Here is a 49,516-nt window from a genome sequence, read left to right as displayed (position 1 = left end):
TGATGTGCCAGGGATCGCTACGCTGCTGGTCCGAGGTCGGCTTGCCGCCGCGCGCCACCGAATGGTGCGTGCAGGTTGGCGAGGCCATCAGCAGGTCGAGGTAGCCCTCCGGCACCAGCAAGTGCGGGCGCACCGTCGCGATGTCCTGGACGTAGTGCCGGGCGGTCGGGTGGTTCTTCTCGTGCGTCGCGATGGCGGTCGGCCAGTGATTGACCGCGACGAGGTCCATTTCGAGCCCGAGCTCGGCCAGCGCACGCTGGCAGCCGGTTGAGGATCCGCCGGCTCCGCAGAGGAGGTCGGCGACGAGGAGCTTGCGTCTGGGCGCTGCGCGGCGCCCGCCGGGCCCAGCGAGGGAATCGATGATAGGGGTCTGGATCACCGGGCAATCCGCTGGATGTCGGAAGAAGGGGAGGGGGCTTTGCGCTCGCGGCGCGGCTTCGGGTTCAGGGCCCGAGCCCAGGTGCGGATCTCCGCGTAGGAGGTTGCCGACAGGACGCCCCAGGCGACGCGGCACTGCTCGCGTGTGAACAGGCCGGTGTGGCACTCGGCCGGCGTCAGCCGCATCCGGCCCGCGAGGTAGGCATAGACACGCTCGCGGGCGGCCTTCTGGATGCTCCGGCGCGTCTTCGGCCCGCAGCCGTTCTTGGCATAGGCCGGCTCGCGCCAAGCCTCCTTCCACAGTGGATCGAGACGCTTCTGGTGCAGGTTCATCCGAGCCGCGCGTGTCGCGGCATCGGCCGGCGTGCCGAGCGGAACGGTCGTGTCGGGATGGCAGGCAACATAGGCGCCGCAGCCCTCGCATCGCCAGATCGGCTTCGCGGCCAGATCGGGACGGTTCGGGTAGACAGCGGCGCCGGTGGTCAGGACGGCCGCTGTCGCACAGGTCGGGCAGATGGGTGCCGTCATACCGGTGCACCTCGGTCAAGCGTATCAGGCATGACCGGCCCCCATCGCTACGAACCGCGCGTAATCCTCGGCCCCAAGGGCGGATTCGAGCGAGCAAACTGCATGGCCCTCGCGCTCCGCTACGATCTGCAGAAGGCGATGCTTGGCGCGGAACAGCCAAAACCAGACGTGGGGCGCTCGCTCCTTGAGTTCGGCCCGACCGGTGCCGATGCCGGCATAAGGCCAGACGATGGTGCCGCCCGCGCGCAGATGATCGGCCAATCTTTGGAGATCAGGCGATGCTGCGGCCTTCACCTCTGCAAAATCCGCATCGGAGAAGTATGCGTTGATGTTTCGGCTCGGCCATCGCTTCGTAGGGATGCCAACGGCGTTCGGTTCGCCGCGCATCTCTTTAGCTTGACCGCCTCGCCCACGACGCTGCAGGTTATCGCCAAATACGAACAAGGTATTTGGCTCAGATCTAACCATCTCGCGAGTAATGACGTCCTCGTGGCGGATCATGCCCGCACCTCGGCAGCGACGTTCCACGTCAGGGCCGTGCCGGGCCGGCCGCCGGAGCGAACCAGTCGGCCGCTACGTTCGAGTCCGAAGAGGCGCTGGGACGCCTCCCGCATCGGCAAGGCGTCGTGCTCCATCAGGAACGCGATGGTGATGGGCATGCGACCGGCCTGTTCGATCAGGTCCGCATCTGACATCGCAGCGGGACGCTGATCGGGATCGTCGATCCAGGCCGCCTGCGGCGCGAGGTCGAGCGACCGCCCGTCGCAGAAGGCCGTCCAAGCGTCCTCGGCCTGACCGGTCAGCGCGTGGGACCGTCCGCTGCCATTCGCGTAGACGATCGACAGCCCCGCCGTGCCCCGGAATCGAACCACCTCGTACGCGTTCGTTGGGTCGAGCATCTCGGCACCGTTCCGGGCGAGCCAGCGCCGGAAAGCCTTCACGTCCTTAGGCCGGTCGAGCCGCCGATCGATGATCTCGGGCGCGCTCAAGCCTCGCCCCCATCGTCATCCTCGGTCGCAAACCGCGCGTGCTCCGTCGTCGGCCGGCCGTTCGCGATGTCGAGTTGCGTCAGCCGGCGCTCCTCGTCCTCGCCGTGCCGGCGGATCACCTGAACCGGCCCGCGGATGTTCGTGCCAGGCACATACGACCACGCCGCGTAGCCGCATGGCGCCAGGGTGATCGCGCGCGGGTTCGAGGCGTGCACCGGCATGGCGGCGGGTGGTGCGACGGGTTCTATCTCGGGTTTCGGCGTCGACCGCACCCACGCATAGGTCAGCGTCGGCCCCCGGCCGGTCTCGATGATCCGGTCGTCCGATCCGGTGCGCGCCAACGCCTTGCGGAGCGTCTGGACGGCCCCGCGCAGGGACTGCCGGCAGCGGAGGTTGTCCGCACCGAATGCCGTCTCCGCCAGCACGCCGGCCGGAACGGCGTTGCCCTCGGCCGCAACGAGGCGGTCGGCGATGACCCCGGTCTTGCCGGCGAACGGTCGGTCGAGGCCCGGCGGCATCGGTATTGCCGAGGCGGGGAATGCAGTGCGCACCGTGAGGTTCACTGGCGGGCCCCCACGGGCTGCGGCTCGTGTCCGAGGTGCCGGAAGGCGTTGCGGATCGTCGTGCTGTCCCGCCCCCCGAAGATCTTGCCGAGCTGCGGAATCGACAGCCGCGGGTTGAGGTCGAGCACCTCTGCGATCGCGGCGAGACGGGCCTTGAAGTGGAGGGTCTTACGGCTCGGCCCGGTGATGTCGGCCGAGGTCACTCCGTGCGCCTCGGCGATGCGGGCGATGATGCGCCGGGGCTCCCGGTAGATCCGGTCGGCGCCGAGCGTGGCGACGACCTGGGCATCCCAGGAGCATGCCGGCGCGCCGGATGGGGCACGCGGTGCCGGCCGAGGGCAAGGCGGTGGCGAGGGCGCCATCATGCGTTTCTGGATCGCGGCATAGGAGGACCGCATCTCGGCTTCGGAGCCGTATTCGCGGGCCTGGATCTGGCCGCGGCAGACGGTGGAGGATGAGGTCAGGATCGGGGGCGCCATGAGCGGTGACCGTGGGTCAGGAGGGGAGGGGAAGGTCGTTCAGGCCGTGCCCTCGCAGCGGATGCCGGTGAGGCTTCCGACGGGGGGCAGGGCGTCCAGAACCGTCTGGACGTCGGCGATGAAGCCGCGGGCCGCATCCGGCGCGAGGGAGAATTCGGCGAAAACCTCGCCGGTCTCGTCGTGCAGCAGGCCGATGACGTGGTCGCAGAGCCCGCACGGGCAGCGAGCGACACTGACGGTGACGGCCTGCTCGGCCGCGCGAGCGGGGATCGACATCAGAAGGGGAATTCCTGCGGTTCGATGCCCTTCGCCGCCGCGATCGCCACATCGAGCCTGATCCGCATTTCACGGGTCAGGTCGAGCCCCATCGGGTGACGATCGGCATTGTCGGGAAGAGCAGTGACGAAGCCGCGGCACCAGCAGAGCAGGTCGGCCATCTCCGCCGAAATGCTCTCCGCGAGAGCGAGCGGGATCGTGATCGTGGCTGAGGGCGCATCCTTCGCGACGGCGAGAGATCCGGCACCCCGCATGTACGCGGGCACCGTCGTGAGTTCGGGGTGCGCGAGCCCGACCACGGCGCCGAGCATCTCGTCGAAGCCGAGACCGACAGCACGGCGCCCTGCGGCCTCGATCGCGAAGTACCGGCCATCATCGCGCGTGATGACGATAGGCAGCTTGTCCACGGCGGCGGCGGCGCTGGTCTTGGGGTCCGGGGAGACCGACATCAGTCGTCCTCCCGGTTCTTTTCATGCAGGGCGGCCGAATACCCGGCTTCGTAGTTCGCCAACTGCGCCGGATCTTCCTTGATCGCGGCCGTCAGCCCTTTCCGAAAGCCTTTCATCCCGCCGTCGTGGCCGAGCTTGTAGGCGGCGCTCTGCGGATCGATGTCGGGGGCCGGATCGTCACCGCCTCCGTCCGACTCGGGTACCGTCTCGTTGGCGCCGGTCTCATGGTCGCCACCGGTGAACGCCTCGCTGAACTCGGCATCCTCGGCGTGATCGATCTGCGACTTCGGCCGGGCGGCGAGGGCATCGAGCTTCGCGTTCAACCCCTTCGCGGGCGTGACGTCGCGCGCGTTGTCCGGCCCGGGCGGAGGAGGGGTCAGTTCGTCCTCGCCGTAGACGCCGAGCAGCACGTCGGGGAAATGGCGGCGGCACAGGGCGCGACCGGCATAATAGCAGTGCTGCTGATCCGGGTCGGACTTCCAAAGCGGCGAGTTCTTCGGGGTGATCTTGCCGAACTCGGGCGAGATGTACTCGGCGATCTCTTCGGGATCGTCGGCAAGGCGCGCCCAGGCCCGGCACTTGCGCTTCTCGCCCTCGCCAGTGAATTCGAACTTGATCCGGCCCTTGATCGGCGCCCGCTTCAGGATCACGGCCTGGACGAGCTGAGACTCGAAGGCGATCTGGTCGTTGAAGAAGTAGCTCTTGTTCGCCACCGCGTAGGCCGACATGCCCCACTCGACGGCCTGGGTCACGATCGCGAGGCAGGCGCCAACGTTTCCGCGGAGGTGCTTACGGACGCCACTATTCGCGACGGCCATCATCTTCGCGTAGTTCATGACCTCGGCGGCGTTGGCGAACACGATGCCGCCGGCGGACGACGAAACCGTCAGCCCGTCCATCGAGGACGGATCGATGCGTTCCGCGATCTTGCGTTCGGTTTGGGTGAGTTCGAGAGCGTGGCTCATGCTGCGGCCTTTCGCGGTGCGCGGATTTTCAGGACGGGGAAGCTGGTCGCCTTGACCGTGAATTCGCCGCGCCGCTGGATCGTGCGGGTGATCTCGCGGCCGTCGGCGAGGCGGCCGACGGTGGCGCCGGCGAGCTTCTCGACGAGTTCGGCCTTGATCTCTTTGACGCGGGTCTCGTCGAGATTGATGCGGCCCTTGGCGTCGTCGAGTTCGTCGACGAGCATCGGGATGAGGTTGTCGCCGGACAGATCGAGGACCTCGCGGGTCGCATCCGGCGGCCAGAGATCGGCGATGGTGTCGCCGTCGCGAGCGTAGTCGGCGGGGGGCGCCTCGCCGCTGTCGACACGAGCCCAGAAAGCCGCGGCCTCATCGACGAGGCGGTCCCAGATTCCGGCGTGAAGCGGGATGTCGATCACGTGGAGGTCGAGGCCGTGGCCGACGACCATCAGCACGACACAGGCCCAGGATGCCCCGGTGAGCTTCGCCTCGACGATGGCTTGGCAGGCGATCCAGACCGGCAGGTTCAGGGACCCGTCGTCATCCTTCCACTTCTTGCGGAAGATCAGATCGGAGACGGTCTTGACCTGCACGACGCCACGGCCTGGTCGGTTCGGATCCACGGCGTAGGCGTCCGGGGTCGCGCCGATGCGAAAGTCCGGCGCCCGCAGGTAGACGTTGCCGCCCGGCTCGACCGTCCAGGTCGGGCGATCCTCGGCCAGCATCTGCAGGGCGTCGTCCTCGAGGAGGCGGCCGCGGCGCATCGCCGGCGTCTCGGTCGGATCCTCCGACAGGAGACCACTTTTCAGCGCCCAGAGTTCGAAGGCGGTTGTGTATTCGTGGGCGCCGAGCACCGCGCCGGCGACCGAGGCGGTGATGTCCTTCGCGCGGCCGGCAAGCCAGGCATCGCGCGTGGTGTAGGGAATGCGTTCGATCTTCATGGGGGCTACTCCGCGGCGATGGGGGTGGCGGTTGCGCCGAGGACTTCGCCGTCCTCGATGACGATCGCGGTCGAGCGGCCCGACTGCACACACTCGACCCAGACCTGGCAGTCGGCCGCGTCGGCCATCTCGCCGAGGATCGCCATCGCTTCGGCATCGAGCAGCGACCCGTCCTGGACGCGGATCACGCGCAGCTTCGGATTGGCCGCCATGGCGATCGCGACGGAGGTGCGCAGCTGCTCAGCGGACGAGGCCTGATCGAACGGCACGCCGTTCAGCAGGATCTCGTCGTCACCGAAGGCAATGCCCGGTACCGGCAGGTCGGCTTGGGCGATGGCGGAGCGCATACCGGCGACGCGGCCCTCGATGGCCTTGGTGAGCGCGGCCGCTTTCGCCTCGGCCTCCTTGGCGCGGGCGTCGATCCGGTCACGCTCCTCGCGGCGCGCCACGGCGGCGTTGGTCTCGCCGGCGGCGGCGATGCGCTGGCGCAGCGCCGAGGTGTCGATGGGATCGGGCAGGGCAGAGGCCTCAGCGAGGCTTGCCCGGATCCGCCCGGCCTCGGCATCGTCGCGGTCGGCACGAGCCTCGGCTTCGTCCGCTTCCTTCCGCAACGCGGCGGCCCGGTTGCGGCTCCCCGCGGCGGTCTCGGCATAGGCCTCGATGGCACGCTCGGCCTGCTCACGCCGGCCACGCCGCCGTTCGATGTCGGTGTTGTGCTCGCCGGCCTGTTCCATCTCCGCGACGAGCGCGGCGGTGTCGATGCGGGCCTCGGGCGTGCCGGACGGGACCGTGATGCCGTCGGCTTGAGCGCGCAGCGCTTTCGCAGAACGGTTCACCTCGGTCCGCCCGGCGAAATCGTCCTTGTTCGCCTTCTCCGTGCCGGCGAAGTCGAAGCCCGGCACGAAACGCTTCATCGCGTCGAGCTGCTGCCGGCCGTCCATGCGGGTGAAGGCAAGCGGATCGAACGACAACTGGCCGAGCAGCTTGTCGAGAAGCTCCTGCGGACGGGCGAAGCGCGCGCCGTCTGCGTTCTCGACGACCACCGCCGTGGTGAACTCGGCGCCATCGCGCTTCTTGAAGGTGCGGGTGACCCGGATCTCGCCGAGGTCGAGCCGGATGCGGGCCTCATCCTGACCCTTCCGGATCGGCACGGCCTGAATCGGCTTCGTTCCGGACAACGCCCACCAGATCGCGTCGAGGACCGACGACTTGCCTTGGCCGTTACGGCCCGTGATCTCCACGAGATTGCCGTCGGGCGTGATGGAGACGGCCTTGAGCCGCTTCACGTTCTCGGCTTCGAGGCGAAAGATCTTCATGAGCGCGGCCCCCGCTGTTCGTTGGTGTCGAGATCGCCCCCGGTGGCCGCGGGCGGTGAGCTCAGGCGCGACAGCGCCAGGAACGCGAAGCCGATGGGCAGACCCAGCAGGATCACCCAGACGACCGCGGCGGCGGGGTTCATCGCGGCCATGGTCAGTGCACCCCCGCATGGATGGTGCGGACCGGCGCGGCCTCGCGGGCCCCGACCAGCAGCCGGTGCTCGAACCGTATCTCGTCGAAGTCGTCGGGCGTGCCGGGGACCTGACCGAGCTTGTGCTCGGTGCGGTCGACCGCCCGGCAGATCAGGTGCGCCATGCCGAGATCGTCGGCGGGCAGGCGGTCCGTGAAGCCTGCGTCGACAAGAAGGTCGGCGACAGCTCGGTGGGAGAGGGCGCTGCGACGGCTCATCGGTGTGACGCCCTCAAGCGGATCTCGGCGATGGCGCTTGCGCATGCGTCACGAGACTGAAATTTCGGGTAGAGGGCGCGCTCCAAGAGCGTGAGCGCATCCTTGAAGTGTCGCGACCGCATAAGGTCGATCGCGTGTTCGGCATCTGACCGATCGCAACCCAGCAAGTTCGGGTCGTCGATCCGCCGTGACTTCAGTTCCTCGACTAGTTCCTCGTCGGTCAGTTCGCCGAGTACATCCCCGACATTGACGAAGACCTCGATCGATCTTGATGAGCGACGGATGCCCATGATCAGATCCCCGCGGCATCGGTGGAGAGGGCAGGGGAGGGCGGCTCGACGCCGGCCGGGGCGGGCGGGTCGAAGAACGTCGTGACCGGCAGGTAGAGGAGGTCGGCCACCATCTGCATGTGGCCGACGCTGATGCGTCGCTGGCCGGTTTCATACCGCCAGAACAGGGAGGCGCTGATGCCGAGCACGGCGCCGATCTCCTTGCAGGACAGGCCGGCGGCCTTTCGGGCCTCGGCGAGGCGGCGGCCGACACGGACGTCGATGGCGGTTGGGGGGTGGCCGGCCATGATCAGCGCCCCCGAGCCCGAGCAAAGCGCACGACCCGCACACCCTCGCTGAGACCGAAGACGGTCACGAGGACCAGGACCGGCGGTCCCAGGAGGGTGACGGCGATCGCGGTGGTGGCGGGCAGGGTGGCGAGGATCGAAAACATGATGGACTCCACGAGAGCAGGGCGTGGCCCTTGAGCAGGATCAGGGATGGTGGGCGTGGGCGTCGGGCCGAGCCCGGCGCGCCGCGCGGCGGACCGTGCGGAGCGCTGCCTCGCCGGAGCCGGTGAGCACCGGCCGCGTCTTGGCACCGTGCCCGCGCAGGCGGATCAGCCCGCGCTTCACGAGGCAGGTGAACTTCGACCTCGGGATCTTGCGGCCGTCCGCGACAAGGCGGAGGGCGGTGGCGTCGTCGAGGAGATCAGCCACGGTCGGCCTCGCTCTCGACGGTCACGGGGTTGGCGGCGCGAACCCGGGCGCTGGCCCAGGCGTCGACGGCGCGGCGATACTGATCATCGAGGATCGGGATCAGGATCATCCCGACCGCGATCGTGCCGACGAGGAAGAGGGAGACGGCGGCGAGCGGGTTCATGCCGCCCTCGCGAGGGACCGGACCGTGCTGCGGCGGCGGTCGACGGCATCCTGCCTCGCCTTCGCGAGAAGCTCGCTCTTGAGCCCGGGGTAGAGTTCGATCAGGCGGAGCATACCCGCCGGCAGGGGGCTGCCGGTGGCGGTGGCCGAGAGGATATCGATCTCGGTCCCGTCGACCACATCGTAGGTCAGGAGCAGATCGACCGGGATCGCCGGGCCGGCACCAAAGCCGAGCTTCAGTTGGGTCTTGAAGGTGTGGGTGGCCATCTATGCGGCCTCCTGCATCGCAGGTGCGTCGCGCCGCGCCATGGCATCGGCCAACCGACCGTGGAGCCCGGCGTCGATCGCGGTCAGATCGAAGGCGTCATAGTTCTGCGAACCGACCCGGCAGAGGTAGCTCTTGCACCGCTCGTTGTGGGCGATGCGCAGGTTCAGCTCGTCGATCTGGTGATCAGGCCGCGCGAGGAAGGCGAGCTGGCGGTCGAGTGTCGCGAAGAACGCCGTGAGGCGGTCCGGCGGTGCAAGGGGCTTCGGGTTCGGCGCGCTCTGGGACATCGGTCGCTCCGGCTTCGGAATGACCAGACGTTACGCCGAATGCGTAATATACGTCAACGCAAAATGCGTAACATGTCCGAGATTTTTTCGTCACCGTTATCCACAGGGCCGCAGCATGCGTAACCCAAAGCGCACTTTTGTTCTTGTTTCGTTCCGTTTTTAGGATCAGCTTCTGGTCTCCACGAGGAGTTTCAGATGGCGCGTTCCCAGAGTTTCGGCGTTCAACCGTTCGTGCGAACCGGTCGCGGACCGATCAAGACCGCGCCAATCCAAATGTGCAGTACAGCTGATAGCGCTAAACGGCTCGCCGAAAGGCTCGTCGAACAGCGACATGCCATCGGAGCCTTGGCTTTCTCAACATCGAGTGACGACAGATCAGACGAGTGTACGGTGCCTACATTCTTGTCCAGAATCGGTGACGTGCCCGAGCACGACGACTACTAGCGCGGCTTGATCCAGGTCACTTTCGCGCACCACTCGACGTCCTCGTTGCGCAACGGTTCGTAGCCCGAGGAGATCAAATCGAAGGTGCCGGGGTCTCGCCCCCGGTACACCTTCTTGACGTAGACGCGATCGTCGGAGAGCCACACGACGCACAACTCGCCGAGGAACTCGTCCGGCACGCTCGCCACGCGGCTGTCGTAGTAGATCAGCCACTGGTCTTCGGCGATGCCGGGCATCGAATCTCCACGGACCCGGGCGGCAACAGTCGTTGCGGAACCACCAGGCGGACGCGGTGCGCGGTCGTAGCCACCTTCGGGCGCGCCAGAGAAGTAGACTTTCCCCCCTGCGCCGACATCGCCGAGTATCGGCACCGTGTCGGCATCACCGCCCGGCGACTTTTGCTCGCCGTCGATGATCCACTCCCACCGCTCCTTGTACGCCTTCGCATAGCGTTTCGCGCTTTCACGCGACGGGTTTCGGTCCCCGTTTTCGTGCCCAAGATAGGTGGACTTCGTCCAACCGTAGGCTCGGGCCGCATCCGAGGCTGTTTCGAAGCCAGCGCGCTTACGGAGAAATTGGAGGCGTTCGGCCGGGGTATCCATCCGCCGAGATACGCACGGCCTGTTACGCATTGTGCGTTGACAGTCGTTACGCATTAGGCGTAATGCTTGCCCCGCCATGAACTCCGTACGCGAAATCGTGGAAGCGCTGGGTGGTCCAACCAAGTTTGGGCGCATCTGCGGCTTTCTGAAAAATCCCGGTGCTCGAGGGAGCGATATCCTCGCCCGCGGCTCCATTCCGGTCGATTACTGGCCCTGCATCGTCGACTACGCGACGGCGAACGCTCTACCGATCGACAACGACTGTCTCGTCCGCATCCACGCACTGCGTGTACCGAGACGGCGCCAGCGGATCCTCGAAAAGAGGGTCGCCTGATGTCGGCTCTCACCCCCAATCCCCATCGCGCCCGAATGCACGGGCCGATCCCTGCGGTGGTTCCCCCTACCGACGTGCCACCGCAGGGTTCCCCTTTGCGCGACGGCAGGGCGCCCCTGCGCCACTGCCCAGCCTGCGGCGGCGAGCGACAGCTGGTGCGCCGTTCCGACGGCTCCGGCGTGGGGTTCCGTCTGTTCTGCTCGGGCTGCAACAGCGCCAAGCAGAAGGCCTACCGCGCCGCACATCCCGGCTTCTCGACGACGAAGAACCGCCGCTGGCAGTGCGCGAACCCAGAGAAACGCCGCGCGCATCAGGCGGTGTGCCGGGCGCTGCGCAGCGGCACCCTGACGAAGGGCCCCTGCGCGACCTGCGGAACGACGAAGCGCGTCGAGGCCCATCACGAGGACTACGCCCGCCCGCTCGTTGTGACGTGGTTCTGCCGGCGGCACCACTTGGCCCGGCACCGCGAGATCGCGGCCGAAACTGCCGCCGCCACGCACCAGAAGCTTTATCGGGAAACCCGGGGATCGGCTCATGTCTAGAGGCGCTCTCGCTCTGCGGTTCGACTTGCCGCCCGTCTTGGATACGCAGGCTGAGCTTTCGGGTACAGCCGCGGTCCATTCGCTATACTCCGAGAAATCGGAAACGGCGGCCGGCGGCGATACCCTGGATCTTGCGGCGGCGCTGTCCTGCGGCTCGGAGGTCCAGCGCGTCCGGGTGCTCAGCGATGCGCTCATGGCCGAGAACGAGCACCTGCGCGGCAATGCGGCCCCGGTCGCGCTGACGCTGCTGCGCTTCAATCGCGAGATGCTGAACGAGCTCGCCCGGATCGAGACCGTGGCGCGGATGAAAGACGCGCTGCTGCGGCTCGACAACGGTGCCGGCGCGCCCGAACCGCCGACGCTGCGTCTCGTGATGCGCACGGTCGGCGGCGGTGGTGGCGGCCAGCCGGCCCGTACGGAGCCGAAGCCCGGCTACCGGCCGCTCTACGGGCGCCGACGGCACCCCTGACCCCAAACGAAAACCGCCCGGTCCCCAACCGCCAAGCGGGGACCGAGCGGTGAATTCACGCTCTGAGGTTTCGCAATGCAAAGCACACATTCCGTTTCGACGCAAGACGTGTCGTCCGAAGGCGTCGCCGCCGATGAGCTTAGACAGTTCATCGAACGCGTCGAACGCCTGGAAGAAGAAAAAGCAGCTATTTCCGGCGACATCAAAGAAGTGTTCGCCGAGATGAAGGGTCGCGGCTTCGACGTAAAGGCTGTTCGCACGATCCTGCGCCTGCGCAAGAAGGACCACGCTGAACGCCAGGAAGAGGAGGCGATCCTCGAACTGTATCAGCAGGCCCTCGGGATGGTGGTCTGAGCCATGCGCCGCGGCCCCGCCAACGCTGTGCGTCCCGCCGTCATCACCGCGGCCGCCTACCGCGTGCTGACCGGCGCGACCCGGTCGGGCCCCGGCAAGGCCTACCGCGCGCTCGGCCGGATGAAGGCCGGCCGCATGAACCGGACCGAGACCCGCTACGCGGCCGTGCTCGAAGCGCGCCGCGCCTCGGGCGAGGTCTTCTGGTGGGCGTTCCAGGCAATCAAGCTTCGGCTCGCCGACAACACGCACCTGACGCCGGATTTCGCCGTGCTGCCGTCGACCGGCGTGTTCGAATTTCACGACACCAAAGGCGCGAAGCACCTCATCGAGGAAGACGCCAACGCGAAGATGAAGATCGCGGGTGAAGTCTACCCATTTCGGTTCTTCTTCGCGTGGCCGTCGAAGGCCGGCGTCGGTGGCTTCGAAGTCGTCGAGGTGGGCGGATGACAGCCCTCGCCGACGTCCGCACCCTCATCGCCCGCCTCGACGGCACGATGCAGCCGATGCCGGCGCGCGCCGAGCTCGTGCGCCTGCTGCGCGCGGTCGAGGTCGACCTGCAGCCGGCGCTTCGCCGCCGGCCCCGCGCCGGCTCGCCCGAACTCGCCCCGGCCCTGCGCGTGATGGCGCGCCTGCAGCACATCGGCAGCCCGTCGGCGCTGGGGATCAAGCTCCTGCCGGGCACGCCGCCGGTCGCGGTCGAGCGCCATGGCCGACTGCGCCTCGGGCAGCTCATCGCGCTGGGCCACGCCCGCAAGGACCCCGACGGCTGGCGGATCACGCCGGCCGGCGCAGAGGCCGCGCGACGCCTCAACGACGAATGCGAGGCCGCCTCATGCGCAGGATGATCCGCCTCGGCAACGCCGTCCTGCTCGCGTCCGGCCAGGAGCCGTTCCGGGCCGCGCCGGCCGACACCACCAAGCCGCACGACGGGCTCTGGATCGTCGCCGGTTCCGACGGCGCCAACGCACTGGCCTACGGCGACGGCATCCGGGCCTGCCTCTACCGGCATGACGAGGCGCGTGCCGCCGCCAGCCACCTCAACGCGGAGGCGCGCGCGGCATGATCGCCTTTTCCCTTTCGCGCTCCGGCGCGTCTCAGAACGCAGATGATAACGACTATCGGTCGGAGACCGACGATGTAGCGACCGAGCTTATGTCGTGCCTCAGGTATGAGGCCGCTACCGGCAAGCTCTTTTGGTCGAAGGACGTTGCGGCCAATGCCCGGCGCGGCAACGAAGCCGGCGGCGATAACGGTGACGGCTATCGACGACTCGGCTTCAAGGGACAGCGATTCTTAGTCCATCGTGTCGCCTGGCTGTTGATCAAAGGGAATTGGCCGTCAGAAGAAATTGACCACAGAGATAGAGATCGCGGCAACAATCGAATTGGAAATCTTCGTCCTGCTAATCGTTTCGTCCAGAATGGGAATCTAAGCGTACGTAAAGACAATAGGACCGGCCACGCATGCATTGCGTATGCGCCTGCAATGAACAGCGCAAAACCTTATCGTGTGCGGGTAAGGCGGTTCAATATTCGCGTTAATGTTGGATGGTTCGCAACGATAGATGATGCGATTGCTGCCCGGGATGCTTTCATTGGCAGCCTGAAGGCCACAGCTATTTCGAGCCCTACCGTCGGCGCCGTGGCCGGCCTCGCGCTCCTGCTGCCGCTGTCAGCCTGCGGCAGCGATCCCGACGGCGCCCGCAACACCGCCGAGCGCTACGGCTTCAGGGATGTGGTGATCCGCGGCTACGCGCCCCTGCGCTGCAGCGAGCTCGACGCCTACGCCACCGCCTTCGTCGGCCGCGACCTCACCGGCACGTGCCGGCGCGGCGTCGTCTGCGGCAGCCCGTTCGGGGCCTCTGCCGTTCGCGACGTCCGGCCCTCCGACGCCTGCTCCGACGTGGTCCGCCGGCCCGCGCATCTCGGGGTGATCCGATGAGCGCCGACCTTCTCACCCTCATCGCCTCCGTTGCCGATGCCGTTCGCGCCGGTGCGCCGGCCGAGGCCGTGCTCGCGCGGATCGACGTCGTCCGGACCGGCCTCCAGGCTGTGCCCGCGGACCACGCGAGCGGATCGTGCGAGCCGGATGCGACCCGACAGTCCTCGCGCGAACTCGCCCTGCTGACCGTGTCGGATCTCGGCGGCAACGTCTCGCCGCTCACGCTCGGTCATGCGCTCGAGCCGACGCTGATCACGGCCGAAGCCGGCGCTCTCGGCGGCAGCCTTCTGGCGGCGCTCGTCCGGCACGGCCTCGTCACGCGCACCGGCCACGCCCGCTACACCCTCACCGACGCTGGGCTCGCCGAACTGCATCGTCTTGGCTGCCGGGTCTCGCCGACAGCCGCGCGCACGGCCGCGGAGCGCCAGCGCACCGCCCTCGATCGCCTGCTGCTCGTCTTCGCCGGCCTCGGCCATGCCGGCGGCACCGCCATGCAGTTCGGCGTCGCGATGACCGGCCGGTCGGCGGATCGGCCGACGCGGTCGATCGGCAGCGTGCGCCTCACCGCGCTGAAGGAGTCCGGCTTTGTCGCTCGCGTCCGCCCGAACTGGTGGGCGCTGACCGAGACAGGGAGGGCGCATGTAGCCCGGCTTCGGGCTGAAGGAGCCGGGGCATGAACGCGCGCGCGCAATCCGACCTGTTCACGGCGACCGCGACGCGCCTCGTCTACGACGACGCCGTCGAGATGACGCTGATGTCGCTCGCCGAGTACGGGGCGAAGCACGACCACTGGGCGATCGCGTGGTCGGGCGGCAAGGACTCGACGGCAACGCTGACCCTGATCGTCCACCTGATCGAGACCGGCCGACTGGCCCGTCCGAAGACGCTCACGGTCTACTATGCCGACACGCGGCTCGAACTGACGCCGCTGGCGATCGCCGCCGCCGACGTGATGGCTCGACTGGCGCGCTTCCCCTGGATCCGCGTCCGGGTCGTCACGGCGCCGCTCGACCGCCGGTTCCTGGTCTACATCCTCGGCCGCGGTGTTCCGCCGCCGAACAACAACACGCTGCGCTGGTGCACGCGGCAGATCAAGATCGACCCGATGGCGGCGGCGATCGAGGCGGACCTCGCGCACCTGCCCGTTACCGAGACCGTGCTGACGATCACGGGCGTCCGTCAGGGCGAAAGCGCGATCCGCGATCGCCGCATCGAGATGTCATGCTCGAAGGACGGTGCTGAGTGCGGGCAGGGTTGGTACCAGCAGGTCCTGCCCGGGATGAAGGGCATCCGCGGCCGGATCGCGACGCTTGCGCCGATCCTGCACTGGCGGGTCTGCAACGTCTGGGACTGGCTGAAGGTCTTCGCGCCGATGCAGGCCTACGGCGGATGGGCGACGGCCATGCTCGCCGACGCCTACGGTGGTGACGACGCCGAGGATCGCAACGCCCGAACCGGCTGCATCGGCTGCCCGCTCGCGAGCCAGGACAAGGCGCTCGAAGCCGTTGTCGAGCTTCCGGCCTGGTCGTACCTGCGCCCGCTGCTCGGTCTGCGCCCGATCTACCGGGAGCTTCGGCTGCCCCGAAACCGTCTGCGCCAGCCCGGCGGCGAGACCCGCCGCGACGGGACACTTGTCCCGAACCAGCAGCGCATGGGGCCAATCACGCTTCCGGCCCGGCTCGACGCGCTCGAACGCATCCTGGCGATCCAGGCCACCTGCAATGCGGAGGCCGCCCGCCTCGATCGGCCCGTCGTCGATCTGCTGAACGGGGAGGAGGAGGCTCGCATCCGCGAGCTGATCGACCTCGGCACATGGCCGCAGCGCTGGACCGGTGACGAGCCGGTCGCCGATCTCCCGATGGACGCGATCTTCCCCGACGGGACCGTGCAGCCGCTTCTCATCGGAGCATCGGCATGAGCGCCCCGAAGATCGTCACGGCCGGTGCCAAAGCCTGCACGCCGGCGGTTCTCCCCGGTGGCGCCCGCTCGATCATGGGCCAGCGCCGCGAGCCGCCGGACTCGCTGGAGTTCTTCCCGACGCCCCCGTGGGCGACGCGGGCCTTCTGCACGCTGCTGCAGGAACGCCATCTCGCGAACCGGTACCAACACGCTTGGGATCCGGCTTGCGGGCAGGGGCATATGTCGGGCCCGCTGCAGGACTACTTCGGCGAGGTCCTGGCCACCGACGTCTTCGCGCATGGCGGCGTCCGCGAACCCCACCCGCCCGGCTGGGGCGGCGTGCGCGACTTCCTCGATGACGCCCTGCCGGCGCCCTACGGCATCGACTGGCTCGTCACCAACCCGCCTTTCAATCCGGCTGCTCAGTTCGTCCTGCACGGACTGGAACTGGCACGGGTGGGCGTCGCCGTCCTCGTGCGCACCCAGTGGCTCGCCACCGAGGACCGCTACCTCGAGGTCTTCGCGCACCATCCGCCGACGCTCATCGTCCAGTACGCCGAGCGCGTCCCGATGCACCGCGGCCGCTGGGTTCCCGGCGGCTCGACGGCGACGGACTACGTCTGGGTCGTCTGGGTCAAGGAGCGCGCCACTGCGGGCTTCCACGCTGCGCGCGATCCCGCCTTCGTCTGGCTGCCGCCGGGCCAGAAGCGCCGCTTCCTGACCGTCGAGGACATCCGCCGCTACGCCTGGGAGGCGGAGACGCCGCTGTTCGATCCGGTTGAGCCGGACGGGGAGGCGTCATGACGAGGCGCATATCCTGGTTCCGCCTTAGGCCGTCGGCTGCGCTCAGCGAGATCGCTGGCATGCTTACGCACGAAGGGTGGACGTACGTCACCCTCATGCTTCGGATCCATGCCCAAGGCGGTCCAGTCGCCGATGACGTCGGGTCGCTCGCAGCGGCTACCAAGTTGCCGCCTCGCAAGGTTGCGGAAACGCTCGCGGTTCTGGGTGAGGCTGGTAAGGTCGTTCTTACCGTCGACGGCCGCCTCGACATGCCGGAAACCCACGCGGAACTAGCGTGGCGCGGATCACATGCCGCACACCTGCTCGAGCCAAACCCTTACCTGATCGGTCGGCGGGCGCCACCGAACTGGCAGGCCCTCCGCGAGCTCGTCTTCGGCCGTGACGGCTCCTTTTGTCGGTACTGCCTCGACGACGAAGGCCCATTCGAAATCGATCACATCTTGGCCCGCGCGCGGGGAGGTTCGGATCATCCGGACAACCTCGGCGTGGCCTGCCGCCCCTGTAACCGCTCGAAGGGCGCCAAGCTCATCGAGGAGTGGCAACAGTCTTCGAGCAAGATTGCGCCATCGGCGGAGGACATCGATGTCCTATAAGGCGCAGATCTGGGCGCAGCACATCAAAGCGGGTAGTTCCTCCGTCAAAGCTGTCTTGAACGCTGTCGCTTTTTTTGCTGATGACGACGGCCAGACTTGGCGTTCTCAGGGGGAGATCGCGCGCCACACCGAACTGACAGATCGGACTGTTCGCGCTGCACTAGCCACGCTGGAAGAACGCGGCCTGCTGGTGCGTGAGGAGCGATCGCGGAAAGACGGTGGCCGCTCTACGGACATCCTGACCTTGAGACTTGGAGCAGCCCAACCAAGTCTTCTCTCCGCCAACGCATGTCAGGACAACAGCAGCGCCCCCCCCGGAAAGAGCTTCCAGGGGGGTAGGAACCGGTTTCCGGCCCCCCCGGAACGCCGTTCCGGACACACTACGTTTGAACCGACATCTAACCGACAAGGGAACCGACAGAAGGATTCCCTACCGGTTCCGCTTTTCCCGGAAGCCGCAGATGCTCGCGACGATCAGGACGTCGAACGGAAACCCTCGTCACGTCGGAAGATGATCGAACGGTCGGTCGCCATTTTGTGCGCGATCACCGGGAAGAACGATCGCTCTGCCCGCGGCACAGTCGGGATCTGGCTGTCCCGTGTCCAAGACGACGCGAAGGTGGTGCTCGACCTCGTCGAGGCTGCCGACGAACGCGAAGTCGCCGACCCGACGATGTGGGTCGAGGGCCAGATCCGTCGCCGCCAGGAGCAGCTGTCCGGCGACCAGGGCCTCCGGCGCTCCCCCCGCGACCCGCCCCCCGACCGCGTCTCCCCCCGCGCCGCCCGCCTCATCGACCTCCACGCACAGCTCTCGGGAGCCCAGGACCATGGCTCAGGACCTCGTTCCGACGACGACCTCATCCCGCTCGATGACCTTTCGGGAAGCGGAGGCGAAGATCGAGACCCTCCATGGCCGTCTGGAGGCGATGCCGAGCCGTCCGAACCGGTTCGTCGTGCTGCGTTCGCTGGCGGCTACGACCACCGAGCGGCGCGCACTCTGCGCCGTGCAAAACCGGCTTGAGCAGGACCTGGCGCCCTGGACCGATCGTGGGGCGGTCGAGGTGATCGTGACGCGGCTCAACCTCAACTTCGAGATCGGGCGCGTCAGCGAGATCGACGCCCGAATCCGGGACAACGAGTTCGTCGAGGCGGTCAAAGGCCTGCCGCTCGCGGGCATCGAGGCGGCGGCTCGGCGGTTCGGGGCCAAGACGACGCTCACGGCCTGGGACCCGAAGTGGCGGCCGAACTCGGCCCAGTTCGCCGACGAGGTCCGGGCCGGGCTGATCCCGCTGCGCACGAAGCTCCTGCACATCCGGCGGGTGCTCGAGGCGGAGGTCTACGATCCGCCGACCGAAGCCGATCAGGCGCGGGTCGCCGCCGAGATGGCGCGGTTCGCCCGCGAGCGGGCCGCCTTCGCGGAGGACGCCGACCGCGCCCGCCCGACGCCGACCCACATCGCCGAGGTCCGCGAGGCGACGTTCCGCGCGGGCGTCGCCGACCTGAAGCGGTTCGACGGGCACTTCGCGCTGGGCGACCTGATGGGGCGCCTCGATGCGAAGAGCGGCCGCGGCAGTGCCCAAGCGGGACGGGCCCTGCCTGGGGCTGCCGCATCCCCTCGACCGGCCGCCGGTCGGGAACGGCTTTTCGCCGACGCACGGGCCGCGGCCGATCTGGGCGCTGCCGCGCTCCAGGCCTTCCGCGACGATCTCTCGAAGGACGAGAACACCGCCCTCGCCACGATCTTCGACGACCTGATCGCGCGGGTCGAGGCGGCGGCGCAGCGGTACGTCCCGCCGGGCGACCATGCTTCGGGAGCGCGGGCATGAACGCGAGCACGGCCTGGGACCGTGGGACCGCCGAGCGCACGGCGAAGAAGATGTTCGGCAATTCCGCCCTGCACCGCGTGGCGGCGGCGATGGCCGGCTGTCACCCCCGAGCGCTCGACTACATCGGGCAGGCCCCCGTGATCGTGCTGTCCGCCAACGCCGGGCACACCGGGGCACGGGCGGCGCGCAGCGCGCAGATGTTCGCTGGGCCGCCGATGCGGATGAAGTGCGAGCGCGGCGACAAGCTGCGCGACGTGATGAGCTTTTACGGCTGCGGCTACCAGCTGCGCCGCCTCGTCCCGAGCGTGCTGCACCCGGTGCGCTGGCCGACGATCTATCACCTCGGCCGGCTGCCGCCATCGACGTTGGCTCAGATCGTTCCAGAGCAGCGCGGCCAGCAGGACGTCTGGCTGCGGGCGCTGACCCGCTGGTGCGATCACTGCCGGCGGTGCTGCGGGAACCCCTGGTTCCTGTTCGACTGGGCGGCGGTCGCACTGCGCATGGTCGCCCGCGGCGAGGAGACCAGCGTCGATGTTGTCGCCGACCTCGCGCTCGAAGCGGCTCGACCGGCACCGCAATGGGGCGTCACCGACCCGCTGGCCGGCGTGCAGCACGTCTATTCCGACGAGTCCCGCATACGCCTCCTGGCCGAACGTTACCTCGCGCGGGGTGCCGCATGAGCGCTGCAATCGCCCTCTCCCCCGAGCAGCAGGTCGTTGCAGCTTGGCGCGCGGGCGTCCTGTCGCTGTCACCGGATCGCATTCCGTGCCCCGGCTTCATCTGGACCGAGCCGGGCCCGCGCGGGCGGACGGGCGTCTGGACCGCTGTCCATCGCGCCATGCTCGCCTTCCTCGACGAATGGGGCGAGGAGGCCGTGCGGCTCGGCTGGGACACGAACGGCCTCTTCGGGGTGCACCGCGCCGCCGGCGCGCTGCGCGTCGACAGCACGGGCGCGCTCGTCACGGTCTACCCGCACCGGGTGGTCGCGATGACGGGCACCGAGATCGTGCTCGGCCGCAAGGAGACCCGTTCGACCTTCCGCGGGGTGACGAACCCGGGGGACGCGATCCCGCTCTGGGAATTCAAGGGAGTGCACCATGCCCGCTGAATCGCAGGACGGCCTGCATCGCATCGTCATCGCCGGCACCTACGGCTCGGCCGACATCGCAGCCGAGCGCACGGCCGAGGGGGCGGTCATCACCATGGGCGTCCCGGGCGAGGGTATCGACGTCGACGCCCATCTCGATCCGAAGGAGTTGCTGCGCTTCGCGGAGTGGGTGCTGGCCGTCGCGATCGCACATGGAGCGCGGCCATGAGCGGGCGGCCGTTCTGGTCCGACACCTTCGAATGCGACCTGCCGAAGGTCATCCCCGGCGCGCGCGACGCGGTGGGCGACCTCGCCGACGTCCATCTTTGGACGACCGGCCACACCACGCACGGCGCCCTGAACCATCCCGACGTCTGGAACAGCGACGCCGGCATGGTCGCGTTCTTCGGGTTTCGCAGCCCGGCTCGGCCGGAGGTCTACTGGACCGACCGCCCGATGGTCCGGTGCACGTTTTGGGAAGCGCTCCGGGATGCCTGGGCACACCACATCCTGATCGCCGTCGAGGGCGGGCTCGTCTGGAACAGTGGTCTGCTCTGGCCGCAGTACGAGGCCCTCATGGCCGAGGTCCGCGGCTGGCCGAGCGCCGATCCCGCAAAGGCCGCTGCGGCGCGCGCCAGCGTGCGCGTCTCACTCTGCACCGCCGTGGCGCGCTTTCGCACCCTCACCCAACGAGATCCGAACCGCGTCCGGCGGTTCGAAACCCCTGCGGCGGCCTCGCCGGGGGCTCACACCCCTGAACACCGGACCTGAAGGAAATGCCCATGACGACGACGACGATCACACCGAACACCGCCACCGACCTCGCCGTCGGCATCGTGTCCTCCTACGTGGCGCACAACTCCCTGCCCGCCGCCGAACTGCCGAAGCTGTTGGGCACGGTGTTCGAGACCGTGATGCAGCTCGGCGGCGCCCCCGCGGCGCCGGCCGAGCCCGAGACCCAGAAGGCCACGGCGTCCGAGATCCGGAAATCGGTCACGCCCGACGCGCTGGTCAGCTTCGAGGACGGCAAATCCTACAAGACGCTGCGCCGGCACCTGACCCTGCGCGGTCTCTCGCCGGACGGCTACAGGGCGAAGTGGGGCCTGCCGGCCGACTATCCGATGACGGCGGCGAACTACTCGGCGCAGCGCTCGGCCCTCGCGAAATCGATCGGGCTCGGACAGCCGGGCGCCCGGGCGGATCAGGCGGCGGCCTGATCGTCACATCCTCCAGGACCGAGAGGGCTGGCGGCGTTGCCGCCGGCCTCTTTCGCTGAAGTTGTCAAAAAGCAAAGCGACGAATGCCGCGACGTCCACGGGGACCCGATCCACCAGCCCGCACAGGTGATCCCTGGACCTGCGCGGACGTCGAATTCTGGCTGAAGGCCGCCTTCCGCGCGATGCCGTTCACGCCTGTCTTTGCCCCGCGCGGAAACACGCTGAAGACCTGCAACCCGGATCAGGCTGATGCGACCTTCGACATCGTCGCCTTCACCGGCACTGTACTGGGCGACAAGTCGAAGGAACGATTGGCGCTGCTGTTCTGGGCCCGCGTGAACGGTACACGGGGGGAAATCGGTAGCTCGGTGTCGGAGTTCTGCCGGGAAATGGATTGGTCGCGATCGAGATTCGAGAAGACCCGCCGACGAGCCTGCGAACGTGTCGTCGCCGCGAAGAACACAATCGACTGTCGATACGTCGCAGCAGCCTAGTTTCCGCTTGACATGGATAAAATGCCCCGGCGACCCAGCATCTACATCCGGCAATACAAGCCGGCAGCTTCATGGGGGTCTTAAAGTGAACGCGTCGGCCCGTGTGTCGTCCTCTACTCTGTCCGATCGTCTCGCACTTCCGATCGAGGAAGCCTTGCGCTGGATGATCCGCGACGAGCTACCGAAGCGCCGCTACGACGCGCCGCTGTCCTCGCTGCCGTCATCCATCTCATCGATCGCGCTCCTGGGTGTCCGCGTCGACAACTGGAATCGCGAACCCGGCATGCCGGCTGCCATGGGCGATGCCCACCCCGACGCCCTTGTGATGGAAGAGGCGCTGCGCGAGATCCGCGCCGAGGATCTCGACATCTCGGGCTACGACATCAGCTACGGCCTCGGGCCGCACTGCAATGTCGAACGGGTCACCGCCGCGGTCCGCAGCCGCGGCGATCTCATCGGGTGGCTCGTTCACCACGCCAAGCAGGGCAAGTGGTCGTTCGAGGACGAAGGCGCGATCTGCGAACCCGCCAAGGGCCGGCAGGGTCAGGTAACCCTCTGGCTGAAGCAGCAGGTCGAGTGCGGCGCCGGCCCCGGCGGCGAGCCCTGGTACGTGACACAGGATTCGACGACGACGCCGGTCCGCGCCGGGCAGTACCGCCCCGGCACCTTCTGCAAGCTGCACTGGATTCGCGGCGCGGACGATATCGCCGAGGACCGCGCGGGCTACGCCTTCGAGCACGCGGCCCTGGTCCGCCTCGCCGAAATCCTCGACGGCAAGCTGTCCTACCTCAAGGTGAAGCCGCCCATCGCACCGCCGACGCCCTGGATCGCCGCCCCACCGGCTCGCCGGGTGCTGCTCAGCCTCGTCGCCCGGAGCCCGGACCTCGGCAAGCCGGCGGTCAAGGCGATCGGACCGAAGCCCCGGGTCAGCTACCCGCTGCGCCGGATCGATCCCGCCGATTACCCGCTGGCCGCGTGAGGGCGCACACATGCTCGGCCTGCTGCTGATCCTCGCCCTGAACCTCGTCGTCTCCTTCTTCAACGCCCGCGCCTGCGGGCAGATGTGGGCGGAGCGCGAGCAGTCCGGGCCGTTCCTGTTCCTGGTGATCTGGTCGGCGGCGATCCAGTCGGCGATCGGCTTCTCGTCGATCCTGATCTTCGCCGGCGCCTATGCAGCGCACGGCATGGGGATCCTGCCGGACAAGGCGATGAAGGCGACGCTCTCGCTCTGGTACCTCGCGATCATCTTCCCCACACTCGGGACCGGGTTCCTGATCACGATCCATTCCTGGATCGTCGCCTACCGGGAGCGGAACCTGCTCGACATGGCGTCGGCCGCCTACAACACGGTAGCGATGGCCCATAACCTCTACCAAGCATCATCGGGCATCGGCGACGCGTTCGGCAGCGTGTTCACGTTTTTCTCGTCCGTGACCGACGACGATGAGGACGGCGCCGGGATCCTGGTGGTGATCACGGTGCTGGCGATCGTCGTCTTCGCGCTCGGCGGAGGCGCCCTGCTCACCCGCGCTATCATCCGCCACTACGCCGGGTCTCTTCCGATGCCGGAGCGCGCCGCGCAGCTGAGCCGGGCCTGATCATGGCATTTACGTTCGCCGTTCCCGACCTCCACGGCCGTGCTGACCTGCTCGACCTCGCCCTCGCCGCGGTCACGGCGCGTGGCGGCGGTACCGTCGTGTTCACTGGCGACTATGTCGATCGCGGCCCGACCTCCCGGCAGATCATCGAACGGTTGATGGCGGGCGCGCCGGAGGGACAGCGCTGGCTCATCCTCAAGGGCAACCACGAAGACATGATGGTCGAGGTCTGCCGCGGCCGCGCGCCGATCGAACTCTGGGTGCAGAACGGCGGCGGCTCGACACTGGTCTCCTATGGGCATCCGCGTCGCTGCGAAGCGGTCGACCTGTCCGTGGTGCCGTCTGAGCACGTCGCGTGGCTCGACCGCCTCGGTCTGCTCTTCGCGGACGAGCACCGGATCTACGTCCACGCCGGAATCGATCCGACGCTGCCGTTCACCGCGCAGTCGAAGAAGACGATGCTCTGGATGCGAGACCACGGCGCCTTCGACGACGGCTTCGAGGGCAAGCACGTCGTCCACGGGCATACGCCGCTGCCCGATGGCCCTGACCGCCGGCCCGGCAGGACCAACCTCGATACGCTGGCCTGGCACACCGGTCGCTTGTGCATCGGCGTGTTCGACGATGATGTGCCCGGCGGACCGGTTGAGGTGATCGAGATCCGTGGTGAGCTGATCGACGCGCTGACCGGGCGAGCAACATGACTTCTCGATTCTCGCTTGGCGGCATGACGGACGTAGTGGTGGCTCCTGACGTGCAGCCGACCGTGACGGAGATGCTCCGCTCGCTGAAAGCGCTCCACGGCTTTCCGGCTCGTCCGCAACTCGTCGTCGGGCTTGAAAGCATCCACCGCAAGAGCATCGGGCCGTCCGCATCGATGCGCATCATCGAAGACGCCTCACTGACGGAGACGGTCGAAGACTGGTCGGAGGTCAGGTCACCATCCCGCGCGGCTCGCCGCCGGCGACAGGGACACCGCCAGCGCATCCGGTACGTCCAGCGGCCAAAGCCAGGCGGCTACGCGATCGACGGCGCCCTGGTGATGCATCCCGAAACGTGGCGGGCCGTGCGGGACCAATTGTCCTTCAAGGCGGACGGCAACATGAACCGGACGATGATGAATGCTTTCGCCGGGCGGCGGGTGACTTGAGATGGACATCGTGACCGAATTCACCATCGCCGACGCCCGACGCGCGATGGATGCGCAGCTCGCGCCGGACGCGCTGCGCAGCATCCTGAGCGAACGGCAGGGCAGGGGGCTCGCGGTGTTCATCGGCTCCCGAGCGTATGTCGGGCGCCCGGCCTGCGTCGCCGAGACCGAGCACCAACGGATCGCGCTGGCGCTCTGGGCCGAGGGCTTCACCGACATGCTGTGCGAGCGGCTGGACCTTACCCAGCCGCTGGGTCTCGGCACCGCGGTGTTGGTCGGCGTCGAGCGCGATGGCACGGTCCGCGTCACCACCTGGTCGCGCCGCCAAGCCGATTGCGCCGGCATGAAAGGGTGGGCGGACCGCGCCGTGTTCCCCGGCCTGAGCCGCCTGCCGTTTACGACCCACTTCGGCTGGAACAACGGCGGCGTGCCGATCCCGCTCACCGAGGCCGAGCGGCGGACGCTGACTTACCTGCCGCCAGCCTATCAGGCGGCGTGGCTGAAAGCGGCCTGAGCCGCGATTCCGGGCTCGACCGCATCTGACAAGGGATATGTCAGGCTGAAATCATCGATTTGATTGATTTTCGTGGCTCCGAGGTCTGACGCTGACTAGCGTGGTGGAGTTGAGGGCAACGCCCAACTCTGCAGGAGCCGCGTCGATGCTATTCTCCGAATTTCGCCACGGATCCGCACGCTTGATCTTGCACGTATGTGCATGACGGCTCGCCTCATCTTTCCCGTGGCCTCTCGGATGGCTTGAACGTGTCGGCTCGATCTGCTTTGCGCGGGCGCGATCCGCCCTGGCTCACCTCCAATTCGATATGTTCGGGCTGTTCGGGCCCGGCGATGCGCTACCACCGAGCCGGCCTGATGCCGCGCACGAGGCGGCCCCCGCGGTATCGGCGCCGGCCGGAAACTTCTACCTCGACGGCGACCGCCCTTTGCCGAAGGGCTGGCGCGCCAGAGCCGAAGCAAACCTCGCGGCAATTGAACTTTCACTCTCTGTCGCGGGCGATGCTCGGCCTGCGACACGCGATGAACAGGAAAAGCTATCGATCTTCACCGGCTTTGGTGCCAGTGAACTTGCAAATAGCTGCTTCCCCTCACCAAATAACACAGATTACCGGCAGGGCTGGTCCGATCTTGGACGCCGGATGGAGGGTCTAGTCAGCAAATCCGAACACGCTGCGCTCGCTCGAAGCACGCAATACGCGCACTATACCCCGGAATTGATCATCCGCGCGATTTGGGATGGTCTCACCCGCCTTGGTTTCCGCGGCGGCCATATCCTTGAGCCTGGATGCGGGATCGGGCTGTTTCTGTCGCTGCAGCCCGAGCCCCTGCGGTCGCTTTGCCGGATCACCGGCATCGAGGCCGACCCGGTCACTGCCCGCATCGCGCGGCAGCTGCTGCCGGAGGCCGATATCCGCACCGAAGATTTCGCGCTGACCCGGCTCGAATCCGGTTACGCGCTGGCCGTCGGCAATCCCCCGTTCTCGTCGCGCGTCGTCAACGGCGACCCCCGCTACCGCTCAGCCGGCTACCGCCTGCACGACTTCTTCATCGTGAAGGCGCTCGACCACGTCCTGCCCGGCGGCCTTGCCGCGTTCGTCACCTCGCAGGGCACGATGGACAAGGCCGATGCCTCGGTGCGTCGACGCTTGGCCTCGGTCGCCGATCTCATGGGCGCGATCCGGTTGCCGGCCGGCGCGTTCCGGGAGAGCGCCGGGACGGAGGTCGGCGTCGACGTCCTCTTCTTCCGCAAGCGCATGGCGGACGAGAGCCCTGTTGCGCCGATCTGGACCGAGACCCGAGCCGGCGTCATCGCGGGTCACCCGAAGATCGCGATCAACCGCTACTTCCTCGCGCACCCCAGCATGGTGTTGGGCCAGCACTCGGCCGCCCGCGGTCCCTACGGTCCTGACCCAGTCTATACCTGCCGGGCCTATCCGGGCGAACTCGACGCACGCCTCTCCGCCGCCATCGCGAATCTGCCCAAGGACGTCGCGACCTGCGATTCCGGGGTAGGCCTCGCCAGGGTCGATGCCGTTCGGCCGGCACCGGCCGTGAACGACAACGACCGGCTGCGCGAGGGCTCCTACTTCGTCTCGGCCGACGGCGTGCTGATGCAGGTCATCGACGGTGCTGGCCAAGCGGTACCGCTGCGTGCGCCGGGTGTTACGGGTCTCGTCGGCAAGCATGCCGGGCTGATCCGCGCCCTGATCCCGATCCGCGATGCGGTCCGCGCCGTCCTGGCGCTGCAGGAGGGCCGCAAGGACTCGGCGGCAGCGCAGGCGCGGCTCGGCGACCTCTACGACGTGTTCGTGGCGCGGCACGGCGCGATCAACTTCACGACGATCCAGGAGCGCATCGCGGACGACGGCACTCGGCACGAGACGCACCGGCAGCCGAACCTCGAACCCTTCCGCGACGATCCCGACTGCTGGCTGGTCGCCTCGATCGAGCACTACGATCTGGAAAGCGGCAACGCGACGAAGGCGCTAATCTTCACCGGCACCGTCATCGCGCACCAGCCCGAGCCGGCGATCCAGTCCGCGTCCGATGCGCTCGCCCGCTGCCTGCACGAACTCGGCTTCGTCGATGTCCCGCGGATCGCGCAGCTGCGCGGGACCGCCGAGGCCGGCGTCGTCGACGAACTCGGCGACCTGATCTACCTCGACCCGGACTCGGAATCGTGGGTCACCGCCGACGAATACCTGTCCGGCACGGTCCGCGTGAAGTTGGCGGCCGCGCGACAGGCTGCAGCCATCGATCCGGCCTATGCCCGCAACGTCGCCGCGCTCGAAGCCGTTCAGCCGAGCGACATTCCGCCTTCCGACATCACCGCGCGGCTCGGCGCGCCCTGGATCCCGGTCGACGTCGTTACCCGCTTCGCGCGCGAGGTCATGCGCGTCCACTCGGCCGAGGTCGGCCACGCGCCCGAGGTGGCGTCGTGGTCGATCAATGCGCGCGCCTTCTCCGGCGACGCCCAAGCCAACGCCCGTTGGGGTACGCACCGCTACGACTGCGGCAAGGTGCTGCTTGATGCGCTGAACGCTCACATCCCGGCGATCTACGACGAGGAGCCGAACGACCGCGGCACCATGAGCCGCGTCCTCAACGCCATCGAGACCGAGGCCGCCAAGGAGAAGCTCGCGATCCTGAAGGGGCTTTTTCAGGAATGGGTCTGGCAGGACCCGGCGCAGTGCGACCGGCTCGCGCGCATCTACAATGACAACTTCAACGATCTCGTGACCCGACGCTTTGACGGAGGCCACCTCCGCCTGCCCGGGGCGTCGTCGGAATTCCAGCTTCGGCCGCATCAGAAGAACGCGATCTGGCGAGTGCTGGCGGCGGGCTCGACGTACCTCGCCCACGCCGTCGGTGCGGGCAAGAGTGCGGCCCTCGCCGCCGCGGTGCTCGAACAACGGCGCCTGGGCCTTGTCCATAAGCCGATCATCGCGGTGCCGGGGCACTGCCTCGTGCAGTTCGCCCGCGAGTTCCTGACGCTCTATCCGCTGGCGCGGATCCTGGTCGCCGACGAGCAGAACTTCGCCCGCGACAGGCGCCGCCGCTTCCTGGCGCGCGCCGCCACCGGCGCCTGGGACGCGATCGTCATCACGCACGCAGCGTTCAAGCTGATCCCCATCCCAATCGACTTCGAGCGGCGCATGATCCGCGAGATGATCGATGAGTACGAGGCCGTGCTCCTCGACATCCCTGAGCACGAGCGGCTGACCCGCAAGCGGGTCGAGGCGATGAAGGAGGGATTCGAGAAGAAGCTCAACTTGCTGTCTGACCGGAAGGACGACTTCCTCACGCTGTCGGAGATCGGCATCGACCAGATCATCCCGGACGAGGCCCACGAGTACCGCAAGCTCAGCTTCACCAGTTCGATGTCGACGCTGAAGGGCATCGATCCGAACGGCTCGCAACTGTCCTGGGACCTCTACGCGAAGATCCGCTTCGTGCGGGCGTTGCGCGCGGAACGGGCCGGCGTCGCAGCCGAGGCCGTCGATCGGGCGGTGATCATGTCGTCGGGTACGCCCATCACGAACACGCTGGGCGAGATGTTCACGATCCAGCGCTTCATGGATCCGGTCCGGCTGCGCGCCCGCAACCTGCATGAGTTCGACGCCTGGGCTTCGTCGTTCGGCGAGACCCGGACCGAACTCGAGCTGCAGGCGTCCGGCCGCTACAAGCCGGTGACCCGCTTCGCCGAGTTCGTGAACGTGCCGGAGCTCATCGCGATGTTCCGCTCGGTTGCGGACGTCGTGTCGGCTGACGACCTCAAGAAGCTGGTAAGACGGCCGCCCATCCGCGGCGGGCGGCGCGAAATCATCGCAGTGCCGCCGAGCGACGGCTTCCGCGACTACCAGGAGGTGCTGGCCGATCGCATCGAGGCGATCGAGGCGCGCGGTGGGCCTCCGCAGAAGGGCGACGACATCCTGCTGTCCGTCATCACCGACGGGCGGCACGCAGCCATCGACATGCGCTTCGTGGTGCCAGGGCACGACGACGAGCCCGACAACAAGCTGAACCGCATGGTGCGCGAGGTCCACCGGATCTGGAAGGAGACGGCGGCCGAGACCTACCTCGACCCGTTCGGGAAGCCGTTCGAGCGGCCCGGCGCGACGCAGATGATCTTCTCAGATCTTGGCACGCCGGCGGCGTTCGAGAAACGCGGGTTCTCGGCATACCTCTGGGCGCGCCACCGCCTCATCGCTTTGGGCGTCCCGGCGGCCGAGATCGCCTTCGTGCACGACTTCAAGGGCGCCAAGGCCAAGGCCCGACTGTTCGCCGACATGCGCGCCGGCAAGGTGCGCATCGTGCTGGGCTCGACGAAGAAGATGGGGACCGGCGTCAACGCCCAGAATCGGCTGAAGGCACTCCACCATCTCGACGTGCCGTGGCTGCCCTCCGACATCGAGCAGCGCGAAGGCCGCATCGACCGGCAGGGCAATCAGAACGCGGAGATCGAGCTCTACGCCTATGCGACCGAGGGCTCGATGGACGCCCAGATGTGGCAGACCAACGAGCGCAAGGCCCGCTTCATCGCGGCGGCGCTGTCCGGCGATCGATCGGTGCGCCGCATCGAGGACGTCGGGGAATCGAGCGCCGACCAGTTCGCCCTGGCGAAGGCGATCGCGTCCGGCGATCCCCGGCTGATGCAGAAGGCTGGCCTGGAGGCGGACATCACCCGCCTCGAACGGCTGCGCTCGGCGCATTCCGACGAGCAGCACCGGTTCCGGTCGCGCCTCGCCTCCGCGCGGCACGCGATCGAGGAGGACCTGCGCGTGATCCCGCTGCTCGAAGCAGACGTGGCGCGGCTGCCGCCCGAGGACACGCCGTTTGTGATCACCGTAGGGGACGCCGAGTTCACCGACCGCAAGTTTGCCGGCAAGGCGCTGACGACTGCGATGCGGACGATCAACCAGGAGGTGATGGCTCGCTACGTCCGCGGGCAGGGCATCGTCGATCGGCCCATCGCGACGTTCCGCGGCTTCGACATCGTCTACACCAGCCGAGCGACTTCCGACGGGTCGATCGTCGCGGACTGCCGCATCCAGACGACCGGGCTCTGGCTCTCCCTGACCACCCGCGCGAACACGCCCGGTGTCGTGGCCATCGGTCAGGTCGAAGAGGCGCTTGATGCTCTCCCAGGCCGCCTCCAATCCCGGCGCGAGAATCTGGCCTATTACGAAAACCTCGTCCGGGGGACGGAGCCCAGCATCGGCAAGGCGTTTGACCTGCAGGGGGAACTCGATCGGAAGCGGGCGGCGCTCGAGGCGATCGATGCCGATTTGGCGCGGGCGAACGCGGCGGCTTGAGATGCCAGAACGCTACCAAATAGCGCCGTGACGACGCAGGAACCGGCATGAGTCTTACACGTTGTAAGACCGTGGCGATAGCAGCGAGAGATGCGATGAATCTAGCGAATGGGCTTCCCAGCCCAAAAGAGGCCGAGGTGCTCGAAATGCTTGTAAGCGGAGGCGAAATGTACGGACTAGAAATGGTGAATGCGTCAGGCGGCAAGTTGAAGCGTGGTACGATCTACGTCGTGCTCGATCGGCTTGAGACACAAGGCTTCATCTCATCGGAGAAAGAAGCGTCGGATGGGTCGGGCTTGGCTCGTCGTAGATACCGCATCAAAGGGCTTGGGCAGCGTGCTCTTCAGGCCTTCCGCACCGCGCAGACGGCTTGGGCCGATGCCGCGCTTCCGATGGGGGTGTGAGATGGGGCGGTGGAAGCATGTGACACTTATAGAGAGATCAAGCTTATTCATGAAAACTTTCGTGACACCGATAAACCGCTATTAGACGGCGACAAAGAAGACATTCTAAGGGAGATGAAGGCGGCCTGGCCAAGCCTGAATGACGCGAACCTCATAATACATCACGAAGTCGCGCATGCGGAAATTCACGTGGACGTGAAGGCCGCTCACTCGGTGATTAAGAAGCCACCTGGATCTGATCTTAAATCGGCGCTTAGCTTCCTTTACACTAAAAAATCGTTCGAACGTGTCTTTGAGCCAATCATAGAGGATATGCGTTTCGAGCACTGCGAAGCACTTAGATCTGGCGATGTAAAGAAAGCTCGCTGGACCCACGTTCGAGGTGTTATTGGTATCTTTGCCACCATGGTTATCCACGCCGCCAGCTCGGGCGGCAAGATGGCGGTGAAACTCTGGAAGATGGGATCCTGAGGTCGAGCGTGGGGACTTGCCCTCCAACTATGACTTGTGCCACATCTGACCCTGCGAAGTTCTAGCGGCCCCGGCGGTAACCCCGTCCGGGGCCGCTGGCGTTTCGGATCCGCTTCGCCCTTCCGGGCACCCAGTTGATGCGGCGCGCGTGAGCGCGGGGAAAAAGGCCTCTCAGTACCGTCGGCGATCAGGATGCCCGAAACACCCGGGGCAGGCGCGCGCATGCCGAACGGCATACCGCCTGCGGCCCTGCTGTAGCGCCGACACGCATCATTCGACCTTTGCCAGCATCGGGCGCGACGCCGCCCACGGAACCTGCCGATGTCCGCCGCCCTGAAACGCCGCTTCGAGTACGCAAGCGAACTGCGCACCTATGCCGATCGCGTTGACGCGCTCGAACTGGCCGACCGGAAGGACCCGGAGAGGCCGATCGTCGCGAAGATCGCCCTGGCGCAGGAGATGCGCGCCCGCGCCGCCGAGGTGATGAGGCGCGAAGATCCGGCCGAGCGCGGGATCATCCGGGCCGAGACCGTGTTCGCGGCGCGCACCGGCAAGCCTGCGAGTCCGGTGAAGGTCACCGTGCAGCGGCCGCGCGTCGGCGGCGTCATCGGCTTGGCGAAGGCTGCCTGACGTGTGCGTTGCCGAAGCCGTCATCGAGATCGACGAGTCCCGCCTGATCGTGACGCCGTCGCTGCAAGATCGGGTTATCATCCTGTCGGCGGATGACGGTGCAGCAGAGACTTGTGTCGACCTGCCGGCGGCGAAGGTCCGAAGGTTGATCCTGAATTTGACCGCTGCATTACGAGAAATCGAGGATTGATCCGGTCTCGGATCCTACAATGGCGTTGCGGCTAAGATCGCCTATATTGCTCGCTGATCACTACAGCGGGTGCAATCATGAGCGAGATTTACGTCGGCGACGCGTTTCCCGATGGGAAGGTGCTTGCTGACTTCGAGGTGAGGCGGCAGGCGCATCGCGCGGCGCCGGCCGCACATCGTCGGATGGCCATCGGTTACGTCGCCGGCGGGTCGGCCTCGGTCGATGGCGAACGGGCGGTACGTGCCTTCGCCGAGCGCCACGGGCTCGAACTGGTCGAGGTGGTGCGCGAGGCCGTCGGTGCCATGGTTGCGAAGCCGACGAGCCGCCCGGGCTTCGCGAACGTCTACGGTGCCGCCGAGGCCGGTCGCTTCGGCACGCTGCTCGTCAGCCGCGCTGCCGACCTTTCGGGGCATGCCTTTGCCGCGGCAGAGGCTGTTGCGGATCTTCTGGACCTGTTCGGGGTCGTCATTCGGTCGGTCTCGGAACCCGAAATCGACACCTCGACCGAGGCCGGAAAGCAGGCCCTGGCGGATCGGTCCGGATTGATCGTTCCGAGCTGAAATCGGACCTCAAAAATTCCTGAGGTCCCCTGCCCCGGCGCGTAGCGGATTTAACCCCCGCAAACTCGGCTTAGCGGACCCTATCCAGGGCTCCGAAAATACCTGCTTTGGCGGTAAGAATCCGTTAACCGAACCGTGAAACCGTGCGGCGCCCGTGGCCGTGGAGGCGCGTCGAATGCTCGAAGACTGCGCCGTCACGATTCCGGCCTCCGGCGACGGTTCGGCTCAGTCGGTTCCGGCCATCATCGCGACGATCGAGCCCGATCCGGCACCGGCCCACGCCGCGCTGATCGTCTCGCCGGAACTCGCGGCCTCGATCGCCAGCGCCGAGGCTTATGCCGAGAACGCCACGGCCGATCGGACCCGCATCGAATACGCGGCCGGGTTTCGCCTGTTCGAGGCTTGGTGCACGAAACACGGGGCGCTTGCCCTCCCGGCCCACCCGGAAGCGGTTCGGGCCTACCTCGCTGAACTCGCCGACCGCGGGCTGAAGCCGGCGACCATCGACGCCCGGGCCGCCGCGATCGCCTTCAAGCATCGTGCGACCGGACTGGAGCCGCCGACTGCCGACACGAAGGTGCGCAAGACCATCCGCGGCATCCGTAATCGCGTCGGCACCAAACCGGACAAGAAAGCGCCGGCAACCGCCGAGCACGTGAAGCGCATGCTGAAACGGCTGCCGGACACGCTGATCGGGAAGCGCGATGCGGCCCTGATCGCGATCGGCTTCGCCGCCGCGCTGCGTCGCTCAGAGCTCGTCGCTCTCGACGTCGAGCACATCGAGCGCACGCCCGAGGGCATGATCGTTCACATCAGCAAGTCCAAGACCGACCAGGAGGGCGCTGGCCAGTCGGTGGCCGTCCTCGCAGGCTCGAAGCTTCGCCCGGTCAAGGCTCTGGAGGAATGGCTTGCCGCGTCGTGCATCCGCTCCGGCGCGCTGTTTCGTCATATCCGCAAGGGCGACAACCTGACGGAAGAACGCCTGAAGGATCACGCCGTCGCGGAGATCGTGAAGGGGCGGGCCAAGGCGGTCGGGCTCGACCCGAAGTTTTTCGCCGGGCACTCGCTTCGGTCCGGCTTCGTCACATCGGCACTCGCCGCAGGGGCCGACGTCCTGAAGGTTATGAGCGTGACCCGCCACACCCAGGTGCAGACGCTCAAAGGCTATGACCAGCGCGCCCAAGCTTTCCGCGACCACGCCGGCCGCGGCTTCCTCTAAGGTCATGACAATGGACGGCGGTTCGGCCGCGATTCTCGCGACCACGATGGTTCTCGGCGCCGCGTTCGTCGCGACCGTGCTCTGGATCGCCCCGATCGTCTGAACGCGGGCGAGCCGGCGCAGCCGGTTCCTTCTTTCCCGTGGCCACAGGCGCATACGGCTTTTCGGGACAACTCGGGAGAGCACCGCACCGGCCGCTGACATAGCACGCCGCGGGCCCTGCCCACTCGGTCACCTTCATCACCACCGCGGTCACGACCGCTTTCGACCTGCGCGCATCCGCTCGCGGGTCATTTCCGCATGGGGAAACGGATGCCCAAGATCCTGCAAATCAAGGCCGTCGCCGAGCAGCGCGCTCAGCTGCACAATGCGGCCATCGCCTTCGCGCGCGCCAACCCGGGGAAGCTGCCGCCGAACATGAAGCGGCTCCGCCGCCTCAACATCGAGAGCGCCACCCGCCGCTCACTCGTCGGCGACAAGGGGATGCGCGCGTGAGCACTGCACCTGCCCTGCGCGCGGCACGCGCCGCTGAGCGCACGGTCGCCCGGGCCACCTTGCTCGCGACGCTCGATGCGGTTCCGAACGACGGCGCCATCATCGTCACCACGTCGAAGGCGATGGCGGAGTACATCATCCGCTTGCTCCGGGACCGGTACGAGATCGAGACCCTGCGTTGGGTCTGGGTCGTCGTCGCCGAAACGGCGGACGCCGAGCGCGCTCATCTCACCGGCCAGACGCTGCCGGTCATCCGGCCGGCCGGCGTCGTTCTGAACCGTGTCCGCGCACAGCAGCGTCGGGTCGAGCGGCTCGAACGGGCCGCCGCCAAGCGGTCGGCCGACCTGGCCGCGATCAGTGACCGCGTCCGCGCGGTGCTGCCGCCGGAAGTGATCCGCAGCCTCGTCTTCGGTGACGCCCAGCCCTGAGCCGGCCCGGCTCCTCGTTTCGCGACGCCCCCGGCGTCTGACGCACGCTCGCATCCGGCTTCCCCCAACATGCCATCACCTGATCGCTCGGCAGCGGCCCGCACGGGCACGCTCGAGCAAACGCACCTTCGCGCCCTGAACAAAGCAGTCGACGCGCTCCCCGCGAAGGGGGCGATCCTGCTCGTGCACTCCCACGCCGAGCTGCCGGCGATGCGCCGCCTCGTGCAGGTCCGGCGCGGTGTCGACGTCGCCGAGGCAACCCGTATCGTCGCCGCCCCGACCGAGGCTGACGAAGCTCCGTTCTCCGGCGTGACCCCCCGCATCGTGCGCGGGCCCTTCCTCGCCGCGCAGCGTGCCTACGCCGCTGCACTCGGCCAAGTCTGGAGGGCCTGATGGCCGCGTTCGCAATCCGCTTCGGCGCCGGCCGCGCCGTCCGCTACCTCACCCTGCCGGACACCGTCGGCGAGCATGCCAAGGGCTGGCGGCCCTTCATCTGGGCCAAGGACATCCAGCGGGCCGAACTGTTCTCATCCGAAGAGAGCGCTGGCGCCTACGCCCGCGAGCACCTCGGGCACGATCGCTGGGCGGTTGTCGTCGCGCCGTCGCGCGGCATTCCGACCGACGACCTCGGCGGCAGCCCCGTCGCGATGAGGATGGCAGCATGACCGGTTTTCTAAAGCGCTGGTTCTCCTGGCTGCTGGTGCCGACGGCATCCGCGGCCGAGCTCGACGAGAACGGCCCGCTGCCGAACGGGATCTACCTCGTCCCGCCGCATGTCACGCTGTCCGGCTACCAGCCGCTGTCCTTCTACCTCGCGATGCGGGTCGGCGACGCCGATCGCGTCATCCTGCGCGGGGCTACCGCATGATCCCCGCCCTCCTCACCATCGCGGTGCTGGCCGCGCCGCCGGCGCCCCCTGCTCCGCCGGCGCCGAAGGTCCCGCCGATCGTCGCCATCCTCACCAGCCGGGTCGAGCCCGTCCCCGGCCGGAAGCCCCGATCCTACCCGGTCCACTAAGCCGCCGCCCCGGCGCTCACCGCGAGAACCTCCATGTGCTCTGTCTCCTTCGCTGTCGGCCGCTGGCGCGGTCGGCACGGTAAGTCGCGCGTCGTCGCGCTCGCCGCCACGATCTGCCCGGCCTCCTACGACGAGGGCTTCGATCTCGGGGCGTCCGAGCGCGCGCAGGCTCCGCGCCGCACGGCTCAGCCGGCCCGCGGCCGCTTTGCCGATTCCGGCCGGCGCGACTTCGCCCGCCGCTAACCCCTACCGGGTCTCGGCCCGGACCAGCCCTCCCCTTCGGTGGTCGTCATGCTCGCATCCAAGCCCCGCGGGCTGCGCCCGCTCGTTCCTTTCGCCCTGATCGGCTTCGGTCTCGGCCTGCTCCTGCCCCTGCCGGGACGGGCCCGCGCCGCCGACGAGGACCTGACCATCACCGGCTATCGCCTGGAGATGCGGGCCTGCCAGGGCGAGGTCTGCCGACTGCTCGGCGCATCGCGGACGCCTTGGCGGAAGCGCGACGCCTGCCGCGCACGCCTCGACCTCATCATCGCGGGCATCCGGGCTGGCGCGCTGAAGCCGCCCGCCCTCCCCGCCGGGCAGTCGCGATCCAAGCCCGCTGCGCGCCCGTCCTCGAACTTCGGAGCGCGTGATGCTCGCCGTCATCCTCGTCTGCATGTTTTCGACGGCGCCCGCCGACTGCACCCGCGCCACCGCCCTCGATGTCGTCACCCGACCCGTCGCCATGCCGACCGAATGCGGCATGGCCGGTCAGGTCGTGGCCGCCGATTCCCTTGGCGTCGATCGCGCCGAGCGCCGGTACATCAAGATCGTTTGCGAGAAGCGCCATGGGTAAGCACCACGCCCCGATCGGCGAGGCGGTCCCTCGCGCCGCTGCGCCTGCACTCGACCAAGCCACCGTGCGTGCGCTGTGCGACGCCGGCTTCATCAGCTCGCGCGACTACGTCGACATGGCGGCCGTCCAAGGCTGGCAGCCCGACCCCGTCATTCGCGCACGGCTCGCGCGCCTCGCCCCGCCGATCCCGCAGCGCGACAGCGCGCCGGGCGGCTTCGACGATCCTTTACCTGGAGACGCCTGATGTCCGCTCGCCTTCGTCCGTCGCGTCTCAACGGCCTCGCGACCCTCGCCATGGTCGCAGCCACGGCCGTCCTCGCCGCCCAGGCGCCCACGCCGGTCGTCGCGAAAGCGGCCCCGCTCGACCCGATGCCGGAGCCGCCTGCCCCGCCGAACGTAAGCCTGGTCCGCCCCGAGGACGTGCCGGCTCTAGGCCTGACCGCGCTGCACGCGCCGGAGACTTGCGCGGCCTGCCGCTTCTACATGCCGGTGACGAGCAAGGGCGGCGAATGCCGCCGGTTCGCGCCGACTTTCGGCGAGACCGTCGCGGGGGAATGGCCGGTCACGCTCGACAAGCACTGGTGTGGCGAGTTCTCGCCCGCCGTCGTGCCGACCGCCCACTGACCGGAGGCCGCCATGCTGCGCACGTCTCTCGCCGCCGCCGTCGGCGCGATCATCGGTGCCCTGTGCTACGCGACCGTCGAGGAGCGCGTGCGGGATCAGCTCTGGGCGCCGGTCGAAGCCACTAGCCTTGGACTCGTCGCACTCTTGGCGTTCTCGGTGGTGCTGTTCGGGATGGTGCTACGCGAGCCCCGCGCCGCCGTGCTGGTCCAGGCCGGTGACCTGAAGCCGGTGCCTCAGCGCGATCGGCTCGGGCGGTTCCGGAAGCAATAAATAATCCGTGCCGGTGGATGATCCGGCTTCAGCAGAAGGAACAGCCAGATGGCTTCCATCGAAAGCGCCTCCGATCAGCGGACGGCGAACAACTCCGTGCGCCACCAGTACCGCGTCCTCAATGATGCCGAGAAGGCCAACATGGTTGCGGTAAAAGATAAAGGCCTCGAATTCCTCGAACTCGTTGACGGCCTCGGCAACAGCCGGGAAGTCAGCCTCGCCAAGACGAAAATCGAAGAGGCGGTCATGTGGGCGGTAAAGTCGATCACGGCTTGATAACGATCGATACCTACCAAATTCCCGCCTATAAAAGGCTTCGACTATCCATGACCAAACCTACCCGGCCGGCGCCTTCTCCGGAAGCGCCGCAGATCGTCCTGCGCCGGTGAGCTTCGCCCTCACCAAGTACCAGAAGCGCTTCTGGATCACGATCGCGGAGACCGGTGAGCGGATCTACACGCCGCCGGACTTCATTCGTCTCACGCGCGGGCGCAGTGACTTCGATACGATGCTGGCGGATCTAAACGCCGGGGGCGACCTTTTCGAGGCTGTCCTGTCTTTCGAAAGGCGACTCAATCCGCGCAAGAGAAAAGTGGTCGTCTCGTAGTATTACGCAGCATTTCCAGGCAAAATGCCTGATGCCCTACACTCGTATTCGAACATGCATCACATGCGGCTTGGTGGAGACGGTTCGAAAGGACAACATCGCTCTACGATGCAAGCCATGTGCAGCGAAGGAATGCGGCCCAAGGGGCGCGCTAACCCGCAAGAAGCACACGGACGGGCACGCGCTCATCGTAAGCTGCCAGCATTGCCGAACGAAGTTCCGTACTGTGCCTTCCACGGGACGGCGATATTGCTCTGTCACGTGCTCCCGATTGGCCAGATCGGTTGAGCGTGTCTGTGAGACCTGCCACACAGCATTTCGGGTGCCGCGGTCCAAGCTCTCGGGCAAAACGAACAGCTCGGCTCGCTTCTGTTCTCGCCCCTGCTACGAACGACACCTGTGCCGGACTGATCGAAAGACTGGGCGCGGGAGCCAGTGGGCCAAGGTACGCAAAGAGGCGCTTCGCCTGACGCCGTATTGCTGGCTGTGCGGGACGACGAAGCGCCTTCAGGTCCACCACATCATTCCCTGGCGCCTCACGTTCGACAACCGCCAACCGAATCTCGCCGTGCTGTGCACCCGCCACCACAAGGTGGTCGAGATGGCCTTGGTGGAAACGGAAAAATTCGGGTTCGGGCCGGTGGAGCGCTTCGCTTGGCGAAGCATGCTCGCGGAGCGCCGAGACGCGACACGCATGATGCTTCTGGAGGTTTGGCGTGAGCTTGAAGGTCCAAGAATGGGCGATCGACCGACTGGTTGAGTACGCGAGGAATCCACGGAAGAACGATGACGTCGTCGACGAGATGTGTGCGGCGATCCGCGAGTTCGGATTCCGCATACCGATCGTCGCCAAATCCGACGGCACGGTCATTGACGGCCACCTTCGGCTGAAGGCAGCACGGAAGCTCGGCCTGCCCAAAGTCTCCGTCGCGATCGCCGATGATCTATCGGAAGCGCAGGTGAAGGCGTTCCGGCTGCTGGCGAACAAGTCGGCCAACTGGGCAAAGTGGGACAACGAGCTTCTGAAGATCGAATTTCAGGAGCTTCAGGCCATGGACTTCGACCTCGGACTGACCGGCTTCGACGTCGGGGAGATCTCCGTGGTGCTGGACCCGGACGAGGCCGCTCCGGACGACGGCATCGAGGATCCGCCCGACGACAAATACCAGGAGCAGTTCGGCGTCATCGTCATCTGCGGGGACGAGGTCGAGCAGAAGGCGATGTTCGAGCGGCTGCAGGGCGAGGGCCTGACCGTGAAGGTCGTGACCACGTGAGGGGGCGCCGGTGAAGATCCAAGTTCGAAACCGATGCTCTGATTTTCAGAGCTACCGTGCAGCCCGAGTCCGTTCGCTCTTCAACGCAGAAAAGGGCTGTGATTTCGACCTCGATGCCGACCTCGATATCGACGACGGCAAGTGGCAGATCGGCGTAGTGGTCGGGCCGTCGGGCTCGGGCAAGACCTCGATCGGCTGCAAGGTGTTCGGCGGCCCCGAGGCGCTGTGGCAGCCCGAGTGGCCGAACGATCGCCCCATCGTCGACGCACTGGCGCCCGGGGGCGACTTCAACGACGTCACCGCGGCGCTGGGCTCGGTCGGGCTCGGCTCGGTGCCGACCTGGCTGCGCCCCTACCAGGTGCTGTCGAACGGCGAGAAATTCCGCGCGGATCTCGCGCGCCTGATTTGCGAGGCACCCGCCACGGCGGTGGTCGACGAGTTCACGTCGGTCGTGGACCGGCAGATCGCGAAATTCGGTGCCCTGGCCTTCTCGAAGTCATGGCGCCGGCTCCTTGACCGCAAGGTCGTCCTGCTCACGCCGCACTACGACGTGATCGAGTGGCTGGAACCCGACTGGGTTTTCGACACGGCGAAGAAGACCTTCGCAAGGGGGCGTCTTCGACGACCTCAGTTTAATCTGCAAATCTGGAAGGTCGACGGACGTTACTGGCCGCTCTTTGAGCCGCATCACTATCTGAAACTGCCCCGCATGGTCGGGGCGAGCTATTACGTCGGGACGGTGGATGGCGAACTGGTCTGCCATCTCGGTGTCGCATCGAACGTGAAGGGCAAGTCTGTAGAGGCCCGAGCCTGCCGCCTCGTCGTCATGCCGGAATGGCAAGGCGCCGGCGTCGGCTTCCGATTCTTGAACGAGATCTGCGCGATGCAGGAGCGGGGCGACGAGTTCGCCCGCCTACCCGGTCGCAAGACGACGACGATCTTCCACACCTCGCACCCGCAGCTGTGTGCCGTATTCCGTCGGGATCGGCGCTGGCGGCAGCTGTCGGCCGTGCTGCACGGCGTTCACAAGGGAAAGTCTAAGGCCTCGATCAACGCCTCATCGCGGTGCCAACCCCAAACGGGCGCGGCGATCTCTGCCGTCGGCTATGGCGGCCATATGAGGGCGGTCCAAGGCTTCCGGTTCTACGGCCAGAAGGGCCTCGACGCCGTCCCGACGATCAAGCTTCCGAAGTCCAAGCGATCAGCGCCCCGCTGAACACGAGCGTCTCGGCGCCGCGCGGCGCGTGCGTCGCGAACCAGAACCCCCGCATGTGCGCGAGGTCGCGGAAGCCGTCGGCGATCGCGAAGGCCTCGGGATCGACGTGCTGGCCGTCGAGCGTGAAGGTCGTCGCGCCGGCACGTGCAGGGAACACGAAATCCGCGGCCTGCAGCGTTGAGCACACCGGCTCGAGGATGATCCGCGACGCCTTGGTGCGCATGCCGGCGTAGAGCCGGATCCGGTCACCCGGCGCAGCGTGCCGATAGGGCGGCGTCTTCGGCTTGCGCACCGTGTGCGTCTTCGCGCCGGACAGGATGCCGGGGACCATCCAGTCCGGGAAATTGTAGGCGACCATCGCCGTTCGGGTCCGCTTCGAGGGTACAGCGTGAAGATCTACATCTCCGGCCAGAAGATGTTCGGCGCCGACGTGTTTCGGCTGGTCCAGCGTCTCGGTCACACCATCGCCGGCGTCTCGTCTCCCGCGTTCGACGGGACCGGTCAACGAGAGGACAAGCTCCGCGCCGCGGCTGGCCTCGCCGGTGTGCCGTGGCTCGAATCCGGGCGGCTCGACGCGCACACCCTGCCCGAGGGCGTCGACCTGATCCTCGCCGCGCACAGCCACGAGTTCATCGGCCGCAAAACCCGGATGCGGGCTCGGTTCGGGGCGCTCGGCTACCACCCTTCTCTCCTGCCCCGGCACCGCGGCCGCGACGCCATCCGCTGGACGCTCGCCATGGGCGATGCCGTCACCGGCGGCACCGTGTTCTGGCTGTCCGAGCGCGTCGACGGCGGCGACATCGCGGCCCAGGATTTCGTCTTCGTCGAGACCGGCGAGAACCCCGCCGACCTCTGGCGCGGTAAGCTCGCCCCGCTCGGCCTGCGCCTGATCGAGGCCGCACTGTGGGATCTGAACGTCGGCATCATGCGCCGGCAGCCGCAGGACGAGGCCGTCGCGACCTGGGAGCCGTCGTTCGGGCGGCCTCCGCTGTCCCGGCCGGATCTGGAGTTGCTCGGCTACGCGCCGGGGCTCACGGTGTCTCGGGCGGCAGCGCGGGCGGCCTGATCGTCAGCTCTCCACCTCGACCGTGATCCGGACCTTCTGACCGATGAACGAGCGCAGCATCTCGTGCACACCGCTCTGGTCGTGCGAACTGAACGAGGCCGCTAGCCTGTAGTCCTCCTGCGTAACGTGCTCGTCTGGATAGAGTGTGATCGTCCCATTCTCGTCCGCGCCAGCGAGGTCTCGTTCGGTGACGGTCAGGCGTCCGCAGTAGGCGACGTACATGGGCATGGGGTAGCTCCTCGCCGAAGGTCCTCGGCCCCATCAAGCACGGCGGCGGAACGGCTGGCGAGGGCCCAGATGGGCATCAGCCACGCTCGCCTCCCCCCTGCTCCAGGGTGTCGAGGGCTTTGCGGCCGGCGGGCGAAAACCGATCGGGATGCGGCGTGATGCCGACCCGATTTAGACCATCAGCAGCTGCGGCGAACTCTTCGGGTGAGAGGGCGGACATCTCTGCGCCGCCGGCTCCGTCGCGCGTGCCGTCAAGCGCGAAGATTGAACCGTCCGTCATCTGCAACTGCACGTTCAGATGCTGCGCGCGCCGAGCCGCGTCGTTGTACATGCCAACCGCGTAGCTCTGACGGCCATGAGCGTAGCGACGCGCCATCCAGAGCGTGTCGCGAATGATGTTTTCCAGGGCGGCGATGCGCTGTTCGGCAGTCGATGAGGCTCGCTTCATCTTGGCTTCTCCTCCTGCGCGATGGCGCCGGTTGCCGCCTTAAAGTTCGTCCGGATCTCGGAGAACGCGGCCGAGTGCGCCAGCACCCACTCATGAAGCTCGTCGGCCTCACCTTTGTCGGCCAGGTCGCGTGAGGCCCGCATCCGCAGATACTCGGACGCGCGGCGGTCGAGCCATCTGCCGAAGAACTCAAGATCGCCGGCCATCCCGACGGGGATCTTCCACCGCGTCAGCGGTGTGACGCCCATCATCTCGGGCAAGGTGTACAGGCCCGCAGCTTTGAGCCGGTCGTCGAGTGTCCGCACCCGCTCGCCCTCGTCCCGGTCCGGGCTCGCTCGGAGGGCGGCTTCGATGAGGGTCCATTCGCCGACTGAGAACCCGAGCATCGGCTTTGAGCCTTCGTGCGGATCCTCGCCCTTCATCCGCTCGGCGATGCGATTTGCCAGCCCGATCAGTTCAGCTTGCGTCGGCATGGGCTGTTCCTTCTGCGAGAGCGGTGCGGATGAAGTTGAGGGTCCGCAGGTACTCGGCGGTATGGGAGCGCGGTTGGACGATGGACATGCAGGCTTCGGCTTGGTCCAGCGCCGCCTCCAACGCCGCGATCCTCGCCTTGAGGGCCGCTGGCTCGGTTTCTGCGCGATCGGCGCGGGCAAGATCGATTTCGGCTTGGTCGGTAGGGCAGTTCGACCAGTCGCGGGCTATCCCGCGCAGCACGTCCAGCGGCGCGGCGATCTCGTCGAGGGCCTGAGAGAACTCTTCGCGAAAGCGATCGTCGTCCCATTCGTAGGGACCGCGCCCGCCTTCCAAGAGCCACGCTCGCCCGCGCAGGGACTCGCGCATCTTGTTGACGGTGACGGCGACTGTGCTGCGGTCGCGCTCCAGGGCGCGCCGCGCCTCATCCCGCTCGGCCAAGGCGGCGTTGCGTTCGGCGAGGACGGACGCTAGCGGGCCGGCGATCAGCATGTCCGCTGCCTCCTGCGGAAGCTTTCCGGCCAGCCTCGATGCTTCGATAAGGACGGCCAGCACCTCCCGGAGCGCTGCCGTTTCGGCTCGGGTGGGGGCGGGGGTCATTCTTCCCCCCAGTAGCTCATATCAGCATCGGCGCATTCTTCGGGGCCTTCCTGTCGCTGGTCCTTGTCTGCCCAATATGTCGGGGCGGTTTCCTGTGCATATTCCTCGACCGATTTGTCATCGTCGAAGTGCGTGAAGCCTGCACGCTTGACCATGTAGGCGACGAAGCGACGGCAGAACTCGGCCTTATTTGGTGTAGGCTCTGGCGCTGGCCGAATTTCTCTACCAAGCAAGTCTAGCGTGCGTGTGATCGCGTCGTTCATCGGCTCAGACCCCCTCGCTCGTCGGGGAGGGCGGGGCGGCGCGATCCCACCGCTCGATCTCGGCGAGGATCAGTGCGCCGGCCTTTATGAGCATGCGGCGCGGATCACCGGGCTTCCATTCGGGACGCGACCAGGGCCAGAGCAACGGCCTGTCATCCTTCCTTTTGTCGTGAGCGCGAGATGCGTAGCAAGAGGCCGCCAGGGCAAGCTCGCCGGCCCCATGCTGATCGTCATGCTCCGGCTTCCAGCCTTCCGCCTCGACCTGTCGACGACGCTCGGCCAGGACGTCGCGAGCCGCTGCCGTCTGCCCCGTCCCGGTCCGCGCCTCTAGGGCGGCGAGGGCGGCCTTAGCTCTTTCAAGCGGCAGGACGTAGCCGTCGTAGAGGATGACCCAAAACACCCACCGTGCGGCCTCCACAGCGAGTGGCCGGCTCACCGGCAGGTGGAGCATCAGCGTGTCGGCAATCCGGCCCTGAGGGTCCGCCTCGACCGCCTCTCCGACGACCGGTGCCGGGTCGGGTCGGAGGGCGAGGATGGCGTCGGTTGCCTGATCAACGCGGACGAGTTCCCGCTTAGCAAGGCCACCAAGCAGCCCGTCTAGGACGGTGTGTCCGGCATCTGAGATCGCATCGTCGGGGTCTAAGCCTTCGGCATGGCAGTGCAGCCGTGCGACGATGGTTCGGACCGCCTCCCGATCCAGTCCGCCCCGGCTTGCAGCCCCTTCCGCCTTGGGGGTGAGGACGAATTGAAAGCGATCCGGGTAAACGCGGGCGACGAGGGTTACATCCTCGTAAGTATTCATTTCGAGATGAACGTCGTCGACCCTTAGCAAGGTGCGGAAAGCGTGATCACCCTTGCCAAAATCAACCACGTACCAGCCGGGCTCAGCTAGGCGATCATTGGGGCCAATCGGAACAACGGCCTCCAGCGCCTCGACCTCCCACGCAGCGGCGGGCGGGGCGGTGTCTGGGGCTGTGGGACGGGCGAGGACAAGTTCGCCGAAGCGATAGGCATTCCAGAGCGCAGATATGAAATCGAAGTTCGATCTCGCCTCCGAATAAACTTCGGCATCAATATCGGGGTAGGTGTCATCGGCTATGGCGAAGCGCCGAGAAGGGCGGCCGGACCCAACTCGCGCTAAATCTCCAATACAAGCCGTAAACCCGCCACCGCCGTCGTCTGAGTGATCGCAAGGCTGACCTTCAAAAACACTCATCATGCCCGGCGTAGCTTTCTCGCTGAGCGCCCGCAGATCCCCGGATGCGGAGGCGGCGGTCGGGGCGAGGGCGTCCTGGCGACCCTGCTCTCTGGCGGCGGACACGAGCGCTACGATCGCGGCTGGACTGGCAACGTAGATCGTCGCGTACTCGTCTAGGTGCTCAAAACCGTGAAACACGGCGGCGTTCACCATGAAGCTCTCGGCCTCGGTAAGCGGCCTCGGTGCGGGGACGGGTTCGAAGGCCTCCGGAACACGGGTGACCTCTTCGGTGGTTGCGACCACAATGGTGATCGAACCTTCGCTTTGCTCGACTACGGGACCGACGAGGCTCGTATTGTTTTTTACCCGCATGAATTCGACGGTCGGTTCGACTTCCCGCAGCGCTTCAGCGCCCGAGGCCGGGTCGAGGGGCTTTGTGGTGGGGGTCTGCATGGACGCGGACAGGCTCGTGCGCCCTGGAGCCACGGTGTTCGTGCTCATGGTCGTCTCCTTGATGTCGTGAAATCTTGCCGTGTCGGACGGCTTGCCGCGAGGAAAAGCCCTCAAGCGGCCTTCGCCATCCCTTGTGTGTTTGTCTCAGCCGCGCGCAGCAGCACTTCCCCGCGCTTGCCGGTGGTCGCCGTGCAGGTCTCGCCCTCGGGCTCCGCGGCCTCGTTGGCGGCGTCGAGCGCCCCGGCGGCGGTGTCGAAGATCCCGAACAGCGTCCAGCGGCCGTCGATCTCGACGTAGGCCCGGACCTCGCGCTCGTCGGCCGGCACCGCGAACCAGCGGGTATCGTGGCCCTCACGGCAGCGGTGGAGCTTCAAGCCCGCTGCCTCGACCGCGTTGTAGAATCCCCCGAACTTCGTCCAGCCCGTCAGGGCCTTCAGCTCTGTTGTCGTCACGCCGTCCAGCGCGGTTGCGGCCTCGAGCACCAGGCGCGTCTTGCCCTTCGGGGCGCGGCCGAGCGGCGTCGTCAGCACCGTGACGTTGGTGGCGATCGCGGCGGGCTCGATCTGCACGACCGAAATTTCTTCAACCGTCGGCGCGTCGATCAGCGCCAGCTGCGCCTTCTCGCTCCAGCCCCACGAGCCGTCCGCCACACGGGCGAAGTCGAGCGTCGCGATGTCGAGGCCGAGGCGCTTGGCGGCGCGCTGTGCGTTGAACTTGCTGCTGCAGGTCTTGGTCATAGCGGACTCCTCGTGAGTTGGGCGTGGCCCGGCGATGGGTTCAGGCGGCGAGCGCCAGCGCAGCGGTCAGGATGCGGATCTGGTAGGTCCGCCGCACCATGTCGGCGGCGTCCTCGCGGAAGCTCGTCGAGAGGCCGACGCGGTGGACCGGCGTCTTGAGGCGGGTGATCGTGGCCTTGATGCGCTCGGCGCCGTCGGCGGCGATCCGGACGATCTCCTTGGCCTCGTGCCATGCCGCCTTGAGGCAGGAGGCGAAGCAGGCGCGGCCGATCGAGCGGAAGGGGACTTTCGGATAGGCATAGCGCTCGCGGAACAGCGCCCAGGCGCGGGCCATGATGCGGGCGGGGGCGAGCGTGGCGCTCTGAGCGGCCATGATGGGTCTCCTATAGAGTTGGGCGTTGCCCTACGGTGCAAGTGCTCCGTTGCTTGTAATAAACTCCGAGTTGCTGTTCCGAGCAAGCGAAATGGACTATCAATCTCGCGGTTTACGAGATGTATTTAAGAGACTGGTGTCTCGGATTTGTCCTGGTAGGGGTAACGCATCGGCCGAGCTGCCCCTTCGTCACCGTCTTGAGACGTGGCGATATTCTTGGGCGGCACGCCGATAAACTCGACCAACGTAATGATTAATACCGCAGCAATGTAGGTTATAATCACGGTGGCGGTTGCATATATCCATGAAATGCCGAAGCAGTGAATAATGGATATTGGGGTAAGCACGGCAAATACCAGGGCAATGGCCAGAGCCTGACCAATGTCTAAACTCGCCGCCCTAGGCCCATAATTCATCCGTCGCTTCGGTGACGGCTTGCTTAGTGCGTCGCCTGTCATGCCCAGCCGCTGAGCCTCCGCCAGCGCGAAATCCGGGGTGCAGCGGAAGAACTCGCGCTTGCCGTTGAGCCGGTTTTTCTGAAGCGCCGCGTGTAGGCGTTTCTCGTCAAGGCGAGGATTTGCCGATGGGAAGGACCATGCGCACTCGAACCGCATTGGGATCCCTGTCGGTGTGCTCAGCTGCATCATGCGCGCAGTCGGCTGGTCGAAGGTCATCCCGATCTTGACGAGCCCCGGCATCGCCGGATTGGTTGCACAGTAGACAAACACCGCGTTCGGCCCCCACCTTGATCCCTTGGAACGAGGGTTCAGGCAAAGGCGCCCGGACTGCGGCGGCGGCCCGGAACAGTGTTTTCGGGTCCGCGCCCTGTCCCCTAGCGTCCAACTATCCCTTGACGTATAAGAGAACCTGAGAACGCAGTTCTGCGGCCCCGGCGGTACCCACCGCGCGGGGCTTTTTCGCGTCCGGGCTCAGGCGTCCTCGCCCCGGGTCTCCCCCATCATGAAGCCCTACATCCTCAAGGTGCTCGCGCGCCGGGCTGAGGTCCTGCGCGCCGCGCGCGGCACGGACTTGGCCGCCGCCGCACCGACGCCCTCCGCGTCGCCCCGGCCCATGCCCCTCGCACCCGACCCGGCCGATACCAGCGACGCGGCCCTGATCTTCGCGCTGTCCGATCCCAAGCGCGTGAGGCCGACATGAGCCGTGCCCCGCACGAGCCGACCGCCAAGACCCGTGGCCTCGTCGAGGGCTACGCGGCCTGCGGGACGCCCGAGGCCGATATCGCGGTGATCATCGGCATCGACCCGAAGACGCTGCGGAAATACTACCGCGACGAGCTCGACACCGCGCACATCCGCGCGAATGCCAAAGTCGCGCAGTCCCTCTTCAGCCATGCCACGAACCCGGCTTCCGGCATGAAGGGCGTCACGGCCGCGATCTTCTGGATGAAGACCCGCGGTCGCTGGAAGGAGACCACGGTCGTCGAGAACACCGGCAAGGATGGTGGTGCGATCGAGACGCAGCAGACCGTTCTTATCGAGTTCGTAGAACCGGGTGCCACCAATGCTGGGGAGCCCGACGCCGGCGGCGAATAAAATCCGGGTCCCAGCCGTCTTCCGGTACCTCTACCGGTCTGGCTTGGTCGAGCACGAAGGTCGGCAGGTCCCGATCCGGTACCGCGCTGCCTATGGCGGGCGCGGCTCCGGCAAGTCGCACGCTTTCGCCCAGGCCCTCGTCATCCGTGGCGCTAACCGCACGACGAGAGCGCTCTGCTGCCGCGAGATTCAGAAGTCGCTGAAGTCCTCCGTCAAACGGCTTCTCTCCGACAAGATCCGATCAACCGGCCTCTCGCACCTCTACAGCGAGACCGAGACAGAGATCCGCGGGCCGCGCGATACGCTCTTCCTTTTCGAGGGGCTGCGATCGAACCCGGACTCCGTGAAATCAATGGAAGGGCTCGACCTAGCCTGGGTCGAGGAGGCCAACACGGTCTCACAGCGATCGCTCGACCTGCTGATTCCCACGGTGCGCAAGCCCGGATCCGAGATCTGGTTCACTTGGAACCCGAAGAACAGCACTGACCCTGTGGACGCGATGCTACGCGGCGCGTTCCAGCCGCCGGGCACGCTTATTGAGCGCGTCAACTTCGACGACAATCCATTCTTTCCGGAGGTTCTCCGGGCGGACATGGAGTTCGACCTCCGCCGGGATCCCGATAAGTACGCACACGTCTGGCTCGGCGAGTACCTGCGCAATAGCGAAGCACGGGTCTTCAAAAACTGGAAAGCCGAAGAGTTCGAAACACCGCCTGATGCGGTCTTCTACCTCGGCGCTGACTGGGGATTCTCCGTTGATCCGACGGTTTTGGTCCGCTGCTTCGTGCGCGACCGAACGCTTTTCGTTGATCGCGAGGTCCACGCGGTCGGTTGCGAGATCGACCACACGCCCGCGTTCTTTGCGGGCAACGATACGGCCCAGCCCCCGCGCTGGGAAAACACGCGCGGCTACGAGGGTATTCCCGGCGCACTACGATGGATCATCCGTGCTGATAGCGCCCGACCTGAGACCATCTCATACATGCAGCGCCGCGGGTTCCGTATCGAACCTGCCACAAAGGGTCCGGGTTCGGTTGAGGAAGGTGTCGAGTTCCTCAAGTCTTATGACATCGTCGTTCATCCACGGTGCAAGCATACGATTGATGAGCTAACGCTCTACTCATACAAGACCGACCCACTGACCGAAAACGTTCTTCCGGTTCTTCAGGACAAGAAGAACCACGTTATCGACGCACTTCGCTATTCAATCGAGAAGCTGCGGATCAACTCGCGGTCGCAGAGCATGTTCGACCTCGTGCGCCAGGAGGCCGAAACGGCTCGGGTCGCTGAGGCGGTCCACAATGCAATCGCCACGGCTGCTGATGCAAGATCGCCCGTTCCTTCGGGCCCGACCTACGCCGCCGGCTCAGTCGAGGCGATGAAAGCCGCCCTCGGCGGATAAGCACAGGACATCTCGATGCCTCCTTCCGGCGGGACGCGCACATCGCTGTCCGCTTCGATGGCGGGCAGTTTCTCCGGCCAGTGGTCGATGTTTTCGCCGGGCGTCCCGCTCGCGCCGATCACGCCGGCCCAACCGGTCCGCCGGATCGACTTCCCGGTCGGGCACAACACGGTCACGACGCCGCGCTCGTACGAGCCCTTCGGTTTCGCGCAGCTGCGGTCGTTCGCGAACGTCGAGTTGGTCCGGCTCGCGATCGAGACCCGCAAGGATCAGATCGAGCGCCTGGACTGGCAGATCCGGCCCC

82 protein-coding genes and 2 pseudogenes (1 of these 84 cut by a window edge) are annotated in these 49,516 nt (G+C 67.0%); 52 read left to right on the top strand and 32 right to left on the bottom strand.

What is annotated here, in order from left to right:
• From MHA02_RS14905 to MHA02_RS14820, 21 genes are all read right to left on the bottom strand, one after another.
• Positions 1-376 carry the beginning of a DNA cytosine methyltransferase gene (locus MHA02_RS14905; RefSeq protein ID WP_238180453.1) on the bottom strand. 1,727 nt of this gene lie to the left of the window's left edge, so the window shows 376 of its 2,103 coding nt (coding positions 1-376); the start codon lies at positions 374-376; the stop codon falls past the left edge of the window.
• Complete coding sequence (locus MHA02_RS14900; RefSeq protein WP_147079994.1) at positions 376-906, bottom strand: zinc-finger-containing protein; 531 nt, start codon at positions 904-906, stop codon at positions 376-378. The genes MHA02_RS14905 and MHA02_RS14900 overlap by 1 nt, the downstream gene beginning before the upstream one ends.
• Before the next feature lie 24 nt (positions 907-930).
• The gene (locus MHA02_RS14895) at positions 931-1,407 is read right to left on the bottom strand and encodes a DUF7831 domain-containing protein (protein WP_147079992.1); all 477 of its coding nucleotides are present in this window, start codon (positions 1,405-1,407) and stop codon (positions 931-933) included.
• On the bottom strand, positions 1,404-1,895 hold the full coding sequence (locus MHA02_RS14890; protein ID WP_147079990.1) for a TBP-associated factor 9 domain-containing protein: 492 nt from the start codon (positions 1,893-1,895) through the stop codon (positions 1,404-1,406). Before MHA02_RS14890 ends, MHA02_RS14895 begins: the two co-directional genes overlap by 4 nt.
• Positions 1,892-2,413 (bottom strand): hypothetical protein, encoded by a 522-nt coding sequence (locus MHA02_RS14885; RefSeq protein WP_147079988.1) that lies wholly within the window; start codon positions 2,411-2,413, stop codon positions 1,892-1,894. The genes MHA02_RS14890 and MHA02_RS14885 overlap by 4 nt, the downstream gene beginning before the upstream one ends.
• Before the next feature lie 41 nt (positions 2,414-2,454).
• Positions 2,455-2,937, bottom strand: a complete 483-nt coding sequence (locus tag MHA02_RS14880) for a helix-turn-helix domain-containing protein (protein ID WP_147079986.1) — start codon at positions 2,935-2,937, stop codon at positions 2,455-2,457.
• Positions 2,938-2,976: 39 nt separating this feature from the next.
• Positions 2,977-3,213, bottom strand: a complete 237-nt coding sequence (locus MHA02_RS14875; protein ID WP_147079984.1) for a hypothetical protein — start codon at positions 3,211-3,213, stop codon at positions 2,977-2,979.
• Positions 3,213-3,662, bottom strand: coding sequence for a hypothetical protein (locus MHA02_RS14870; protein WP_238180448.1), 450 nt, complete (start codon positions 3,660-3,662; stop codon positions 3,213-3,215). Before MHA02_RS14870 ends, MHA02_RS14875 begins: the two co-directional genes overlap by 1 nt.
• Positions 3,662-4,627 (bottom strand): recombinase RecT, encoded by a 966-nt coding sequence (locus MHA02_RS14865; protein ID WP_147079981.1) that lies wholly within the window; start codon positions 4,625-4,627, stop codon positions 3,662-3,664. The genes MHA02_RS14870 and MHA02_RS14865 overlap by 1 nt, the downstream gene beginning before the upstream one ends.
• Complete coding sequence (locus tag MHA02_RS14860; RefSeq protein WP_147079979.1) at positions 4,624-5,565, bottom strand: YqaJ viral recombinase family nuclease; 942 nt, start codon at positions 5,563-5,565, stop codon at positions 4,624-4,626. Before MHA02_RS14860 ends, MHA02_RS14865 begins: the two co-directional genes overlap by 4 nt.
• 5 nt (positions 5,566-5,570) lie before the next feature.
• Positions 5,571-6,881 carry an AAA family ATPase gene (locus tag MHA02_RS14855; protein WP_170249270.1) on the bottom strand — a complete coding sequence of 437 codons (1,311 nt, stop codon included), beginning with the start codon at positions 6,879-6,881 and terminating at the stop codon, positions 5,571-5,573.
• The gene (locus MHA02_RS22220) at positions 6,878-7,033 is read right to left on the bottom strand and encodes a hypothetical protein (protein ID WP_170249268.1); all 156 of its coding nucleotides are present in this window, start codon (positions 7,031-7,033) and stop codon (positions 6,878-6,880) included. The genes MHA02_RS14855 and MHA02_RS22220 overlap by 4 nt, the downstream gene beginning before the upstream one ends.
• A gap of 2 nt (positions 7,034-7,035) precedes the next feature.
• A complete protein-coding gene (locus MHA02_RS14850) occupies positions 7,036-7,290 on the bottom strand; it encodes a hypothetical protein (RefSeq protein WP_147079976.1) in 255 nt (84 codons plus the stop codon).
• On the bottom strand, positions 7,287-7,580 hold the full coding sequence (locus tag MHA02_RS14845; protein WP_147079974.1) for a hypothetical protein: 294 nt from the start codon (positions 7,578-7,580) through the stop codon (positions 7,287-7,289). The genes MHA02_RS14850 and MHA02_RS14845 overlap by 4 nt, the downstream gene beginning before the upstream one ends.
• A 2-nt stretch (positions 7,581-7,582) precedes the next feature.
• The gene (locus MHA02_RS14840; protein WP_147079972.1) at positions 7,583-7,867 is read right to left on the bottom strand and encodes a helix-turn-helix domain-containing protein; all 285 of its coding nucleotides are present in this window, start codon (positions 7,865-7,867) and stop codon (positions 7,583-7,585) included.
• A 2-nt stretch (positions 7,868-7,869) separates the two neighbouring features.
• Complete coding sequence (locus MHA02_RS22215; RefSeq protein WP_170249267.1) at positions 7,870-8,013, bottom strand: hypothetical protein; 144 nt, start codon at positions 8,011-8,013, stop codon at positions 7,870-7,872.
• A 40-nt stretch (positions 8,014-8,053) separates the two neighbouring features.
• A complete protein-coding gene (locus MHA02_RS14835; RefSeq protein WP_147079970.1) occupies positions 8,054-8,278 on the bottom strand; it encodes a hypothetical protein in 225 nt (74 codons plus the stop codon).
• Entirely contained in the window at positions 8,271-8,441 is a 171-nt protein-coding gene (locus MHA02_RS22210) for a hypothetical protein (RefSeq protein ID WP_170249265.1), read from the bottom strand. Before MHA02_RS22210 ends, MHA02_RS14835 begins: the two co-directional genes overlap by 8 nt.
• On the bottom strand, positions 8,438-8,707 hold the full coding sequence (locus MHA02_RS14830; RefSeq protein ID WP_147079968.1) for a hypothetical protein: 270 nt from the start codon (positions 8,705-8,707) through the stop codon (positions 8,438-8,440). The genes MHA02_RS22210 and MHA02_RS14830 overlap by 4 nt, the downstream gene beginning before the upstream one ends.
• On the bottom strand, positions 8,708-8,995 hold the full coding sequence (locus MHA02_RS14825) for a hypothetical protein (protein WP_147079966.1): 288 nt from the start codon (positions 8,993-8,995) through the stop codon (positions 8,708-8,710).
• A 440-nt stretch (positions 8,996-9,435) separates the two neighbouring features.
• Complete coding sequence (locus tag MHA02_RS14820; protein ID WP_147079964.1) at positions 9,436-10,041, bottom strand: XRE family transcriptional regulator; 606 nt, start codon at positions 10,039-10,041, stop codon at positions 9,436-9,438.
• A 76-nt stretch (positions 10,042-10,117) separates the two neighbouring features.
• On the opposite strand from MHA02_RS14820, the gene MHA02_RS22450 reads away from it, so the two are divergent.
• From MHA02_RS22450 to MHA02_RS22990, 13 genes and pseudogenes are all read left to right on the top strand, one after another.
• Positions 10,118-10,375: a hypothetical protein gene (locus tag MHA02_RS22450; protein ID WP_147079962.1), complete on the top strand. Its 258-nt coding sequence runs from the start codon at positions 10,118-10,120 to the stop codon at positions 10,373-10,375.
• A 155-nt stretch (positions 10,376-10,530) separates the two neighbouring features.
• On the top strand, positions 10,531-10,917 hold the full coding sequence (locus MHA02_RS14810; protein WP_147079960.1) for a hypothetical protein: 387 nt from the start codon (positions 10,531-10,533) through the stop codon (positions 10,915-10,917).
• Positions 10,910-11,386: a hypothetical protein gene (locus MHA02_RS14805; RefSeq protein ID WP_147079958.1), complete on the top strand. Its 477-nt coding sequence runs from the start codon at positions 10,910-10,912 to the stop codon at positions 11,384-11,386. The genes MHA02_RS14810 and MHA02_RS14805 overlap by 8 nt, the downstream gene beginning before the upstream one ends.
• Positions 11,387-11,461: 75 nt before the next feature.
• Entirely contained in the window at positions 11,462-11,740 is a 279-nt protein-coding gene (locus MHA02_RS14800; RefSeq protein ID WP_147079956.1) for a DUF2312 domain-containing protein, read from the top strand.
• Positions 11,741-11,803: 63 nt separating this feature from the next.
• A complete protein-coding gene (locus tag MHA02_RS14795) occupies positions 11,804-12,187 on the top strand; it encodes a DUF1064 domain-containing protein (RefSeq protein WP_210245072.1) in 384 nt (127 codons plus the stop codon).
• The gene (locus tag MHA02_RS14790) at positions 12,184-12,585 is read left to right on the top strand and encodes a hypothetical protein (protein WP_147079954.1); all 402 of its coding nucleotides are present in this window, start codon (positions 12,184-12,186) and stop codon (positions 12,583-12,585) included. The genes MHA02_RS14795 and MHA02_RS14790 overlap by 4 nt, the downstream gene beginning before the upstream one ends.
• Positions 12,573-12,803 (top strand): hypothetical protein, encoded by a 231-nt coding sequence (locus MHA02_RS14785; RefSeq protein WP_147079952.1) that lies wholly within the window; start codon positions 12,573-12,575, stop codon positions 12,801-12,803. Before MHA02_RS14790 ends, MHA02_RS14785 begins: the two co-directional genes overlap by 13 nt.
• Positions 12,800-13,681 carry an HNH endonuclease signature motif containing protein gene (locus tag MHA02_RS14780; RefSeq protein ID WP_147079950.1) on the top strand — a complete coding sequence of 294 codons (882 nt, stop codon included), beginning with the start codon at positions 12,800-12,802 and terminating at the stop codon, positions 13,679-13,681. The genes MHA02_RS14785 and MHA02_RS14780 overlap by 4 nt, the downstream gene beginning before the upstream one ends.
• Positions 13,678-14,358, top strand: coding sequence for a hypothetical protein (locus tag MHA02_RS14775; protein ID WP_147079948.1), 681 nt, complete (start codon positions 13,678-13,680; stop codon positions 14,356-14,358). Before MHA02_RS14780 ends, MHA02_RS14775 begins: the two co-directional genes overlap by 4 nt.
• Positions 14,355-15,599, top strand: coding sequence for a phosphoadenosine phosphosulfate reductase domain-containing protein (locus MHA02_RS14770; protein WP_147079946.1), 1,245 nt, complete (start codon positions 14,355-14,357; stop codon positions 15,597-15,599). Before MHA02_RS14775 ends, MHA02_RS14770 begins: the two co-directional genes overlap by 4 nt.
• A complete protein-coding gene (locus tag MHA02_RS14765) occupies positions 15,596-16,384 on the top strand; it encodes an SAM-dependent DNA methyltransferase (protein ID WP_238180447.1) in 789 nt (262 codons plus the stop codon). The genes MHA02_RS14770 and MHA02_RS14765 overlap by 4 nt, the downstream gene beginning before the upstream one ends.
• 59 nt (positions 16,385-16,443) lie before the next feature.
• Positions 16,444-16,977: an HNH endonuclease gene (locus tag MHA02_RS14760; RefSeq protein WP_170249261.1), complete on the top strand. Its 534-nt coding sequence runs from the start codon at positions 16,444-16,446 to the stop codon at positions 16,975-16,977.
• Positions 16,967-17,155, top strand: a pseudogene (locus MHA02_RS22990) (helix-turn-helix domain-containing protein); the annotation flags it as partial. The gene MHA02_RS14760 and the pseudogene MHA02_RS22990, both read left to right, overlap by 11 nt.
• 321 nt (positions 17,156-17,476) lie before the next feature.
• Here MHA02_RS22990 and MHA02_RS14755 read toward each other — a convergent pair.
• Positions 17,477-17,806: a hypothetical protein gene (locus tag MHA02_RS14755; protein ID WP_147079942.1), complete on the bottom strand. Its 330-nt coding sequence runs from the start codon at positions 17,804-17,806 to the stop codon at positions 17,477-17,479.
• Between MHA02_RS14755 and MHA02_RS14750 the strand changes: the two genes are divergently transcribed.
• The 34 genes from MHA02_RS14750 (at position 17,805) to MHA02_RS14590 (ending at position 40,420) form a co-directional block, all read left to right on the top strand.
• The gene (locus MHA02_RS14750) at positions 17,805-18,803 is read left to right on the top strand and encodes a hypothetical protein (protein WP_147079940.1); all 999 of its coding nucleotides are present in this window, start codon (positions 17,805-17,807) and stop codon (positions 18,801-18,803) included. The two genes, MHA02_RS14755 and MHA02_RS14750, sit on opposite strands and share 2 nt — an antisense overlap.
• Positions 18,800-19,483, top strand: a complete 684-nt coding sequence (locus tag MHA02_RS14745; RefSeq protein ID WP_147079938.1) for a hypothetical protein — start codon at positions 18,800-18,802, stop codon at positions 19,481-19,483. Before MHA02_RS14750 ends, MHA02_RS14745 begins: the two co-directional genes overlap by 4 nt.
• Positions 19,480-19,911: a hypothetical protein gene (locus tag MHA02_RS14740; RefSeq protein WP_147079936.1), complete on the top strand. Its 432-nt coding sequence runs from the start codon at positions 19,480-19,482 to the stop codon at positions 19,909-19,911. The genes MHA02_RS14745 and MHA02_RS14740 overlap by 4 nt, the downstream gene beginning before the upstream one ends.
• Positions 19,901-20,119, top strand: coding sequence for a hypothetical protein (locus MHA02_RS14735; RefSeq protein WP_147079934.1), 219 nt, complete (start codon positions 19,901-19,903; stop codon positions 20,117-20,119). The genes MHA02_RS14740 and MHA02_RS14735 overlap by 11 nt, the downstream gene beginning before the upstream one ends.
• Positions 20,116-20,661 (top strand): hypothetical protein, encoded by a 546-nt coding sequence (locus tag MHA02_RS14730; protein WP_147079932.1) that lies wholly within the window; start codon positions 20,116-20,118, stop codon positions 20,659-20,661. Before MHA02_RS14735 ends, MHA02_RS14730 begins: the two co-directional genes overlap by 4 nt.
• A gap of 11 nt (positions 20,662-20,672) precedes the next feature.
• Positions 20,673-21,107, top strand: coding sequence for a Ros/MucR family transcriptional regulator (locus tag MHA02_RS14725; RefSeq protein WP_147079930.1), 435 nt, complete (start codon positions 20,673-20,675; stop codon positions 21,105-21,107).
• Positions 21,108-21,289: 182 nt separating this feature from the next.
• Positions 21,290-21,601: a hypothetical protein gene (locus tag MHA02_RS14720; RefSeq protein WP_170249259.1), complete on the top strand. Its 312-nt coding sequence runs from the start codon at positions 21,290-21,292 to the stop codon at positions 21,599-21,601.
• Between the two features lie 163 nt (positions 21,602-21,764).
• A complete protein-coding gene (locus tag MHA02_RS14715) occupies positions 21,765-22,580 on the top strand; it encodes a hypothetical protein (protein WP_147079926.1) in 816 nt (271 codons plus the stop codon).
• Positions 22,581-22,590: 10 nt separating this feature from the next.
• Entirely contained in the window at positions 22,591-23,199 is a 609-nt protein-coding gene (locus tag MHA02_RS14710) for a hypothetical protein (RefSeq protein ID WP_147079924.1), read from the top strand.
• Positions 23,200-23,201: 2 nt separating this feature from the next.
• A complete protein-coding gene (locus MHA02_RS14705; RefSeq protein WP_147079922.1) occupies positions 23,202-23,903 on the top strand; it encodes a metallophosphoesterase in 702 nt (233 codons plus the stop codon).
• Complete coding sequence (locus tag MHA02_RS14700) at positions 23,900-24,349, top strand: hypothetical protein (RefSeq protein WP_170249257.1); 450 nt, start codon at positions 23,900-23,902, stop codon at positions 24,347-24,349. The genes MHA02_RS14705 and MHA02_RS14700 overlap by 4 nt, the downstream gene beginning before the upstream one ends.
• 1 nt (position 24,350) lies before the next feature.
• Complete coding sequence (locus tag MHA02_RS14695) at positions 24,351-24,863, top strand: hypothetical protein (protein ID WP_147079918.1); 513 nt, start codon at positions 24,351-24,353, stop codon at positions 24,861-24,863.
• A 307-nt stretch (positions 24,864-25,170) separates the two neighbouring features.
• Positions 25,171-30,180 carry a helicase-like domain-containing protein gene (locus MHA02_RS14690; RefSeq protein WP_147079916.1) on the top strand — a complete coding sequence of 1,670 codons (5,010 nt, stop codon included), beginning with the start codon at positions 25,171-25,173 and terminating at the stop codon, positions 30,178-30,180.
• Between the two features lie 95 nt (positions 30,181-30,275).
• Positions 30,276-30,584, top strand: coding sequence for a PadR family transcriptional regulator (locus MHA02_RS14685; RefSeq protein WP_170249253.1), 309 nt, complete (start codon positions 30,276-30,278; stop codon positions 30,582-30,584).
• 9 nt (positions 30,585-30,593) lie between these two features.
• Complete coding sequence (locus tag MHA02_RS14680; RefSeq protein ID WP_147079912.1) at positions 30,594-31,055, top strand: hypothetical protein; 462 nt, start codon at positions 30,594-30,596, stop codon at positions 31,053-31,055.
• A gap of 321 nt (positions 31,056-31,376) precedes the next feature.
• Positions 31,377-31,685, top strand: coding sequence for a hypothetical protein (locus MHA02_RS14675; RefSeq protein WP_147079910.1), 309 nt, complete (start codon positions 31,377-31,379; stop codon positions 31,683-31,685).
• Position 31,686: 1 nt separating this feature from the next.
• Positions 31,687-31,875, top strand: a complete 189-nt coding sequence (locus tag MHA02_RS14670; RefSeq protein WP_147079908.1) for a hypothetical protein — start codon at positions 31,687-31,689, stop codon at positions 31,873-31,875.
• A 77-nt stretch (positions 31,876-31,952) separates the two neighbouring features.
• On the top strand, positions 31,953-32,435 hold the full coding sequence (locus MHA02_RS14665) for a recombinase family protein (RefSeq protein ID WP_147079907.1): 483 nt from the start codon (positions 31,953-31,955) through the stop codon (positions 32,433-32,435).
• Positions 32,436-32,610: 175 nt separating this feature from the next.
• On the top strand, positions 32,611-33,654 hold the full coding sequence (locus MHA02_RS14660; protein ID WP_147079905.1) for a site-specific integrase: 1,044 nt from the start codon (positions 32,611-32,613) through the stop codon (positions 33,652-33,654).
• Between the two features lie 312 nt (positions 33,655-33,966).
• Positions 33,967-34,149 carry a hypothetical protein gene (locus MHA02_RS14655; protein WP_147079904.1) on the top strand — a complete coding sequence of 61 codons (183 nt, stop codon included), beginning with the start codon at positions 33,967-33,969 and terminating at the stop codon, positions 34,147-34,149.
• Complete coding sequence (locus MHA02_RS14650) at positions 34,146-34,577, top strand: hypothetical protein (protein WP_147079902.1); 432 nt, start codon at positions 34,146-34,148, stop codon at positions 34,575-34,577. The genes MHA02_RS14655 and MHA02_RS14650 overlap by 4 nt, the downstream gene beginning before the upstream one ends.
• A gap of 69 nt (positions 34,578-34,646) precedes the next feature.
• Positions 34,647-34,970 (top strand): hypothetical protein, encoded by a 324-nt coding sequence (locus MHA02_RS14645; protein WP_147079900.1) that lies wholly within the window; start codon positions 34,647-34,649, stop codon positions 34,968-34,970.
• Positions 34,970-35,242 carry a hypothetical protein gene (locus tag MHA02_RS14640; protein WP_147079898.1) on the top strand — a complete coding sequence of 91 codons (273 nt, stop codon included), beginning with the start codon at positions 34,970-34,972 and terminating at the stop codon, positions 35,240-35,242. The genes MHA02_RS14645 and MHA02_RS14640 overlap by 1 nt, the downstream gene beginning before the upstream one ends.
• Entirely contained in the window at positions 35,239-35,445 is a 207-nt protein-coding gene (locus MHA02_RS14635) for a hypothetical protein (RefSeq protein ID WP_147079896.1), read from the top strand. The genes MHA02_RS14640 and MHA02_RS14635 overlap by 4 nt, the downstream gene beginning before the upstream one ends.
• On the top strand, positions 35,442-35,594 hold the full coding sequence (locus tag MHA02_RS22200; protein ID WP_170249252.1) for a hypothetical protein: 153 nt from the start codon (positions 35,442-35,444) through the stop codon (positions 35,592-35,594). The genes MHA02_RS14635 and MHA02_RS22200 overlap by 4 nt, the downstream gene beginning before the upstream one ends.
• 33 nt (positions 35,595-35,627) lie before the next feature.
• Positions 35,628-35,837, top strand: coding sequence for a hypothetical protein (locus tag MHA02_RS14630; protein WP_147079894.1), 210 nt, complete (start codon positions 35,628-35,630; stop codon positions 35,835-35,837).
• A 388-nt stretch (positions 35,838-36,225) separates the two neighbouring features.
• A complete protein-coding gene (locus tag MHA02_RS14625; RefSeq protein WP_147079892.1) occupies positions 36,226-36,429 on the top strand; it encodes a hypothetical protein in 204 nt (67 codons plus the stop codon).
• Positions 36,422-36,673: a hypothetical protein gene (locus MHA02_RS14620; RefSeq protein ID WP_147079889.1), complete on the top strand. Its 252-nt coding sequence runs from the start codon at positions 36,422-36,424 to the stop codon at positions 36,671-36,673. Before MHA02_RS14625 ends, MHA02_RS14620 begins: the two co-directional genes overlap by 8 nt.
• Complete coding sequence (locus MHA02_RS14615) at positions 36,673-37,053, top strand: hypothetical protein (protein ID WP_147079887.1); 381 nt, start codon at positions 36,673-36,675, stop codon at positions 37,051-37,053. Before MHA02_RS14620 ends, MHA02_RS14615 begins: the two co-directional genes overlap by 1 nt.
• Before the next feature lie 12 nt (positions 37,054-37,065).
• Complete coding sequence (locus tag MHA02_RS14610) at positions 37,066-37,323, top strand: hypothetical protein (protein WP_147079885.1); 258 nt, start codon at positions 37,066-37,068, stop codon at positions 37,321-37,323.
• Positions 37,324-37,371: 48 nt separating this feature from the next.
• On the top strand, positions 37,372-37,599 hold the full coding sequence (locus MHA02_RS14605) for an Acb2/Tad1 domain-containing protein (protein WP_147079884.1): 228 nt from the start codon (positions 37,372-37,374) through the stop codon (positions 37,597-37,599).
• Between the two features lie 109 nt (positions 37,600-37,708).
• Entirely contained in the window at positions 37,709-37,930 is a 222-nt protein-coding gene (locus MHA02_RS14600; protein ID WP_147079882.1) for a hypothetical protein, read from the top strand.
• Positions 37,931-38,646: 716 nt separating this feature from the next.
• The gene (locus tag MHA02_RS14595) at positions 38,647-39,204 is read left to right on the top strand and encodes a ParB N-terminal domain-containing protein (protein WP_147079880.1); all 558 of its coding nucleotides are present in this window, start codon (positions 38,647-38,649) and stop codon (positions 39,202-39,204) included.
• A gap of 10 nt (positions 39,205-39,214) precedes the next feature.
• Entirely contained in the window at positions 39,215-40,420 is a 1,206-nt protein-coding gene (locus tag MHA02_RS14590; RefSeq protein ID WP_147079878.1) for an ABC transporter ATP-binding protein, read from the top strand.
• On the opposite strand, the gene MHA02_RS14585 is transcribed toward MHA02_RS14590, so the two are convergent.
• Entirely contained in the window at positions 40,383-40,778 is a 396-nt protein-coding gene (locus tag MHA02_RS14585) for an ASCH domain-containing protein (protein ID WP_147079876.1), read from the bottom strand. The genes MHA02_RS14590 and MHA02_RS14585 overlap by 38 nt on opposite strands.
• A 30-nt stretch (positions 40,779-40,808) precedes the next feature.
• Between MHA02_RS14585 and MHA02_RS14580 the strand changes: the two genes are divergently transcribed.
• Positions 40,809-41,486 (top strand): formyltransferase family protein, encoded by a 678-nt coding sequence (locus MHA02_RS14580; protein ID WP_170249250.1) that lies wholly within the window; start codon positions 40,809-40,811, stop codon positions 41,484-41,486.
• Between the two features lie 3 nt (positions 41,487-41,489).
• On the opposite strand, the gene MHA02_RS14575 is transcribed toward MHA02_RS14580, so the two are convergent.
• From MHA02_RS14575 to MHA02_RS14535, 9 genes are all read right to left on the bottom strand, one after another.
• Positions 41,490-41,714: a hypothetical protein gene (locus MHA02_RS14575; RefSeq protein ID WP_147079874.1), complete on the bottom strand. Its 225-nt coding sequence runs from the start codon at positions 41,712-41,714 to the stop codon at positions 41,490-41,492.
• 76 nt (positions 41,715-41,790) lie between these two features.
• Positions 41,791-42,162 (bottom strand): hypothetical protein, encoded by a 372-nt coding sequence (locus MHA02_RS14570; RefSeq protein WP_147079872.1) that lies wholly within the window; start codon positions 42,160-42,162, stop codon positions 41,791-41,793.
• The gene (locus MHA02_RS14565; RefSeq protein ID WP_147079871.1) at positions 42,159-42,635 is read right to left on the bottom strand and encodes a hypothetical protein; all 477 of its coding nucleotides are present in this window, start codon (positions 42,633-42,635) and stop codon (positions 42,159-42,161) included. Before MHA02_RS14565 ends, MHA02_RS14570 begins: the two co-directional genes overlap by 4 nt.
• Entirely contained in the window at positions 42,619-43,125 is a 507-nt protein-coding gene (locus MHA02_RS14560; RefSeq protein ID WP_147079869.1) for a hypothetical protein, read from the bottom strand. The genes MHA02_RS14565 and MHA02_RS14560 overlap by 17 nt, the downstream gene beginning before the upstream one ends.
• 104 nt (positions 43,126-43,229) lie before the next feature.
• Positions 43,230-43,496 (bottom strand): hypothetical protein, encoded by a 267-nt coding sequence (locus tag MHA02_RS14555; RefSeq protein WP_147079867.1) that lies wholly within the window; start codon positions 43,494-43,496, stop codon positions 43,230-43,232.
• A 4-nt stretch (positions 43,497-43,500) separates the two neighbouring features.
• Positions 43,501-45,195, bottom strand: coding sequence for a hypothetical protein (locus MHA02_RS14550; RefSeq protein WP_147079865.1), 1,695 nt, complete (start codon positions 45,193-45,195; stop codon positions 43,501-43,503).
• Between the two features lie 62 nt (positions 45,196-45,257).
• A complete protein-coding gene (locus MHA02_RS14545; protein WP_147079864.1) occupies positions 45,258-45,884 on the bottom strand; it encodes a hypothetical protein in 627 nt (208 codons plus the stop codon).
• A gap of 40 nt (positions 45,885-45,924) precedes the next feature.
• The gene (locus MHA02_RS14540; RefSeq protein WP_147079862.1) at positions 45,925-46,257 is read right to left on the bottom strand and encodes a hypothetical protein; all 333 of its coding nucleotides are present in this window, start codon (positions 46,255-46,257) and stop codon (positions 45,925-45,927) included.
• 125 nt (positions 46,258-46,382) lie between these two features.
• Complete coding sequence (locus MHA02_RS14535; protein ID WP_210245071.1) at positions 46,383-46,985, bottom strand: GIY-YIG nuclease family protein; 603 nt, start codon at positions 46,983-46,985, stop codon at positions 46,383-46,385.
• Positions 46,986-47,217: 232 nt separating this feature from the next.
• Between MHA02_RS14535 and MHA02_RS14530 the strand changes: the two genes are divergently transcribed.
• The 4 genes and pseudogenes from MHA02_RS14530 to MHA02_RS14515 form a co-directional block, all read left to right on the top strand.
• On the top strand, positions 47,218-47,415 hold the full coding sequence (locus MHA02_RS14530) for a hypothetical protein (protein WP_147079859.1): 198 nt from the start codon (positions 47,218-47,220) through the stop codon (positions 47,413-47,415).
• A complete protein-coding gene (locus MHA02_RS14525; protein ID WP_174804676.1) occupies positions 47,412-47,810 on the top strand; it encodes a hypothetical protein in 399 nt (132 codons plus the stop codon). Before MHA02_RS14530 ends, MHA02_RS14525 begins: the two co-directional genes overlap by 4 nt.
• Before the next feature lie 43 nt (positions 47,811-47,853).
• Positions 47,854-49,212: a PBSX family phage terminase large subunit gene (locus tag MHA02_RS14520; protein WP_210245070.1), complete on the top strand. Its 1,359-nt coding sequence runs from the start codon at positions 47,854-47,856 to the stop codon at positions 49,210-49,212.
• 15 nt (positions 49,213-49,227) lie between these two features.
• Positions 49,228-49,516, top strand: a pseudogene (locus MHA02_RS14515) (hypothetical protein); the annotation flags it as partial.

The organism is Methylobacterium haplocladii (assembly GCF_007992175.1).
In the GTDB taxonomy this organism is placed as follows: domain Bacteria; phylum Pseudomonadota; class Alphaproteobacteria; order Rhizobiales; family Beijerinckiaceae; genus Methylobacterium; species Methylobacterium haplocladii.
The sequence above is the reverse complement of the archived record's forward strand: the minus strand, read 5'-3'. Positions and strand labels throughout refer to the sequence as shown.

What these genes read in the sequence shown, in the direction of transcription:
- MHA02_RS14730 (WP_147079932.1), top strand. Translation starts at nt 20,116, where the DNA reads ATGAGCGGGCGGCCGTTCTGGTCCGACACCTTCGAATGCGACCTGCCG.
- MHA02_RS14840 (WP_147079972.1), bottom strand. Translation starts at nt 7,867, where the DNA reads ATGGCCGGCCACCCCCCAACCGCCATCGACGTCCGTGTCGGCCGCCGC.
- MHA02_RS14645 (WP_147079900.1), top strand. Translation starts at nt 34,647, where the DNA reads ATGCCATCACCTGATCGCTCGGCAGCGGCCCGCACGGGCACGCTCGAG.
- MHA02_RS14570 (WP_147079872.1), bottom strand. Translation starts at nt 42,162, where the DNA reads ATGAAGCGAGCCTCATCGACTGCCGAACAGCGCATCGCCGCCCTGGAA.
- MHA02_RS14800 (WP_147079956.1), top strand. Translation starts at nt 11,462, where the DNA reads ATGCAAAGCACACATTCCGTTTCGACGCAAGACGTGTCGTCCGAAGGC.
- MHA02_RS14710 (WP_147079924.1), top strand. Translation starts at nt 22,591, where the DNA reads ATGCTCGGCCTGCTGCTGATCCTCGCCCTGAACCTCGTCGTCTCCTTC.
- MHA02_RS14740 (WP_147079936.1), top strand. Translation starts at nt 19,480, where the DNA reads ATGAGCGCTGCAATCGCCCTCTCCCCCGAGCAGCAGGTCGTTGCAGCT.
- MHA02_RS14530 (WP_147079859.1), top strand. Translation starts at nt 47,218, where the DNA reads ATGAAGCCCTACATCCTCAAGGTGCTCGCGCGCCGGGCTGAGGTCCTG.
- MHA02_RS14770 (WP_147079946.1), top strand. Translation starts at nt 14,355, where the DNA reads ATGAACGCGCGCGCGCAATCCGACCTGTTCACGGCGACCGCGACGCGC.
- MHA02_RS22210 (WP_170249265.1), bottom strand. Translation starts at nt 8,441, where the DNA reads ATGAACCCGCTCGCCGCCGTCTCCCTCTTCCTCGTCGGCACGATCGCG.
- MHA02_RS14540 (WP_147079862.1), bottom strand. Translation starts at nt 46,257, where the DNA reads ATGGCCGCTCAGAGCGCCACGCTCGCCCCCGCCCGCATCATGGCCCGC.
- MHA02_RS14585 (WP_147079876.1), bottom strand. Translation starts at nt 40,778, where the DNA reads ATGGTCGCCTACAATTTCCCGGACTGGATGGTCCCCGGCATCCTGTCC.
- MHA02_RS14605 (WP_147079884.1), top strand. Translation starts at nt 37,372, where the DNA reads ATGGCTTCCATCGAAAGCGCCTCCGATCAGCGGACGGCGAACAACTCC.
- MHA02_RS14760 (WP_170249261.1), top strand. Translation starts at nt 16,444, where the DNA reads ATGCTTACGCACGAAGGGTGGACGTACGTCACCCTCATGCTTCGGATC.
- MHA02_RS14900 (WP_147079994.1), bottom strand. Translation starts at nt 906, where the DNA reads ATGACGGCACCCATCTGCCCGACCTGTGCGACAGCGGCCGTCCTGACC.
- MHA02_RS14675 (WP_147079910.1), top strand. Translation starts at nt 31,377, where the DNA reads ATGTCCGCCGCCCTGAAACGCCGCTTCGAGTACGCAAGCGAACTGCGC.
- MHA02_RS14750 (WP_147079940.1), top strand. Translation starts at nt 17,805, where the DNA reads ATGGCTCAGGACCTCGTTCCGACGACGACCTCATCCCGCTCGATGACC.
- MHA02_RS14620 (WP_147079889.1), top strand. Translation starts at nt 36,422, where the DNA reads ATGGGTAAGCACCACGCCCCGATCGGCGAGGCGGTCCCTCGCGCCGCT.
- MHA02_RS14575 (WP_147079874.1), bottom strand. Translation starts at nt 41,714, where the DNA reads ATGCCCATGTACGTCGCCTACTGCGGACGCCTGACCGTCACCGAACGA.
- MHA02_RS14825 (WP_147079966.1), bottom strand. Translation starts at nt 8,995, where the DNA reads ATGTCCCAGAGCGCGCCGAACCCGAAGCCCCTTGCACCGCCGGACCGC.
- MHA02_RS14875 (WP_147079984.1), bottom strand. Translation starts at nt 3,213, where the DNA reads ATGTCGATCCCCGCTCGCGCGGCCGAGCAGGCCGTCACCGTCAGTGTC.
- MHA02_RS14565 (WP_147079871.1), bottom strand. Translation starts at nt 42,635, where the DNA reads ATGCCGACGCAAGCTGAACTGATCGGGCTGGCAAATCGCATCGCCGAG.
- MHA02_RS14705 (WP_147079922.1), top strand. Translation starts at nt 23,202, where the DNA reads ATGGCATTTACGTTCGCCGTTCCCGACCTCCACGGCCGTGCTGACCTG.
- MHA02_RS14555 (WP_147079867.1), bottom strand. Translation starts at nt 43,496, where the DNA reads ATGAACGACGCGATCACACGCACGCTAGACTTGCTTGGTAGAGAAATT.
- MHA02_RS14775 (WP_147079948.1), top strand. Translation starts at nt 13,678, where the DNA reads ATGAGCGCCGACCTTCTCACCCTCATCGCCTCCGTTGCCGATGCCGTT.
- MHA02_RS14845 (WP_147079974.1), bottom strand. Translation starts at nt 7,580, where the DNA reads ATGGGCATCCGTCGCTCATCAAGATCGATCGAGGTCTTCGTCAATGTC.
- MHA02_RS22215 (WP_170249267.1), bottom strand. Translation starts at nt 8,013, where the DNA reads ATGTTTTCGATCCTCGCCACCCTGCCCGCCACCACCGCGATCGCCGTC.
- MHA02_RS14855 (WP_170249270.1), bottom strand. Translation starts at nt 6,881, where the DNA reads ATGAAGATCTTTCGCCTCGAAGCCGAGAACGTGAAGCGGCTCAAGGCC.
- MHA02_RS14850 (WP_147079976.1), bottom strand. Translation starts at nt 7,290, where the DNA reads ATGAGCCGTCGCAGCGCCCTCTCCCACCGAGCTGTCGCCGACCTTCTT.
- MHA02_RS14700 (WP_170249257.1), top strand. Translation starts at nt 23,900, where the DNA reads ATGACTTCTCGATTCTCGCTTGGCGGCATGACGGACGTAGTGGTGGCT.
- MHA02_RS14860 (WP_147079979.1), bottom strand. Translation starts at nt 5,565, where the DNA reads ATGAAGATCGAACGCATTCCCTACACCACGCGCGATGCCTGGCTTGCC.
- MHA02_RS14545 (WP_147079864.1), bottom strand. Translation starts at nt 45,884, where the DNA reads ATGACCAAGACCTGCAGCAGCAAGTTCAACGCACAGCGCGCCGCCAAG.
- MHA02_RS14805 (WP_147079958.1), top strand. Translation starts at nt 10,910, where the DNA reads ATGTCTAGAGGCGCTCTCGCTCTGCGGTTCGACTTGCCGCCCGTCTTG.
- MHA02_RS14550 (WP_147079865.1), bottom strand. Translation starts at nt 45,195, where the DNA reads ATGAGCACGAACACCGTGGCTCCAGGGCGCACGAGCCTGTCCGCGTCC.
- MHA02_RS22200 (WP_170249252.1), top strand. Translation starts at nt 35,442, where the DNA reads ATGATCCCCGCCCTCCTCACCATCGCGGTGCTGGCCGCGCCGCCGGCG.
- MHA02_RS14715 (WP_147079926.1), top strand. Translation starts at nt 21,765, where the DNA reads ATGATCCGCGACGAGCTACCGAAGCGCCGCTACGACGCGCCGCTGTCC.
- MHA02_RS14640 (WP_147079898.1), top strand. Translation starts at nt 34,970, where the DNA reads ATGGCCGCGTTCGCAATCCGCTTCGGCGCCGGCCGCGCCGTCCGCTAC.
- MHA02_RS14745 (WP_147079938.1), top strand. Translation starts at nt 18,800, where the DNA reads ATGAACGCGAGCACGGCCTGGGACCGTGGGACCGCCGAGCGCACGGCG.
- MHA02_RS14615 (WP_147079887.1), top strand. Translation starts at nt 36,673, where the DNA reads ATGTCCGCTCGCCTTCGTCCGTCGCGTCTCAACGGCCTCGCGACCCTC.
- MHA02_RS14685 (WP_170249253.1), top strand. Translation starts at nt 30,276, where the DNA reads ATGAATCTAGCGAATGGGCTTCCCAGCCCAAAAGAGGCCGAGGTGCTC.
- MHA02_RS14560 (WP_147079869.1), bottom strand. Translation starts at nt 43,125, where the DNA reads ATGCTGATCGCCGGCCCGCTAGCGTCCGTCCTCGCCGAACGCAACGCC.
- MHA02_RS14630 (WP_147079894.1), top strand. Translation starts at nt 35,628, where the DNA reads ATGTGCTCTGTCTCCTTCGCTGTCGGCCGCTGGCGCGGTCGGCACGGT.
- MHA02_RS14780 (WP_147079950.1), top strand. Translation starts at nt 12,800, where the DNA reads ATGATCGCCTTTTCCCTTTCGCGCTCCGGCGCGTCTCAGAACGCAGAT.
- MHA02_RS14755 (WP_147079942.1), bottom strand. Translation starts at nt 17,806, where the DNA reads ATGGTCCTGGGCTCCCGAGAGCTGTGCGTGGAGGTCGATGAGGCGGGC.
- MHA02_RS14735 (WP_147079934.1), top strand. Translation starts at nt 19,901, where the DNA reads ATGCCCGCTGAATCGCAGGACGGCCTGCATCGCATCGTCATCGCCGGC.
- MHA02_RS14885 (WP_147079988.1), bottom strand. Translation starts at nt 2,413, where the DNA reads ATGCCGCCGGGCCTCGACCGACCGTTCGCCGGCAAGACCGGGGTCATC.
- MHA02_RS14820 (WP_147079964.1), bottom strand. Translation starts at nt 10,041, where the DNA reads ATGGATACCCCGGCCGAACGCCTCCAATTTCTCCGTAAGCGCGCTGGC.
- MHA02_RS14870 (WP_238180448.1), bottom strand. Translation starts at nt 3,662, where the DNA reads ATGTCGGTCTCCCCGGACCCCAAGACCAGCGCCGCCGCCGCCGTGGAC.
- MHA02_RS14785 (WP_147079952.1), top strand. Translation starts at nt 12,573, where the DNA reads ATGCGCAGGATGATCCGCCTCGGCAACGCCGTCCTGCTCGCGTCCGGC.
- MHA02_RS14655 (WP_147079904.1), top strand. Translation starts at nt 33,967, where the DNA reads ATGCCCAAGATCCTGCAAATCAAGGCCGTCGCCGAGCAGCGCGCTCAG.
- MHA02_RS14690 (WP_147079916.1), top strand. Translation starts at nt 25,171, where the DNA reads ATGTTCGGGCTGTTCGGGCCCGGCGATGCGCTACCACCGAGCCGGCCT.
- MHA02_RS14765 (WP_238180447.1), top strand. Translation starts at nt 15,596, where the DNA reads ATGAGCGCCCCGAAGATCGTCACGGCCGGTGCCAAAGCCTGCACGCCG.
- MHA02_RS14880 (WP_147079986.1), bottom strand. Translation starts at nt 2,937, where the DNA reads ATGGCGCCCCCGATCCTGACCTCATCCTCCACCGTCTGCCGCGGCCAG.
- MHA02_RS14895 (WP_147079992.1), bottom strand. Translation starts at nt 1,407, where the DNA reads ATGATCCGCCACGAGGACGTCATTACTCGCGAGATGGTTAGATCTGAG.
- MHA02_RS14525 (WP_174804676.1), top strand. Translation starts at nt 47,412, where the DNA reads ATGAGCCGTGCCCCGCACGAGCCGACCGCCAAGACCCGTGGCCTCGTC.
- MHA02_RS14790 (WP_147079954.1), top strand. Translation starts at nt 12,184, where the DNA reads ATGACAGCCCTCGCCGACGTCCGCACCCTCATCGCCCGCCTCGACGGC.
- MHA02_RS22450 (WP_147079962.1), top strand. Translation starts at nt 10,118, where the DNA reads ATGAACTCCGTACGCGAAATCGTGGAAGCGCTGGGTGGTCCAACCAAG.
- MHA02_RS14625 (WP_147079892.1), top strand. Translation starts at nt 36,226, where the DNA reads ATGCTCGCCGTCATCCTCGTCTGCATGTTTTCGACGGCGCCCGCCGAC.
- MHA02_RS14720 (WP_170249259.1), top strand. Translation starts at nt 21,290, where the DNA reads ATGCCGTTCACGCCTGTCTTTGCCCCGCGCGGAAACACGCTGAAGACC.
- MHA02_RS14660 (WP_147079905.1), top strand. Translation starts at nt 32,611, where the DNA reads ATGCTCGAAGACTGCGCCGTCACGATTCCGGCCTCCGGCGACGGTTCG.
- MHA02_RS14635 (WP_147079896.1), top strand. Translation starts at nt 35,239, where the DNA reads ATGACCGGTTTTCTAAAGCGCTGGTTCTCCTGGCTGCTGGTGCCGACG.
- MHA02_RS14695 (WP_147079918.1), top strand. Translation starts at nt 24,351, where the DNA reads ATGGACATCGTGACCGAATTCACCATCGCCGACGCCCGACGCGCGATG.
- MHA02_RS14665 (WP_147079907.1), top strand. Translation starts at nt 31,953, where the DNA reads ATGAGCGAGATTTACGTCGGCGACGCGTTTCCCGATGGGAAGGTGCTT.
- MHA02_RS14865 (WP_147079981.1), bottom strand. Translation starts at nt 4,627, where the DNA reads ATGAGCCACGCTCTCGAACTCACCCAAACCGAACGCAAGATCGCGGAA.
- MHA02_RS22220 (WP_170249268.1), bottom strand. Translation starts at nt 7,033, where the DNA reads ATGGCCGCGATGAACCCCGCCGCCGCGGTCGTCTGGGTGATCCTGCTG.
- MHA02_RS14610 (WP_147079885.1), top strand. Translation starts at nt 37,066, where the DNA reads ATGCTGCGCACGTCTCTCGCCGCCGCCGTCGGCGCGATCATCGGTGCC.
- MHA02_RS14725 (WP_147079930.1), top strand. Translation starts at nt 20,673, where the DNA reads ATGACGACGACGACGATCACACCGAACACCGCCACCGACCTCGCCGTC.
- MHA02_RS14830 (WP_147079968.1), bottom strand. Translation starts at nt 8,707, where the DNA reads ATGGCCACCCACACCTTCAAGACCCAACTGAAGCTCGGCTTTGGTGCC.